Consider the following 57520-nt stretch of genomic DNA (forward strand, 5'->3'; position numbering starts at 1 on the left):
GTTGCAGATCGCCAGGCTGCCCACGTAGCCCCGCTCCCGGGCAAAGCGCAGCGCCGCCAGGGTGTCGGCGGTCTCGCCGGACTGCGACAGGGTCACGAACAGAGTGCCCTCGGGCACCACCACCTGGCGGTAACGGTACTCGGAGGCCACCTCGACCTGGGTGGGCAGCCCGGCATACTTCTCCAGCCAGTAGCGCGCCACCAGGCCGGCATGGTAGCTGGTGCCACAGGCGACGATATGGATCTGGCGCGCCTGGGCGAACAGCGCCTCGGCCTCGCGGCCGAAGCTGCGCACCAGCGCGTGGCGCTCGGTCAGGCGGCCCTCCAGCGTGGCGGCGATGACCTGCGGCTGCTCGTGGATTTCCTTGAGCATGAAGTGGCGGTAGCCGTCCTTGGTGGCCGCGCCGTCGCCGTGCTCGAAGGTCTGCACCGGACGAGACTGGACATTGCCCGCCGTGTCGTGGACAGCGATGTCACCGCCCCGGGCGAGACGCACCACATCGCCTTCCTGCAGGTAGATGAAGCGGTCGGTGACCTGCAGCAGGGCCAGCGGGTCCGAGGCCAGGAAAGCCTCCTCGATGCCCACCCCGACGACCAGCGGGCTGCCCTTGCGGGCTCCGACGACCACGTCGGGCTGGTTCTTGTGCACGACCGCCAGCGCGTAGGCGCCATCGAGCATGGCCACGGCGCTCTGCACCGCCGTCAGCAGGTCCTGGCTGCGATTGAACTCGCGTGCCAGCAGGTGGGCGACGACCTCGGTGTCGGTCTCGGAGGTAAAGGCGTAACCTTGGCCTTCCAGCTCCACCTTGAGGGGCTCGTAATTCTCGATGATGCCGTTGTGCACCACCGCCAGGCTCTCGCCGGACTGGTGCGGATGGGCATTCTGCTCGTTGGGCCGGCCATGGGTCGCCCAGCGTGTGTGAGCAATGCCCACGGTACCAATCAGCGGCGCCTCGTGCAGGCGTTCCTCGAGTGCGGCGACCTTGCCTACCGCACGCTGCCGATTGAGACGCGCATCCCGCGACAACACGGCCATGCCGGCCGAGTCATAGCCGCGGTACTCGAGGCGCCTGAGGCCCTCGAGCAGAATGTCCTGGACATTACGCTCGGCCACTGCCCCCACGATTCCACACATCGTCTCTACTCCTTGGATTCCGATTTGGGCTGTTTCCGCGGGCGCGGCCAGTCCGCCTTGGTGATCTGCCGGCCCCGGGCCACGGCCAGCGCCCCGTCATCGACGTTGCGGCTGATCGTGGAACCGGCGCCGATGGTGGCGCCATCGCCGACCCGGACCGGAGCGACCAGCGCCGTATTGGAGCCGATGAACGCCCCGTCGCCGATCTCGGTATGATGCTTGTGGGCACCGTCGTAGTTGCAGGTGATGGTCCCGGCGCCGACGTTGACGTCACGACCCAGCCGGGCATCGCCGACGTAACTGAGGTGATTGATCTTGCTGCCCTCGCCGATCCGGGCATTCTTGGTCTCGACGAAGTTGCCGACCCTGGCGTGGCGCGAAAGCTGCGTGCCGGGGCGCAGGCGCGCGAAGGGGCCGACCCGGCAGTCGCCGTCGAGCGTGGCGCCGTCGAGCAGGCTGTGCGCCTCGATGACGCAGCCCGACCCGACGCGGCTGTCACGAATCACGCTGTAGGGGCCGACACGCACCCCGTCGCCCAGCTCGACCTCGCCCTCGAAGACGCAACCGACATCGATCTCGACATCCCGGCCGCAGCGCAGGCGGCCGCGCACGTCGAGGCGCGCCGGATCGGCCAGCGTCACGCCGTCGGTCATCAGCCGCTCGGCCTCGGCCCACTGATGGGCCCGCTCCAGGCGCGCCAGTTGCACGCGGTTGTTGACGCCCTCGACCTCGGTGGGCGAGGCGGGCTGGGCGGTGGCGATCGCCGTGCCTTCCGCGGCGGCCATGGCGATGACGTCGGTCAGGTAGTATTCGCCCTGGGCGTTGTCGGCCGACAGCCGGGGCAGCCAGCGGCGCAGCTGGTCGGCGGTCATGGCCATGATTCCGGTGTTGCACTCGGTGATGGCGCGCTCGGCGTCGGAGGCATCCTTGTGCTCGATGATGGCCACCGCCTCGCCCCGGGCGTTGCGCTTGATGCGTCCGTAGCCCGTCGGCTCGGCCAGGGTCACGGTGAGCAGCGCCATGCGCCGTTCATCGACCTCGTCGAGCAGCGCGGCGAGGGTGTCGCGCCGGATCAGCGGCACGTCGCCGTACAGCACCAGCACCTTGCCGTCGCCGAGGCCGTCCAGCGCCTGGGCCACGGCATGGCCGGTGCCGTTCTGCTCGGCCTGCACCACGAAGTGCAACGGGCAATCGGCGAGGCGTTCGCGCACCCGGTCGGCGCCGTGGCCGATCACCACATGCAGCCGGTCGGCGTCCAGCGCCTGCGCCGTGTCGATCACGTGGCGCACCATCGGCTTGCCGGCCACGGGGTGCAGGACCTTCGGCGTGGCCGAGCGCATGCGGGTACCCTGCCCCGCGGCGAGAATCACTACGTCGAGCGTCATGCCCTTCCCTTTTCCAGTTCGACGATCACGGGCCATTCTAAAGCCCGCCGCTGCGCCATACCAATGTCGCAGCGTGGCTACAAAATAAATGCCCCGTGGATCGGAAATCCACGGGGCATCCGTTCTTGCCGCGGGAAGCCGGAACTAGCGCTTAGCGCCGTCCGCCTTTCTGCCGTAGCTGGTCCAGCGTGCGTAGCTGGGCCACCGCCTCGGCGAGCTCCGCCGTCGCCCGGGAGTAATCCAGGTCCGACTTCTGCTCATTGAGTTGCTGCAGGGCCTCCTTGCGTGCCTCCTCGGCGGCGACCTCGTCGAGATCGTGCGCACGGATGGCCGTGTCGGCCAGCACCGAGACCACATGAGGCTGGACCTCGAGAAATCCTCCAGTCACGTAGAAGATTTCCTCTTCGGCACCCTCACGCATGACTCGCAGCGGACCCGGTTGCAGCTCGGTCAACAGCGGCGCGTGTCCGGGCAGGATCCCCAGATCGCCGACCACACCGGCGGCGACGAGCTGGTTGACCTCACCGGAAAAGATCGACTGCTCGGCGCTGACGATCTCGCATTGGAAGCTGTTCGCCATACCTTAGTCCTCTAACGTGAGCGGCCTCACTTCATGTTGTTGGCTTTCTCGACGGCTTCGTCGATGGTGCCAACCATGTAGAAGGCCTGTTCCGGCAACTCGTCGTATTCGCCGTTCAGGATGCCCTGGAAGCCACGAATGGTGTCCTTGAGCGACACGTACTTGCCGGGCGACCCGGTGAAGACCTCGGCGACGAAGAACGGCTGCGACAGGAAGCGCTGGATCTTACGCGCCCGGTTGACGGCCTGCTTGTCCTCGTCGGAGAGCTCGTCCATCCCCAGAATGGCGATGATATCCTTGAGATCCTTGTAGCGCTGGAGCACGTTCTGGACACCGCGAGCGGTGTTGTAGTGTTCCTCGCCAACGACCAGCGGGTCGAGCTGGCGTGAGGTGGAATCCAGCGGATCGATGGCCGGATAGATACCCAGCTCGGCGATCGAGCGTGCCAGTACCACGGTGGCGTCCAGGTGGGCGAAGGTGGTCGCCGGCGACGGGTCGGTCAGGTCGTCCGCGGGCACGTAGACGGCCTGGACGGAAGTGATCGAGCCGGTCTTGGTCGACGTGATGCGCTCCTGCAGGACACCCATCTCCTCGGCCAGTGTCGGCTGGTAGCCTACCGCCGACGGCATACGACCCAGCAGTGCCGAGACCTCGGTCCCCGCCAGGGTATAACGGTAGATGTTGTCGACGAACAGCAGAACGTCACGACCTTCGTCACGGAACTTCTCGGCAATGGTCAGGCCGGTCAGTGCCACACGCAGGCGGTTGCCGGGCGGCTCGTTCATCTGGCCATAGACCAGCGACACCTTGTCGAGAACGTTGGACTCCTGCATCTCGTAGTAGAAGTCGTTACCCTCACGGGTACGCTCGCCGACACCAGCGAAGACGGAGTAGCCGCTGTGCTCGGTGGCGATGTTACGGATCAGCTCCATCATGTTGACGGTCTTGCCGACCCCGGCACCACCGAACAGGCCGACCTTGCCGCCCTTGGCGAACGGGCAGACCAGATCGATGACCTTGATGCCGGTTTCCAGCAGCTCGTTGGAGGCTGCCTGCTCCGCATAGGTAGGTGCCTTGCGGTGGATCGGCATGCGTTCCTGTTCGCCAATCTCGCCGGCCTCGTCGATCGGCTCACCGAGGACGTTCATGATGCGACCCAGGGTTTCCTTGCCGACCGGCACGGAAATCGGAGCACCGCTGTTTTCGACCTCGAAGCCACGCTTGAGGCCTTCGGTGGAGCCCATGGCGATGGCTCGCACCACGCCGTCGCCCAGCTGCTGCTGGACTTCGAGAATGGTCCCGGAATCCGTGACCTTCAGCGCTTCGTAGACCTTGGGCACGTCGTCCCGCGGAAACTCTACGTCAATCACCGCGCCGATGATTTGTACGATACGTCCGCTCATCTTGGTTCCTCTTAACCTGCAAATGAAACCTGCTTAGCCTCACCGGCGCTTATACCGCGGCGGCACCACTGACGATCTCGGAGATTTCCTGGGTGATACTGGCCTGACGGGCCTTGTTGTACACCAGTTGCAATTCGTCGATCAGGTTGCCGGCGTTATCGGTCGCGTTCTTCATCGCGATCATGCGCGCCGCCTGCTCGCAGGCTGCATTCTCCACCACCGCCTGGTAGACCTGCGACTCGACATAGCGCTTGAGAAGCTTGTCGAGCAGGGCCTTGGCGTCCGGCTCATACAGGTAGTCCCAGCTTGTGGGACGGGCTTGTTCATCATGGTCGTCGGCCTGCTGGGGGACCAGCGGCACCAGCTGGCGAATGGTCGGCCGCTGGGTCATGGTGTTGACGAATTCGTTGTACACCACGAAGAGCCGATCCAGTTCCCCGGCATCGAAGGCATCCAGCATCACCTTGACGCTACCGATCAGGTCCTTGGCTTCCGGGGCTTCGCCCAGACCGCTCTTGGCGGCCATCAGGTTGCCGCCGTACTTGCGGAAGAAGCCGCCAGCCTTGCTGCCGATAGCAACGAAGTTGACCTCGACGCCCTTGTCCCGCCACTGCTTGACGTCCTTGACCACGGCCTTGAACAGGTTGACGTTCAGGCCGCCGGCCAGGCCGCGGTCGCTCGAGACGACGATATAACCGACGCGCTTGACCTCGCGATCGATCATGTAGTCGTGACGGTATTCCGGGTTCGCCTTGGCGATATGGCCCACAACATTGCGGATCTGCTTGGCATAGGGCTGGCTGGCCGCCATACGGTCCTGTGCCTTACGCATTTTCGATGCAGCGACCATTTCCATGGCGCTGGTGATCTTCTGCGTATTCTTGATGCTCCCGATCTGGGTGCGAATCTCTTTTGCAGCTGCCATAGCGATCTACCTTATTCGTGGCCCTCAGGGAAATCGTTGGCCCGGCATCGCCGGGCCAGCGGGATTACCAGGTCTGAGTGGCCTTGAATTGCTCGACGCCCGACTTGAGACCGTTCTTGATCTCATCGTTGTAGTCACCGGACTGGTTGATCTTGTCGAGCAACTCGCCATGTTCGGCTTTCATGTAGTCGTGCAGTGCGGCCTCGAAATCCAGTACCTTGCTGACGTCGACGTCATCCAGGAAGCCTTCGTTGGCGGCAAACAGCGACAGCGCCATTTCGGCCACGGACATCGGCGAGTACTGCTTCTGCTTCATCAATTCGGTGACACGCTGACCGTGCTCGAGCTGCTTGCGGGTCGCTTCGTCCAGATCGGAGGCGAACTGCGAGAACGCCGCCAGCTCGCGATACTGGGCCAGGGCCAGACGCACGCCGCCACCGAGCTTCTTGATGATCTTGGTCTGCGCCGAGCCACCTACACGGGAGACCGACAGACCGGCGTTGATGGCCGGACGGATACCCGAGTTGAACAGGCCGGTCTCGAGGAAGATCTGGCCGTCGGTGATCGAGATTACGTTGGTGGGAACGAACGCGGACACGTCGCCGCCCTGGGTCTCGATCATCGGCAGCGCGGTCAACGAGCCGGTCTTGCCGGTAACTTCGCCGTTGGTGAACTTCTCGACGTAGTCGGCATTGACGCGCGAGGCACGCTCGAGCAGGCGCGAGTGCAGATAGAAGACGTCACCCGGGTAGGCTTCACGGCCCGGCGGACGACGCAGCAGCAGGGAGATCTGGCGGTAGGCCCAGGCCTGCTTGGTCAGGTCGTCATAGACGATCAGGGAATCTTCGCCACGATCGCGGAAGTATTCACCCATGGTACAACCGGCGTAAGGCGCCAGGAACTGCATGGCGGCCGGATCGGCAGCGCCGGCAGCGACGACGATGGTATGTTCCATCGCGCCATGTTCCTCGAGCTTGCGCACCACACTGGCAATGGTCGACTGCTTTTGACCGACCGCCACGTAGATACAGGTGACGCCCTTGCCCTTCTGGTTGATGATGGTGTCGATGGCAATCGCCGACTTACCGATCTGACGGTCGCCGATGATCAGCTCGCGCTGACCACGGCCGATCGGCACCATAGCATCGATGGACTTGAGACCGGTCTGGATCGGCTGGTCGACGGACTGACGGGTGATGACGCCCGGTGCGACCTTCTCGACGGCATCAGTCAGCTTGGCGTTGATCTCGCCCTTGCCGTCAATGGGGTTGCCCAGCGCATCGACCACGCGGCCGACCAGCTCGGGACCCACCGGCACCTCGAGGATACGCCCGGTGCACTGGGCGGTCATGCCTTCCTCGAGCGCCTGATAGTCGCCGAGCACCACGGCACCGACGCTGTCACGCTCGAGGTTGAGCACCATCCCGAAGATGTTGCCCGGGAACTCGATCATTTCACCGAACATCGCATCCGCCAGGCCGTGAATCTGCACGATGCCGTCGGATACGCTGACGATGGTGCCCTGGTTACGGGCTTCGGTCGCGACATCCAGCTTTTCGATACGCTGCTTGATGATGTCGCTGATCTCGGAAGGATTCAGTTGCTGCATGCCATGTCCCTCAGACTCAGACGGAAAGCGCGTCGCGCAGACGGGCCAGTCGACCGCGTACCGAACCGTCGATCACGGTGTCGCCGGCACGCAGGATGACGCCGCCCAGCAGGGCGCTGTCCACCTGAGTGGTAATGGAGATTTCGCGGTTCAGGCGCTTGGCCAGGGCACTCGCGAGCTTGTCTTCCTGCTTGGCGTCCAGCGGAAACGCGGAGACGATAGTCACGTCCATGCGCTTCTCCTGCTGTGCCTTGAGCAGGTCGAACTGCTCGGCAATCGCCGGCAGCGCCGCCAGGCGGTTCTGTTGGCCGAGGGTCCGGAGGAGGTTCTGCCCCTCCTTGCCCATCGCATCGCCGCAGACCTCGATGATCACATCGGCCTTCTCGACGCCGGACAACCGGGGGTTGTCCATCACGCGGGCTCGCATATCGGCATCGGCGGCGACGTTCGCCGCCAGTGCCAGCATGTCGGACCAGGCCTCTAGCGCCCCCTGGGCGTGCGCGAACTCGAACGCCGCCTTGGCGTAAGGTCGGGCAACGGTAGACGTTTCAGCCATGGGTCACCTCCTCAGAGCTCGGTAGCGAGCTTGTCGACGAGCTCGCGGTGTTTGGCCTCGTCGATGGAGGATTCCAGGATCCGCTCCGCACCCTCGATGGCGAGTCGTGCGACCTGCGCACGCAGCTCTTCCTTCGCGCGGTTGATCTCCTGATCGATCTCGGCTCGGGCGTTGGCAATCATGCGCTCGCCTTCCAGGCGGGCGTTATCGCGCGCCTCCTCGATCATCTGGTTCGACCGCTTGTGGGCCTGCTCAAGGATTTGCGCTGCCTGCTCCTTGCTTTCACGCAGTGTCTCGTTGGCCTGCTCCTGGGCCAGTTCGAGATCGCGGTTAGCACGGCTGGCAGCGTCCAGACCATCGGCAATCTTCTTCTGGCGCTCCTGCAGGGATTGCATGACCGGTGGCCATACATACCTCATGCAGAACCAGACGAAGACCGCGAAGGCAATGGCCTGGCCGATCAGGGTAAGGTTCAGATTCACGCCAGCACCTCTCGCTTCACAGGTTTGGGGTCAAAATCACGGTAGGTCGAGTCGACCGACCGCGAGTTAACCGACAAACGGGTTGGCGAAGGTGAAGAACAGCGCGATACCCACACCGATCATGGTCACGGCGTCGAGCAGACCAGCGACGATGAACATCTTGACCTGCAACTGCGGGATCATCTCGGGCTGACGTGCAGCGCCTTCCAGGAACTTGCCGCCGAGGATACCGAAGCCGATGGCGGTGCCCAGTGCACCCAGACCGATCAGCAGGGATACGGCGATGGCGGTCATGCCCAGAACTTGTGCTTCCATGGTTTACTCCAGTTTCTGTTTAAGTGGTTTAGCGGGTTAGGGTTAACGGGGATTGCTCTCAATGCTGCTCTTCGGTCGCCATGCTCAGGTAGACGATCGTCAGCATCATGAAGATGAACGCCTGCAGCACGATGATCAGGATGTGGAACACTGCCCACGGGAAGTGCAGGGGCAGCTGCCACAGGCCGAGCAGGGCGATCAGGATGAAGATCAGTTCGCCGGCGTACAGGTTGCCGAAGAGACGAAGTGCCAGCGAGATGGGGCGTGCCAGCAGCGTCACGGTCTCGAGCAGGAAGTTGACCGGGATCAGCAGCGCCTGGGCGAACTTGTTGGGCGTACTGAACGGATGCAGCGTCAGTTCGGCGATGAAGCCCGAGAAGCCCTTGGAGCGAATCGCATAGAAGATGATCAGGGCGAAGACCGACAACGACATGCCGAGTGTGGCGTTGACGTCGGTGGTCGGCACGACCTTGAAGTAGACATGCGCCGGGTCGGCGCCGAACATGGCAGCGATCTTCTGCGCCAGCATGGGCAGCACGTCGACCGGGACCAGGTCCATGAGGTTCATCAGGAAGATCCAGCAGAAGATCGTCAGCGACAGCGGTGCAATCAGCTTGCTCCTGCCGTGGAAGGTTTCCTTGACCGAGTTATCGACGAACTCGACCATCATCTCGACGAAGTTCTGCAAACCGGTGGGCACACCGGTAGTCGCCGCCTTGGCTGCCTTGCGGAAGACCCACAGGAACAGCACACCCAGGCCGATGGACCAACCCATGGTATCCAGGTGAATGGCCCAGAAGCCCATTTCGGCCGCTTCGTCCGCCGAGTGGGCGATCGACCAGCCGTGCTCCGGATGCAGACCGAAGGTCAGGTTCTGCAGGTGGTGCTGGATGTACTCCGTCGTCGTCGGATTGTTGCCTGCCATTGCACTGCCTCGATATCAGGTGTGCGACGGTCTACGCAGCAGCCAGGGTCCCAGCCACTGGGTAAACAGTGTCGCCACATAAGCGCCAAAGAAGAAAGCGGGGTTTGAAGGAGGCACTGTAATGAACACCAGCGTGAACAATGCCGCCGTCAAACCGAACTTGCCGGCCTCGGCACGGTAAAAGCTCTTGACGATGTCCCTGGCAAAACGCGCTCCCTGATAGCGAAAGGCACGCCAGGCAAAATAGGCATTGGGAAGCAGGCAGACCAGACCGCCTGTCAGCGCCGAGATCGCTGCCGACCCTCCCGAGAGGGCCGCCCCCAGGATCACCATGAGCGTGACAGTGATGCCTTGGGCAACCAGTAGACGCTTGAATTGTGGACGCTTGAGCTGGGCCGGTACCGGGTTGTGCATGATGTTCTATCTCTTGCGGTGCCGACCGCCGATTGTTGTTTCGTCCAAAAAGCTCCCAGAGCCAAGCCTCGGCGGATTATAGGGAAGCCCTTTGTCGCCTTCAACCGAACTGCGCCGAAATTGCGCGAACTCTTGCGACCTTACAACCAATGGGTAACGATCTACGCAGAAAAATGCTTAACCTGCTAATAAAAAAGAGACCCTGATTCGCTCAGCGAATATGCGCCAAGATCCCGTCGAGCTCGTCCAGGCTGCCATAGCGAATGGTGACCCGGCCATTGCCGTTGCGTCCGTGCTGGATACGCACCGGTGCGCCCAGCAGCTCGCCTAGTTGGGTTTCCAGCCGGGCTACGTCGGCTGAAGGCTTGGCTGCCGGTTTCTCGTCGGGCTTGCCTTGCTGAAGCTGCTTCACCAGGGCCTCGGTCTGGCGCACGGTGAGATCCTTGGCCACGACTTCATGCGCGGCCTTGCGCTGTTTTGCCGCAGGCAGGACGAGCAGGGCACGGGCGTGCCCCATGTCGAGATCGCCACGCTCGAGCAGGGTCTGCACCTCGGGATCGAGCGCCAGCAGGCGCAGCAGGTTGGCAACCTGGGCGCGCGATTTGCCCACCGCATCGGCGACCTGCTGCTGGGTCAACTCGAACTCGTCGAGCAGGCGCTTCAGGGCCAGGGCTTCCTCGACCGGGTTGAGGTTCTCGCGCTGGATGTTCTCGATCAGCGCCAATGCCAGTGCAGTCTGGTCGCTGACGTCGCGGACCACGGCCGGAATGTCGTCGAGTTCGGCGAGCTGAGCGGCACGCCAGCGGCGTTCGCCGGCAATGATCTCGTAGCGGTCCTCGCCGATCGGGCGCACCACGATGGGCTGCATGACGCCCTGGGCGCGAATCGAGTCGGTCAGCTCCTCGAGCGCCTCGGGCTGAATCTCGCGGCGCGGCTGATACTTGCCTCGGGACAGTTGTCCCAGCGGCAGCCGTACCAGACGCTCCCGGGGCTCCTCTGCGACGCTTTCGCCGACATCGAGCGGAACACTGTCGAGCTGGCCATCGGTATCCAGCAGTTCTCGGCGACGGGCACCGGCGCCGATCAGGGCGTCCAGACCACGTCCCAGGGCACGTTTACGAGTCATGAGCGTTCCTACGAGGCGTTTCCCGAATCATAACGACAAGCGACGGATCAATTCCTTGGCCAGCACCCGGTGAGCCTGGCTGCCCCGCGAGAAGCGGGCGTACTTGGTGACCGGCAGGCCATGGCTGGGCGCCTCGGCCACACGCACGTTGCGCGGAATGGTGGTCTTGAGCAGGGTATCACCGAAATAGTCGAGCAGTTGCTTGCTGACGTCGCGCGTCAGGCTGTTGCGGTTGTCGTACATGGTTCTGACAATGCCGAAGACCTGCAGGGTCGGGTTCACGCTGGCCTGGATCTGCTCGACGGTGTCGAGCAGTGCCGACAGGCCTTCGAGGGCATAGAACTCGCACTGCAGCGGGATCAGCACGCCATGCGCCGCAGTCAGGCCATTGAGGGTCAGCATGTTGAGCGACGGCGGACAGTCGATCAACACCACGTCGTACTCATGCGCGACCTCGGCCAAGGCGTCGTTGAGGCAACGTTCGCGACCGTCACGGTCAAGCAGGTCGACTTCCGCCGCGGTGAGGTCGGCATTGCCCGGCAGCAACGCATAGCCGGCCTCGGGACAGTCGAGGATCACTTCGGCGGCGCGCTTGTCGCCGAGCAGGACATCGAGCGCGCTGCCGTCGAGTTCATGCTTGTCGGCCCCGCTGCCCATGGTGGCATGCCCCTGGGGATCCAGGTCGACCAGCAGCACGCGGCGATCGAGTGCGGCCAGCGACGCGGCCAGATTGACCGCCGTGGTGGTCTTGCCAACGCCGCCCTTCTGGTTGGTCAAGGCAATGATCTTGGTCACGAACGACTCCCTTCCCGACTCCCCGTCAATATGTTCTCGGCACGCCGCAGGCGCAGCAACTGGCGGCTGGCCTCGTCGCCGGGCACGTGCAGCTCGCGCCGTTCGATCAGCGCGATGCTGGCCGGCAGCGCCTGGCTTTCCTGCTCGGCGGCGCGGCCCTTCATGGCCAGCCATTCGCCATCGACTGCCAGTAGCGGCTCGGTCAGCTCGACGAAGTCGGACAGGCTGGCAAAGGCTCGTGAAATGATCTGCTCGAACGGCGTCTCCACACGATACGCCTCGACCCGTGCCTGCACCGGAGTGACGTTATCCAGGCCCAGTTCGAGCACCGCCTGGCGCTGGAAGCGGACCTTCTTGCCGTTGCTGTCGAGCAGCGTCACGGTCAGTTGCGGATCGAGGATTGCCAGGACCAGGCCAGGCAGACCGGGTCCCGAGCCCACGTCCAGCAGCCGCGGGCCGCGAACCAGCGGCATCACCGACGCACTGTCGAGGAGGTGACGGGTCACCATCTCCTCGGCCGAGCGTACCGCGGTGAGGTTATAGGCGCGGTTCCACTTGTGCAACAGCGCCAGTAGCGCCAGCAGGCGTTCGCGTACCTGAGTGTCGATGGCGATCCCCAGCCGGTCCAGCCCCTGGTCGAGACGCTGTTCGCACGCCGGCGTCATGCATTCACCGCCCGCTGGTCGTCGATCAGACGGCGCTTCTTGAGGTGGATAAGCAGGATCGACACGGCCGCCGGTGTTACCCCGGAGATACGTCCTGCCTGGGCCAGCGTCTCCGGACGCGCCGCAGTGAGCTTCTGACGGATCTCGTTGGACAGCCCCTCGACCCGGTCGTAGTCGATATCCGCCGGCAGTGGCGTTGCCTCGTGGCGCTTGAGCTTGTCGATCTCGTCCTGCTGGCGGTCGATGTAACCCTGGTACTTGGCCTGGATCTGGACCTGTTCGGCCACGGCCTCGTCGCTTACCGCATCGTCCTTGAACGAGGCGATATCGCTGTAGGTAAGTTCGGGGCGCTTGAGCAGTTCGAACAGGTTGTACTCCCGGTTAAGCGGCTTGGGCAGCTTGGCGTTCAGCCGATCGGCCTCGGCGGAACGGGGCTGGACCCATGACGACTGAAGACGGGCCGTCTCACGCTCGATGGCCTCGCGCTTGGTCTCGAAGGTGGCCCAGCGCGCATCGTCGACCAGGCCAAGCCGGCGTCCGGTCTCGGTCAGGCGAAGATCGGCATTGTCCTCGCGAAGCAACAGCCGATACTCGGCCCGCGAGGTGAACATGCGATACGGCTCCTGGGTTCCCATGGTGATCAGGTCATCGACCAGCACGCCCAGATAGGCCTCGTCACGCCGCGGCGACCAGCTTTCCTGGCCGAGGGCACGGCGTGCAGCATTGAGCCCGGCCAGCAGGCCCTGGGCACCTGCCTCCTCGTAGCCGGTGGTGCCATTGATCTGGCCGGCAAAAAACAGGTTGTGGATAAACTTGGTTTCCAGCGAATGCCGCAGGTCACGCGGATCGAAGAAGTCATACTCGATGGCATAACCCGGCCGCGTGATATGCGCGTTTTCCAGTCCCTTGATCGAGCGTACCACCTGAAGTTGCACATCGAACGGCAGCGAGGTCGAAATCCCGTTGGGGTAGAGCTCGTGAGTGTCCAGGCCTTCGGGTTCGATGAATACCTGATGGCTGGTCTTGTCGGCAAAGCGATGGACCTTGTCCTCGATCGACGGGCAATAGCGCGGCCCGATGCCTTCGATCACCCCCGAATACATCGGCGAGCGATCCAGATTGGCGAAGATGATCTCGTGGGTGCGCTCGTTGGTATGCGCTATATGACAACTGGCCTGGGGCGGATGCATCTCGCGCGAGCCGAGATACGACATCACCGGCGTCGGTGTGTCGCCAGGCTGCTCCTCGAGCACCGAGAAGTCGACGCTCTTGGCATCAATGCGTGGTGGGGTGCCGGTCTTTAGGCGTGAGACATGAAACGGCAACGCACGCAGCCGCTGGGCCAGGGCATTGGCCGGCGGATCACCGGCACGCCCACCGGCATGGTTGTCCATCCCGATGTGGATGACGCCACCCAGGAACGTGCCTGTGCATAACACCACTGTTTCGGCATGAAAGCGAATTCCGGTCTGGGTAACGGCCCCGCGCACGGTGTCATTCTCGACGATCAAGTCATCCACACCCTGTTGGAACAGGGTCAGGTTGGGCTGGTTTTCCAGCATGCCGCGGATGGCCGCCTTGTAGCGCACGCGATCGGCCTGGGCGCGCGTGGCCCGTACTGCCGGCCCCTTGCGGGCGTTGAGTACGCGGAACTGGATGCCGCCGAGATCGGTAGCCAGGGCCATGGCCCCACCGAGGGCATCGATCTCCTTGACCAGATGGCTCTTGCCGATCCCGCCGATGGCCGGGTTGCAGGACATCTGGCCCAGCGTCTCGATGTTGTGTGTCAGCAATAGGGTCTGACAGCCCATGCGGGCAGCGGCCAGTGCGGCTTCTGTTCCCGCATGGCCACCGCCGATGACGATAACGTCAAAGCGGTTGGGATAATCCAAGGTGCACCTCGACTTGCGCCTGTCGGCGCGCCGGTTTGGCAGGTGAGGGTAAATAGCCGCCCAGTATAACGTCCCTGTGGGTAACCGTCAGGGGTTTTCCACACGCGCTTTTCCACCTATCACCTTTCCATCTTCATTTAAAAAATAGAGTTAAAGAAAAGAAGTTCTGTTGTGGTTATGACTATTGGTGTGGACATTTTTTGTGGATAACCTAAAAAACAACTTTTCTTTCATTAAATTGCATTGTTAATCGATAGGGGGAAAAGCAGTAGGGGGGCTGCGGAAATCCCGCGGTCAGGCTGTGGATGATATTGGAGATTATCCACAGCACGATTCATGCCCTGCTTATCCACCTGCCCATACCTCAACTATCAGCAGGCTGGTCAACAATGTTGGAAAAACTCAGGCATGCCAGCCATGACGGGGGCTGCCGGGCATAATCGAAGCCTTGAGAATGAAAAATATCCACAGGCAAAAAAGACCTTGTGTGCAGAATATCAGGGGAAATGAAGCGCAACATCACCATGAGAAACGCCCACTCGATGAGCGGGCGCTGGAAGGAGGATGGGGGAGAGGCGCGGTGCGCTCAGTGCTTGAGCACACGCGACAGGAATGACTGGGTCCGCTCGTGACGGGGATGGTCGAACACTTCTTCGGGTGGCCCCTGCTCGACGATGCGTCCGCCGTGCACGAAGATCACCCGGTCGGCAACTTCGCGGGCGAACCCCATTTCATGGGTGACGATCATCATGGTCATGCCCTCGTTGGCGAGTTCACGCATGGCATCCAGCACCTCTCCGATCATCTCCGGGTCGAGTGCCGAGGTCGGCTCGTCGAACAGCATCAGGCGCGGCCCCATGGCCAGGGCGCGCGCCAGAGCCACGCGTTGCTGCTGCCCGCCGGAGAGCTGGCCGGGATACTTGTCGGCCTGATCCTCGATGCCGACCCGGGCCAGCAGCTTGCGCGCCGTTTCCAGCGCCTTGTCGCGCGGCCAGTTACGCACTTTCATGGGGGCGAGAGTAACGTTGTCGAGTACCGACAGGTGCGGGAACAGATTGAACTGCTGGAAGACCATGCCGACTTCGGTGCGGATGGTCTGCAGCGACTTGCCACTCTTGCCGTTGGGCAGCAGTTCGTTGCCATCGACCACGATGCGTCCGCCCTGGAATTCCTCGAGACCGTTGACGCAGCGGATCAGGGTCGACTTGCCGGAGCCACTGGCGCCGATGATCACCACCACTTCACCGGGAGCGACCTCGAGGTCGATGTCCTGCATGACGTGCAGCTTGCCGAAATGCTTGTTGACCTTGTCCATGCGGACGATAGGCTCGCGTTCGCCGGTCTGGCGTGATGCGGTGTTGGTTGTTTCGTTCATGCGCTTCTCCTCACTGTCCGGCCAGGCCGCGGCGCTCTATCTGACGCAGGGCGAAGGACAGGCTCAGCGTGATGACCAGGTACATCATGGCGACCATGAAATAGACCTCGAGGGCGGTAAACGTCGTGGCGATGTAGATCTGTCCCTGACGTACCAGCTCGCCGACCCCGATCACCGAGAACAGCGATGTGTCCTTGATGCTGACGATGCCCTGGTTGCCGAGGGCGGGAATCATGCGACGAAAGGCCTGTGGCCAGATGATGTAGCGAAACGCCTGGGTGCGTGACAGGCCCAGTGACAGGCCGGCCTCGCGCTGGCCCTTCTCGATGGATTGCACGCCGCCGCGCACGATTTCCGAGATATACGCACCCGAGTTGAGGGCAATGGCGGCGATGCCGGCGGTCAGGGCGTTGATCGGTCCGCCGAGGATCTGCGGCAAGCCATAGAAGATGAACAGGACCTGCACCAGGACCGGCGTACCCCGGAAGACTTCGATGTAGGCGATTGCCGGCCAGCGCAGGAAAGTGATCGGACTGATGCGCAGCAGGCCGAAGACGATGCCGATGACAAAACCGATGGCCAGGCCACCGAAAGAGATCAACAGGGTCCAGGGTATCCCTTCCAGCAGGTAGGGAATGGAGTCGATGGCCGCCTGCCAATCGAACTGGAAAGTGACGTCCACGTCGGTTCTCCGTACGGGCCCGACGAGCGGGGCCCTTTTTCTTGAGGGTGGAAACGCAACGGGGCCGGGCGCTTGGCCACCCGGCCCCGTTCATCACGGCAATGTGCGGTTACTGGGACGCGCCGTCCTTGCTGGGCGCCTCGCCGAACCACTTCTTGTAGATTTCGTCGTAGGTGCCGTCTTCCTTCATGGCCGCCAGCGCCTCGTTGGCGGGCTTGAGCCACTTGCTGCCGGACGTGAAGGCGATGCCGTATTGCTGACCCTCATAGAGCGGGCCGACCACCTTGGCGCGACCCTGGCCCTGAGTCTGGGCGAAGTAGCCGACGTTGGGCGCATCGTAGAAGACCGCATCGACACTGCCGCCCATCAGCGCCATGTACATGTCGGCACTGCCCGGATAGGGCTTGATGTCTGCTGAATCGCCGAGGTTTTCCTGAAGGAAGTCGTAGCTGGTGGAGCCGATCTTGGTGCCGATGCTCATGCCTTTCAGGTCGCTGATCTCGTCGACACTGTCGTTGTTGGCAGGCACCAGGATGCGCAGGCCGGAATCGTAGTAGGGGTCGCTGAAGTCGACGATCTTTTCACGTTCGTCGGTGATGGTGATGCCGGCAATGGCCAGATCGGCATTGCCGGTCTGTACGGCGGGGATAATGCCATTGAAATCCATGGTGCGCAGGTCGAGTTCGAAGCCGGCGCGATCGGCAATTTCGCGCAGGATGTCCATGTCGAAGCCGACCATTTCGCCGGTTTCCTTGTCCATCATCTCGAAGGGGACAAAGCTGGGATCGGTAACGGCGCTGACGGTTTCCTGAGCGGAAGCGGAAGAGGCGACACCGAGGCCAACGGCCATGGCAGCGGTCAATGACAGGCGTTTCAGAACAGTCTTTTTCATGGAGTTCCCCAGTTAGAAATTATATTCATGGAACACGCCTTTTACATTGGCGAGTTCGGGGAAAACCGTCAAGTCACCTAAAGAATGACGCCGGCCCGGTCACCGGTGACATTCTCACTCAGACCATGAACGAAGAGCCACAGCCGCAGGTCGAGGTGGCATTGGGATTCTTGATCACGAAGCGGGCACCGGCAAGGCCCTCCTCGAAATCGACGGTAGAGCCGACCAGATACTGGTAGGACAACGGGTCGACGACCATGCCGACGTCATCGATGTCGATCACGGTATCGTCGGCAGCAGCCTCTTCGGCAAAATCGAACCCATACTGGAATCCCGAACAGCCGCCGCCGGTCACGAACACGCGCAGCTTGAGTTCGGGATTGCCTTCTTCGACGGCCAAGGCGCGCAGACGGCGAACGGCCGCATCGGTGAGCAGCAAGGGAGTGGGGGCGAAGGATTCGGCACCGCTCATGGGATGGGGGCCTCCGAGAGTCGACGAGAACAGAACGCGATATTATCCGCAAAACCTAGCAAAAGGGTCAACTTTTACCAAGCGAATCGCCGGGAACACCGCAAGACGGATTGAGACGCTGATCTACAAATATGATACACAAGGAAAAGGTTAGCGCGCCGGGAACGATGACGCGGCGCTGCCACCTTTTGCAATGACCGTAAGGAACGTGTCTTGTCTCGTCTCACCTTGCCCGATCTCAGTCTCGAGCGTTTCCGGCGCCAACTGGCCAGCGTCGATGCCCTGCCGCAGCTTTGCGTACTTGGGGTGGCGTCGGGATTGTTGACCGGTGGGGTCATGGTGGTGTTCCGCTTCATGCTCGATCTGGGCGGCTGGGCATGGATGCCCAACGGCGATTCCGAATCCTTCGAGGCGTTGCCGCCGCTGGTGAGGTCGGCCTTGCCGCTGGTGGCCGTCGCGCTGATCGGGCTGTGGCTCGGGCGCCAGCCGCCCAAGGCCCGAAAGCTGGGCATCGCCCATGTCATCGAGCGGCTCAGCTACCATCAGGGGCGCTTTCCGGTGCGCAACTGGATCAACCAGTGGTGGGTGGGGGTGATCTCGGTCGTCGGCGGGCTGTCCGCCGGGCGTGAGGGGCCGGCCATCCATCTGGGGGCCGCCGCGTCCAGCGGACTGGGCGAGAAACTCCGCCTGCCGCACAACAGTTTGCGCGTGCTGGTTGGCTGCGGTACTGCCGCAGGCATCTCGGCCTCGTTCAACACGCCCATTGCCGGCGTCATCTTCGCCATGGAAGTGGTGCTGATGGAGTACACCATTGCCGGCTTCATGCCGGTGATCCTGGCCTCGAGCATGGGGGCGGTGGTCGCCCAACTCGTCTACGGCAGCGAACCGGCCTTCCAGGTGCCCAGCGTCAGCCTGGGGTCGTTGTTCAATCTGCCCTGGATCGTAATGACGGCACTACTGATCGGTCTGCTTGCCGGGGTATTCATCCGGATTGCCCAGAGCGATGCCTGGATGGCGCGCTGGCCGTTTGCCGTGCGCCTGGGGGCAGTGGGCCTGTCCGTGGCCGTGGTGGCATGGTGGTATCCCGAGGTCCAGGGTATCGGTTACGACAGCCTGGCGGCCTCGCTGACCGGCGAGCTGTCGTTGGACGTGCTCGTTGCCCTGATCGTAGCCAAGCTGTTGTTGACTGCTTTCACCTTTGCCTGTGGCGTGCCGGTGGGCATCGTCGGTCCGGTCCTGGTGATCGGCGCCGCTGCCGGTGCATTGTGCGGCATGGCAGGAGGCTGGTTATGGCCCCAGGTCGCTTCCGATGCCGGTCTCTATGCCATGCTTGGCATGGCTGCAATGATGGGGGCCGTGCTGCAGGCGCCACTGGCTGCGCTGATGGCGCTGCTCGAACTTACCCACAACCCCAACATCATTCTTCCGGGTATGCTGGCCGTGGTGGTGGCCGGCCTGACCTCGCGTCAGGTCTGCCATTGTCAGGGCTTCTTCGTGACGGCAACCCAGCATGGCCTGCACCTGTTGCAGCAGCCGTTGAGGCAGGCTTTGTCGCGTGTCGCGGTTCCGGCGGTGATGGAGCGCAGCCTGGCGCGTACCCAGCGCAGGATCAGTCGGGAACAGGCGCGTACACTGCTCGACGACAAGCCGACCTGGCTGGTGATCACCCGCTCCAGCGAAGAGAAGACGCCAATTGCGCTGAAGGCCGCCGACCTGGCACGTGCCCTGCTCGATGAGCAGTGGGCCGATGAGGAAGCCTTCGATCTGCTGGAGATTCCCGGTCAGCGTCTGGAGCTGGCGCCGATCCACTTGCAGGCTACCCTCAACGAGGCGTTCGAGCGTCTCAACGAATACGGTGTGGATGCCCTGTACGTACAGCACACGACGGCACCGATGATCCAGAAGATTTCCGGTATCATCACCCGCGATGCCATCGAGAGTTATTACCGATACAAGCGCTGATCCGCGAGAACCGAGACAGCCAACGCATAAGGAGCCGCAATGTACCTGTGGGTAAAAGCGTTTCACCTGATGGCCATGGTGACCTGGTTCGCCGCCCTGTTCTATCTGCCGCGACTGTTCGTCTATCACGCTCTGGCCCGTGACAAGGGCGATACCCAGGCGATGGACTACTTCACCGTCATGGAGCGCAAGCTGTTTCGCGGCATCATGACGCCGTCGATGATTGCCGTCATTGCACTTGGCGCCTGGCTGCTGTTCATGGCACCGGGGTTCCTGAGCCAGGGCTGGCTGCACACCAAGCTGCTGCTGGTCCTGCTGCTGGTGGGCTACCATCACATGTGCCTGGCCTACATGAAACGCCTGGCCGCGGGTACCTGCGCCAAGTCGCACACCTTCTTCCGCTGGTTCAACGAGGCCCCCGTCATCGCGCTGATTCTGATCGTCATCCTGGCCATGGTTAAGCCCTATTGATGCGCGATGCCAATCTGCCCGTGGTGCTGGTCCTGGCGGGACATGACCCGACCGGTGGCGCGGGCCTGGTCGCCGATGCCGAGACCGTGCAGGCTTGCGGTGGCTGGCCGATCACGGTACCGACCAGCCTGACAGTACAGTGCACCCATGACGTGCTCAGCGTAACGCCCTGCGCCCCCGATGGCATTCGCGGCATGGCCTGGGCACTGCTCGACGAGTTCGACGTCGCGGCAATCAAGGTCGGCCTGATCGCGGACGAGGCGAGCCTGGATGCCATCGAGGACGTGGTGCGGGCCTGCCCCGGCATTCCGCTAGTGGTCGACCCGGTGCTGCGCGCCGGCGGTGGCAAGAACTTGTCCACAAGTGAATTGATCGACGGCTTTCGCCATCGGTTGCTACCGCTTGTGGATATCCTGACGCCCAATCGGCATGAACTGGCGAGGTTGGCTGGCCCGGGCAGCGACAATGATGTCGACCGGGTCATCGCGCTGCTGTCGCAGGGCTGCCAGGCGGTGCTGGTTACCGGTACCGACGATCCGCCGCCGGAAGCGCCGGAAGATGCTGTCATCCATACCCTGCATACTCCCGAGACCAGCCGGCAATGGCACTGGCCGCGCCTGCCGGGTCAGTACCACGGGTCGGGCTGTACCCTGGCCTCGGCCGTGGCGACCCGCCTGGCCGTGGGGGAACGCCTGGTCACGGCTTGCGAGCAGGCACAGCAGTTCACTTGGGAAAGCCTGCGGCATGGCTGGCAGCCGGGATCGGGACAGGCCTTGCCCAGGCGGTGGAGATCATGAACGACAAGCGACACGACTGGACTCGAGGGGTCTACGCCATTACCGATGCCCAACTGCTGCCCAGTGACAGGCAACTGATCGAGGCATGCCGGGCGGCCCTGAACGGGGGACTGGCCCTGTTGCAGTACCGTGACAAGTCCGGCGATCTGAGCCATCGTTTGCGTCAGGCGCTGGCGCTGGCCATGCTATGCCGTAACTACTCGGTGCCGTTGATCATCAACGATGACCTGGCCTTGGCGCGCCGGCTGCGTGATGACGGCTACGCCGGTGTCGGCCTGCACCTGGGCCAGGAGGATGGCTCGCTGCGCCAGGCCCGCGAGGTACTGGGGCCCGAGGCGATCATCGGGGCCACTTGCCATGCACGCCTCGACCTGGCCGAGCGAGCCGCCGACGAGGGGGCCAGTTATCTGGCCTTTGGTCGGTTCTTCGCCTCGAAGACCAAGCCCGAGGCACCGCCGGCCACGCTCGATCTGCTGGCCGAGGCCGCCCGTTTCGGTTTGCCACGGGTGGCGATCGGCGGCATCGATATCGATAACGTCAGTCAGGCGCGCAATGCCGGGGCCGAACTGCTGGCTACGGTACACGGCGTATTCGGTGGTGAAGACCCCGAAACCCCGGTACGTGAACTCAATGCACGACTGAATTCAACGTATTCATAGGTTATCCACAGGTCGTCAACGCAAAGTTATTCGACCTGTCCAGAGATTTATCCACAATTGGTGATTTAGAGGCGTCCAATGACCACTTCCGCACAGCTCTTCGAGCAGGCCTGCCACCGCATTCCCGGCGGGGTGAATTCACCGGTGCGTGCCTTCAAGGGACTGGAGCGGCCGCCGGTCTTCATCGAACGTGCCCAAGGGGCGTATCTGTTCGACGTCGAGGGCAAGCGCTATATCGACTATGTGGGGTCGTGGGGGCCCATGATCACCGGGCATGCCGATCCTGAGGTACTGGCGGCAGTGCGCGAGCGCCTCGATGCCGGTCTGTCCTTCGGCACGCCGACGGCCATCGAGACCACCATGGCCGACCTGATCTGCGACATTATGCCGTCGATGGACATGGTGCGCATGGTCAATTCCGGCACCGAGGCGACCATGTCGGCGATCCGCCTGGCACGTGGTTACACGGGGCGCGACAAGATCGTCAAGTTCGAGGGCAATTACCATGGCCATTCCGATTCACTGCTGGTCAAGGCCGGCTCCGGTGCGCTGACTCACGGCGAGCCCAGTTCGCCCGGGGTTCCCGCATCGCTGGCCGAACACACCATCACGCTGCCCTACAACGACAGCGATGCCGTACGCGAAAGCTTCGCCGAGATCGGTGACGAGGTGGCCTGCATCATCGTCGAGCCGGTGGCCGGCAACATGAACTGCATTCCGCCCGTGGCGGACTTTCTGGAAACGCTGCGCACGGTCTGTGACCAGTACGGCAGCGTGCTGATCTTCGACGAGGTGATGACTGGCTTTCGCGTGGCGCTGGGCGGCGCACAGGCCCATTATGCGATCACCCCGGACCTGACCTGCCTGGGCAAGATCGTGGGAGGCGGCATGCCGGTCGGCGCGTTCGGCGGCAAGCGTGAGATCATGGAAAAGATCTCGCCGCTGGGACCGGTCTACCAGGCCGGCACGCTGTCGGGCAATCCGCTGGCCATGGCCGCCGGTATCACGCTGCTCAACAAGATCCGCGAGTCCGGCTTCCATGCTGCCCTCGCCGAGCGTGTCGAGACGCTGTGCAATGGCCTGACGGAGCGTGCCAGGGCGGCCGGCGTGGAAATGATCACGCAACAGGCCGGCGGTATGTTCGGGGTGTTCTTCACTGGCCAGTCGCGGGTGGAAAACTTCGCCCAGGCCACGGCCTGCGATGCAGCCATGTTCCGGCGCTTCTTCAGCGGCATGCTTGACCACGGCATCTACCTGGCGCCGTCCGCCTACGAGGCCGGCTTCATGTCCAGTGCGCACACCGACGCGGACATCGCCGCGACGCTGGATGCGGCTGAACAGGTGTTCGCCGACTTGGCCAAGGCCTGACGGAGTCAGGCCGTCACTGCAGGGAGAGAGAGCATTGACTCAGGCATTGATCCAGGCGCTGAGCGACGCGGGTTGTTACGACCATCCCGTCGAGACTATCGAGATCATCGAAACGCACATCTCGTGGGTCGTGCTGACCGGCGAGTATGCCTACAAGCTCAAGAAGCCGCTGGACTTCGGCAGCTTCCTGGACTTTTCCACGCTCGACAAGCGCCGCCGTCTGTGCGACCAGGAAGTCCAACTCAACCGGCGGCTGGCACCGTCACTGTATCTGGAAGTCGTGCCCATCTCGGGCACTCACGAGGCGCCGCGAATCAACGATGCCTCGGCGCCCTTCGAATACGCGGTGAAGATGCGCCAGTTCAGTAATCGCCTGCTGTTCAGCAACCTGCAGGCCAGCGGCGACCTGTCACTGGAGTTGCTCGACGACCTGGTCGATCAATTGGTGGTCTTCCACGAGGATGCGCAATGCCTGCCTGACGGCGGAGACGACTGGGGCTCGCGCGAGGCCATGCAGCGCATCATGGAGCGTGAGTTCGCCCTGATCGCGCCGCGTCTCGAGGGCGATGCCGATCGCCGCCGGCTGGAGTCGCTGCAGACGTGGGTGACCGAGGCGCTCGAGCGCTTCGACAGCGAGTTCGCGCGTCGCCGCCACGAGGGTCATGTCCGCGAGACCCATGGCGACGTCCATCTGGGCAATGCCGTGCGCCATGAAGGGCGGGCAATGATGTTCGACGGCATCGAGTTCAACGATGAGCTGCGCTGGAACGATGTCGGCGCCGACCTGGCCTTTTTGCTGATGGACCTTGATGCGCGGGGTGAGGAAGCCTTCGCTCACCATGTCCTGAACCGCTATCTGGAACTCTCTGGCGATTACACGCTGGTGCGGCTTTTGCCGTTCTACAAGCTGTATCGCGCACTGATACGGGCCAAGGTCGCCATCCTGCGCTATCACCAGCCGGAACTGCATCCTGCTGACCGGCCCGCTGTGATGGCCAGTTATCGCCGCTATATCGAACTGGCCGAGCGCTACACGGAGTTCACCTTTCCTTATCTGGTGATCGGTGTCGGTGTGTCCGGCAGCGGCAAGAGCCGATTCACCGGCGAGATGGTGCGGCGCCTGGGCGGGGTGCGCCTACGTTCCGACGTGGAGCGCAAGCGCCTGTTCGGTTTCGATCCACAGGCCCGTACGGCCGAACAGGGTGTGGATATCTATACGCCCGAGGCCACCCGGCAGACCTATACGTGCCTGGCAAAACTCACTGGCGTGCTGCTCGAGTCGGGCCTGCCGGTATGCATCGATGCGACCTGCCTGAAGCGGGAGCAGCGCGACCTGCTTCGCCAGCAGGCGGTCGGGCGCGGCTTACCGGTATTGATGGTGAGTTTCGAGGCCGACGAGGCGACCCTCAAGGCAAGGATAGAGAAGCGTGCCCGACGTGGCGGCGACCCTTCCGAGGCTGGGCTGGCCGTGCTCGAGAAGCAATTGGCACGTTTCGAAGCATTCACCGAAGAGGAACGGCTGCACCTCGTCCATCTGGACACTACGGCAGAGAACGCCAACTTGACGCTGGTAGGCATGATCCAGGAGCACCTGCGCCTGAATCGGCCGTGAGGGTCGCGGCCGGCTTCAGGCTGGTGATTCGCTGACGATCAGTTGTCGCTCTTCCTATGCCGCGAGTGGGAGTGGATGGGTGGCAACGGCCCCAGGTTCTGGCGTGCCCAGTTCATGGCCTGGATGCGGTTGTGAACCTTGATCTTTCGGAACGTGTTGTAAAGGTGTGACTTGACCGTATGCTCGCTGACGAACAGCTTGTCGGCGATTTCCGTGTTCGAGGCACCCGAGCCGAGCAAGCTGATGATCTCCTGTTCGCGGTGGGTCAGGCTGCAGACCGGGCGATAGGCATTGAGCTGCTGGCGACGGTAGAACTGGATCAAGCGGGTCATCAGCGACCGCGACATCCAGAGATCGCCTTTCAGCAGGGCATCGATGCCCTTGCAGATCAGCTTGAGGCTGTCGCGGCGGTAGAACACGCCATGCAGATGCAAGGCGGCGAGGATTTCGGCTGCATGGTCTTCATCGCGCAGGTTGAAGGCAGCCAGGATCACCTCCTGGCACTCCACCGTATGGTGATGCCATTGCTGCATGCTGTTTTCGTCGACATGGTCGGCATCAAGCAATACCAGCTTGTTTTCGCACTCGATGTCATCACTGACATCATGAGGCCCGACCGCCGAGATCTGTAGCCCCAGTTGCTCTGAAATGTAATCCATGAAAAGTTGCGACTGGGGGTTACAGTCTGTAACCAGAAGGATCTTCGCGTTCCCTTGGCTCATGGTCCTGCTCCTGAAGTGTGGCCTATTCCGTGAAGTTATCGCATCCCTACTGCCATGAGGCTGCACTATAAAGGTTGTCGCTTTCTTACGTTTTGTAAAGCAATGTTACACAAAATAGTTATGATAAAAATAACTAAGCAACATCGCTACCATGCTCTTTCTTACCATGGCCGGGCTCCGTGGGGGGACCAAGCCACTAACACAACGGTATGACTGTTAAGCCCATGATTTCTATCAGTACTTATCATGGTAAAAAATTGATTCTTTCCTGTTTTAGGGAATGAGTTTTCTCATTTTCAGGACATGGTCATTTGGTCAATGAGTGCGTGCTCACTGCGCCGTCAGCCCTTAGAATATGCCGATTTGCAAGGAGTGTTCCCATGAACGAGACGCAGCCGCTCGTACTGGCCAGTGGCAACGCCGGCAAGCTGAGAGAGTTTGCCGAGTTGCTGGCGCCGTTGGGTTATACGGTGCATCCACAGGCGGACTTCGATGTTCCCGAGGTCGAGGAAACCGGACTGACTTTCGTCGAGAACGCCCTGCTCAAGGCGCGTGAGGCGGCGCGCATCAGCGGATTGCCGGCCTTGGCCGACGATTCGGGGCTGGCCGTCGAGGCCCTTCAGGGAGCACCAGGCATCTATTCGGCTCGTTATGCCGGTGAACCCAAGAGCGACGAGGCCAACAACCGCAAGCTTCTCGAGGCGCTGGCGGATGTGCCGGAAGGCCAGCGCAGTGCACGCTACTGGTGCGTCCTGGTGCTGCTGCGTCATGCCGAGGACCCGGTACCCGAAATCGTGCAGATGAGCTGGGAGGGGGAAATCCTGGCGCATCCACGCGGTGCCGGTGGTTTCGGCTATGACCCACTGTTCTGGGTACCGGAAAGTGGCTTGAGTGCCGCTGAGCTCAGCGCCGAGGAAAAGAATCGCCTGAGTCATCGGGGCAGGGCGCTGCGCCAGTTGGTCGAAAGGTTGCGCTGATGCCAGCGTTGCCACCTCTCGCCCTGTACGTACATGTGCCTTGGTGCGTGCGCAAGTGTCCCTACTGCGATTTCAATTCGCATGGTATCGGTCGCAACGAAGCACTGCCGGAGGAGGCCTATCTCGAGGCATTGTTGGCTGACCTCGATGCCGATGCCGGACTGGTTGGTGAACGTTCGCTCTCCAGCGTGTTCATCGGTGGTGGGACGCCCAGTCTGATGTCCCCGGATTTCTACTCACGTTTCCTTGCGGCGCTGTCGCAGCGCCTGGGATTGGAAACCAATTGCGAAATCACCCTGGAAGCCAATCCTGGCACCGTCGAACAGCAACGCTTCACCGGGTACCGGGAGGCGGGCATCAACCGCCTGTCTATCGGAGTCCAGAGCTTCCAGGCCGAACAGCTCGAGGTGCTGGGACGTATTCACAGCGGCGACGAGGCGAGACGGGCGGTCGAGAGTGCGCGGCGCTCGGGGTTTGACAACATCAACCTTGACCTGATGCACGGCTTGCCGGGGCAAACACTCGAGTTGGCACTGGACGACCTCGAGCAGGCCCTTGCGCTATCGCCCGAGCACCTTTCCTGGTACCAGCTGACCCTGGAGCCCAACACGGAATTCCATTCGCATCCGCCGCACCTGCCAGAGGATGACATGCTCTGGGACATCCAGGATGCCGGCCATGCCCGGCTCGAGCAGGCCGGCCTGGGTCGTTACGAAATATCCGCTTATGCCCGACCGGGATGTCGGTCGCGCCACAATCTCAACTATTGGCGATTCGGCGACTATCTGGGTATCGGCGCTGGTGCGCATGGCAAGTTGAGCCGCTGGGCCGATGATGAGCTGACGATCGAGCGTCGCTGGAAGAGCCGCCAGCCCGACGCCTACCTGCGACGCATGAACGATCCACGCGGCTTCGTGGCTGGCCGACAGACAATCGCGGAAGACGAGTTGCCCCTGGAATTCGCCATGAACGCTTTGCGTCTGGTCGATGGCGTGGAAATGACGGCGTGGGAGACGACCTCCGGCCGACCGGCAGCATCCTTGGAGCGCCGCCTGAACCTTCTGCGCGATCAAGGATTAATGGTGCAAGACACCTCCCGAATACAGGCCACTCCCCAAGGCCTGTTATTCTTGAATGAACTTCTCACCCGAATTGCTGAGCAGAGTAAGGGATGAGGAGAGGACCCATGCTGGAAAGGAGTTTGCAAAGGATGACCAAACAGTTCTGGATGGCACTACCCCTGGCTACTGCCGTGGCGATGGCAGGTTGCACGACGACGGATCCGTACTCGGGTGAAACCCAGCGTGCCAATGCGACCACCGGTGCTGGCATCGGTGCGGCCGTGGGGGCTGTCGCGGGTGCGCTCAGCGGGGACGGCAGCTCGAGCCGGCGCGATCGGGCCCTGATCGGTGCCGCCGTCGGCGCCGCGGCTGGTAGCGGTATCGGCTATTACATGGACCGCCAGGAAGCCCAGCTGCGCGAGCGTCTGCAGGGCACGGGAATCGGGGTGGAGCGCCAGGGCGACAACATCGTGCTCAACATGCCCAGCAGCGTGACGTTTGGCTTCGATTCCAGCGAGATCACGCCTGAAGCGCGCCAGGCCCTGAACGATGCGGCGGCCGTCATGCAACAGTATCCCGAGACGCGCATCACCATCGCCGGCCACACCGACAGCAGCGGCTCCGATACCTACAACCAGCAGCTATCCGAGCGTCGCGCTCAGGCGGTAGGCAGTTACCTCATGCAAAATGGCGTTTCCTCGCAGCGTCTGACCATGGTGGGTTACGGCGAAAGCCAGCCGGTGGCCAGCAATGCCAACGAGCAGGGCCGGGCCCAGAATCGCCGCGTCGAGATCACGCTCACGCCCATGCAGCAGCAGATCCAGCAACAGCAGCAATAAGCGCACCTGCGCTATCATCGTAGGTTGCCAGGGCCCGCCGATCTCGGCGGGCCCTTCTGATTGGACCATCGCCATGCTTGCTTATCAGCACGCCTATCATGCCGGCAACTTTGCCGATGTGCACAAGCACTTGACGCTGTATGCCATGCAGCGAAGCTTGTTACGTAAAGAATCTCCTGTTACGTATGTTGATACCCATGCCGGTCGGGGGCGTTATCCCTTGGCCGGAAAGGAAACCCAGAAGCTCAAGGAATACCAGCAGGGTGTCATGCCGCTTTGGGAAGCGCGCCGGTCAATGAGTGGCAGGCATGACCTGCTCGCGGACTGGCTCTGCGCCCTGCAACGGGCTCAGGAAGGCCAGGCGGGACATGCATTGTCCCATTACCCGGGCTCACCATGGTGGCTCACCGACAGCCTGCGCCGTCAGGATCGGCTCAGTCTGTTCGAACTGCACCCTGGCGAACATGGCCATCTCGAAGGCCAGACATGGCCGGCCAATGTGCGTCACATCCATGCTGATGGCCTGGCGGGGCTGCGTCGGCTGGTGCCGGCGACGACCCCCCGGCTTTGTGTACTGATCGATCCCAGCTACGAGCGCAAGGAAGATTACGGCGAAGTGGCCGACACGCTGGCCTACGTGGCCCGCAAAGCGCGTCATGCACAAGTAGCGATCTGGTATCCCCTGTTGCCGGCGGGACGCCATCAGACGCTGCTGGATCGCGTGCGTGATGCTGGCCTGCGCAAGCTGTGGCGCAGCGAGATCCGCCTGCACGCGTCCGGGGAGAGTCACGGCATGTACGGTAGTGGCATGCTGTTGTTCAACCCGCCCTGGGGACTGGATGATGCGCTGACCCGGCTGTTTGCCGACGTAGTCGGCGTGTGGGGGCGCGAAGCCACCCACCGCGGCGACTGGTGGGTGGAGGAGTGAGGCCAGATTGGGCTACTTACCGATACAGAATGTTTATTATTCTTTAAAAACAATAGTTTGTAAATTTTCTGGAGCACCCTAGGAGTGCAGGAATTTGCGAAAAAAGTGGAAAAATTGGCAAATTTCCGTCGATCCGAATGCAGGTGCCCCATCAATGAACCGGGAAAAGTGGGAAACTGGGAACATGCTAAATGACTATTCCTAACCCGACTTGCTTGCGGTCACGAAGCGATTTCCCTCTCTTCAAGCAATACAACTTGTTGCACATGGGGCGCCTCTTCCGTCGATTCTCCTGGTCGCGAAAGATCAGAAATAAAACCAAGACGCTTTTTCAAGTATGCGGACAGTGCCTTTCTGACCTGAATTTTGGCGATTCCTTCACTCATTCCATAATCTAGCTCAATGACGCGTTTATGAGCTGGAGGCAGGCTAGGGTTTGGAGCAATCGTTAATTCCAAGTATGTACGCCAATCAGCATCAAGCGAGATATCGATGTCACTTCTGCGGGTTTCTCCAATCTCCAAAATTCGGCCAAACACAAAATCAATGAACTTCTGACGGTCATGGCAGTAGCTTCGTAAATGCCATCTGTACCCGTCTGACGCCATAGCATGCGGCGTTATCCAACGGTAGCTAGGCTCATCACGAGAAAGTGACTGATAAAGAATATTTACTGCCATTCCCTCCTCAATAGCTCTCAGCAATCTTCTCAGAAATGAAGGATCAATCGTTCGTTCTGGCACTGGCACGACATCAAAATCAGGAGGTGAGCTGATAAAGGACTCATGTGAAAGGCTACTCGAATGCTCAGCTTGACGAACCTCAAGCTGAGCCATGTAGTCCCCAGAGCTGGGGGTTATCAGCTTTGGAGAGAACTCTTCTGTCGCGAGATAGGCTTTTCGCTTGCGATCGTAAAAGGCGTTATCAGGAGCCAGTTCGAGATACCGCTTCAAGTCAAGCGTGCACTGCGGTACAGAAATCCGGAACTGTTCGATGAGATCCTGCCTGTTGATCTTGCCTTCCCAATATAGCCTAAATTCAATGAATTGCAGCCGTGTGTCGGCGCTCCAGTTTCCAACTTTTTGAGTCATTTTTGCTCCATCCGGGGTACGAATAATTTTTATGTTGACATACTTTTTATTTCTATTGTAGCATCACTCTCAGAGCAACATCAGCATAATTTCTATTCGTACCGCCGATTGGAGGAAAATCATGAGCAACGGCAAGTCAGAGCAGGCACCAGGTCAGAACAAAAGTTACTCGATCATCGTAAATGGACGGCCCAAGGAGGTTACCCAGAAAAAATTGAGTTACTTGGAGGTGGTGCAAATTGCATTTCCTGGTGAGCAACCCACACCACAACGTGTTTATACCGTCACGTTTTCCAATCCCCATGGCAAAGACGGAACCATGGTGGAAGGCCAAGAAGAGGTAATTAAAGATGGCATCATCTTCAATGTCACAAAAACTGATCAGTCGTAATCCCGATCTCAGCAAACTTCAGAATGACGGGTACGAAGTAGAGTGCAGGGACGGTTACCTAATTGTTCATTCGGTACCCTACGTCAATTCTTCAGGTGTTATCGATCGGGCCGACTTGGTTAGCGCTCTTGAGCTCAGAGGTGAACAAACGTGCTCTCCAGTAAGAGACCATCAAGTTTGGTTTACTGGTTCTTTGCCATACACAAATCAGGGGCAACCTGTGAGTGGACTCGGCGGTCAGGGAGAAATACGCCAAACCCTTACTGAAGGGGTCGAAGCTCGCTACAGGTTTTCGAATAAACCTACCAGCGGATATCAAGATTTTTTCCAGAAAATGTCTCGATACGTATTGCTTCTCTCTCGGTATGCAATGGCTATCGATCCGGGTATTACAGCAAAGACTTTTAAGCCTATTCCGGAAACCGAAGAGTCATCTCCGTTTCGGTATATTGATTCAGCCTCCAGTAGGGCTGGTATCACCGCGGTCTCCCAGAAACTTGCCATGGATAAAGTTGCGATCATAGGTTTGGGCGGAACTGGCTCATACATTCTGGACCTGTTGGCTAAGACCCCTGTTAGAGAAATACATCTTTTCGATGGCGATGACTTTCAGCAGCACAATGCATTTAGAGCGCCAGGGGCTGCATCAATTGAGAAGCTTCAGTCACAGCCCTCAAAAGTGAGCTATTTTTCGGACATTTACGGTCACATGCGAAGCGGCTTGGTACCCCACCATCAATTTATTGATGAAACAACCGTTACTGAGCTATCTGAATTTAACTTCGTTTTTATATGTGTTGATAAACCTTCCGTGAGAAAGGTTGTTGTGGACTTCCTTGTAGATAAGGAGATCCCTTATATTGATGTGGGAATGGAAGTCACCCTGGTTGATGAATCATCAACTCTCGTTGGTACTTGTAGAACAACTCTCGGTACTGCGTCGAAAAGTGACCATATCAGCAAATATGCATCCCTCGCGGGAACTGGAGCGGATGATCTGTATCGCAGTAATATACAAGTAGCTGATTTAAATGCTCTAAACGCTACACTGGCAGTGATTAAATGGAAGAAACACTGTGGTTTTTATCAGGATTGTTATCGTGAACACCAATCATGCTACTCTTTGAACACCCACCAGCTCACGAGAGATGAACTATTTAAGGAGGTCTCGTGAGGAAAGTAACAAGTATCATTCCTCAAAAGGTAGAGTTTATTCCTGAACGTCTTGAGCAGGGGATCCTCTACGTTTCTCCAAAATATAAAACAGCTATCCACTTATGCTGTTGTGGCTGTGGTAAAGAGGTTGTAACTCCCTTGGGCGCAACTGACTGGTCCCTTAAAGTAACAGGAAATGACGTTACGCTGTATCCATCAATTGGAAATTGGAGTTTTGAATGTCGATCTCATTACTGGATTCGGAATAACAGGGTTGTTTGGGCGGAAGATATGTCCCAAGCTAAGATTGAAAGAGGACGGGCCGCTAATCTGAGACGAAAAGCCGCCTATTTCGAAGAAACGAACTCTAAACAGCATTCGCCGAAGAGAAAAACCCCAAGTGGCGAGAGTATCATTTCCCACATCTGGGCCACGATCAAACGCTGGATCGGCTTATAAATGCAAAAATCACCTATTTCGTATCAGCAGCACTACCAGTTTCAGTAATAATAGCCCGGTGACCTTGGTTCCGGGCCATCCAGAATAGCATCTGAGACTGCTATTAACGGGTCCATGCAGTCTGCTTTGATCCGAGCCCAGCTTATCCAGTCCTTGAGCTCCTCGCTGAGCTCCCCATTCCTGACCGCAGCCTGCTCTACCGCATCGATATATTGTCGTAAACGTTCGGCTTCGAGCCACTGAGTGGCGCTAACCTTCAATTTTTCGAGTTGCTCCAGTTCGTGCTTTCGGAGCTCAACCTGGCGGTCGTGTCGGTCTTTTGCTGTCTGCCATGCTAGGCGTCTGCGTTCCTGCTCTTCAGCTCGGATACGGTGTTCTGCAATCAGGTCTAATGCACCGGCAACAACTTGATGCAGCCGTTGCTCCAGCGGAGTTTTCGGCGTATCCCCCCAACTTCTGGATGGGTAACCGCCGATTGAAATCGTCAATTTTCCGGTTGGGTGGTAGTCGTAATCAGGTGGCCTTGGGTAGTGGTATCCGGTTCCCCAGCGATTCGGAGAACGTTGCCAGCGTTCAATTGCTTTTTTCTCTGCTGCGGTTACTTCATGCTTGCTCCTGGCGACATGCTCGCTGATTGCTATGGTCAACGAAGTTTCGTCCAGTCCGATCAGGGTACGACTCTTTTCACGGTCTACCCAAACCTTCATACCCTGACGTTCAAGCGTTTTTATCAGTGTGTCGCCTATCAATAATGCTCTATCGATCGCATCTCTAGTCACTTCGAAAGCAAAAATTTCTCCCGGCGCTGAACGCAGTCCTTTGTAGTTGTCCCATCCGGATTTTTGCCTCAGTCGCTTGGATGCCTTCTTTATTAAGGCATGCGGAGATTCGAGTAATTCTGGCACATCGACAAAGCCTATACGTTCTTGGGCTGTCGTGGCTTTTTTCCGCGAAGCATCAGGATTATTGAGGTCGTAAGTGCGTGACCGACGGAGAGGTAGGGAGTAATTCTCAAACTCCTTGGCGGTAGGAAGCGGAATTTTCCTCGGAGAATGTCCGGCGTTGATTTTTGCCCAGTACCCACGTGGCGGCAGAGGTATCTTGTGCTTGCGACAAACTTTTCCCAATGCAACACCGGATATCCCATAGCGCGGCGCAACTCTGGAGACAGGCTCTGCCCATACCTCGTTGTAAAGTGATTCTCGCGTAATTGCGGCGACGCTTTCCATAGGTAACCTCTGCTGATCAAAAGTGCCATTTTCTTTTATAGCCAAAGATATGCCTGCCCCGCCAATTTTTCGCTACGTCCGAATTTAAACTTTGTTCTGTTAGTACAAATCATTGATTTATAAAGATTATTTTTGGTTTTCCTCTTGCATATTCTCAACCTCGTGAGAATATTTAATAAAAGCAGGAGGACATAATGAAAAGATTAGCACCCTTAACTACAGCAATATTGGCCGCTGCCCTGGTTGGCTGCGCGGCCACCCCACGAGCTTACAATCCGGAAGAGTCTCGGGCTTTAAACCTGGCGAGAGCCGGTGGCATCTACGATATGGACTTGCGGGATTCTGGGGATGGCACTCGCTCCTACAGTAAAGGCATGTTGGTGCCATTACTGGATCTCGCCAGCCTGGCGACTTCATTCGATGCACCGCTTCGACATCTCTCAGGTAGCCAGACGTCTTTGTTCAACGCTACTGAAATCATGATGACTCCAGACAGTCCGTCGGCGAGACCAAGCCTGATGGGATGGATGCCAGCGTCTATGGCCAGTTCGGAGGCTCAGGCCTATGAGCAGTATGTGGATCTGGTGGACCAGGCCATCCGATTAGCTGCCAATGATATGGCGTTGAGCGCCACCAAACTCAGTAACGTGGAGACGCCCGAGATAGACGGCCATCCACTGGTGCTTTGGTCGATTGAAAGCACTGAGTATGGATGTGGTGTGGGTCAATGTGTGGTTGCCTACAACATCAAGACGCCGAATCGTTGGAAGTCTCCCGCCTACGTGGAAGGTACTGGGCCCGAAAGCTACAACATCGCGGCTAATCATCCAGAGAATTATTCTCGCCTCGTTTTCCGGCAATCAGGTGAGCAACTCAGCTTCCCTGTGGACGAGTTCTACCGCACGGTCAGTGGTGCCTTACCATCCTGGATGGTGGTGTATTTTCCTCCCGGCACCGTCATCCGGGATGGCGAACCGCTGCCGTATCCTGTGTTGTACGAGCAGGGACAGCGACTGATGTTCAAGGAGCCAGATCATGAGTGACTGGCATGATGAACTTGAGTTCGTGCTGTTGCCGCTTGAAGACGCCAAAATCGATAGCGACTGCATGACTTTTGTGATCAGCAATGCCCTGAGCGAACAAGGCATCTTCCATCAATGCCGTATCGGATACGCAGAGGACCGGCTGAGCCGAATGGCCACCGCCCCCCATTGCTGGATCGAACTCGAACAGGGTTGGTGTATTGATCTTCGGCTCAGGCATGGGCTCGGCGATGAGGACGACCTCCCTCACGGTGTATTCCAGCAATCCAACTACCCCAGAGCTCGATACCAAGGCAGTGCATGGCCGGTTCCACTCCTGGACGCGGGAGATTTGAAGGCGATGACGAACGATGTCTACGACAAATTGAAACTGCCATGGCTGGCCGGGCGAGCCAGAGCGGCCTGACGCCGGGCAAAACTTGCATTTTCTCAGGTTCTGGTAGCCTCGAAGTAAAGAGCTATCGGGGACTGAGACCATGGTGAGGGTGACAAAAATAGTAGCAGTGGGGCTCGCCGGGATCGGCGTTGTGGAGCTCGCCTTGAGGGGTACCGATGCAGCACTTTACGCATGGTATCTATTGTTCGTGCTCTGGGTGGTCGTACTGCTTATTCGCTTCGCACTGGCCGCAGTCGATGCTTACAAGACAGTTTTCTCGAAGGGACCCGATGGTGAAATGACGTTTCCTGAATTCGAGAAAAAGATGGCGTCGTTTGGTCGAGGCAGTGGTAGGGGAGAAAACGGTCCAAACAGCACGACAACCTCCGGCACCGGGAGTCAAGACGGCACTGGCGATCCGTTCGATGACTTCAGAGTCAATCCGATCCTCCGAGAAGATGATCCGTTCGGGGAGTTTTTCGACTCTTGAGGTGGTTCCTGATGGGTACACATCAGGGGAACCAACTATTCAGGCCGCTCAACATGAAAAGGAACCATTTAAAACAGACCGGCCAAACGGAACCACTTATAACAGACCGAGGAGGCATTAATGTTTATACGCGCCTATCTGAGAGCATCTACCCAGGAACAAAATGCCGAGCGGGCCAAAGCATCGCTAATCCAGTTTGCCGAGCAACACGGTCATCGCATTGCTGCCTTTTATACCGAGAACGTCTCCGGTGCCACATTGCATCGCCCCGAACTGATGCGACTGATTGCCGAATCTGGTGAAGGTGACATTGTGCTGGTAGAACAGATAGACCGGCTTGCACGCCTTAAACAGCAGGACTGGGATACGCTCAAACAGAAGCTGGCAGCCAAGCGGTTGGCGATTGTCTCGCCCGAGCTACCAACGAGTTGGTTGGCACTGGACAAGAAAGACGATACCGGCTTTACCGACTCTATCTTGCAGGCTGTCAACAGCATGATGCTCGACATGTTGGCAGCGGTGGCCCGCAAAGATTATGAGGATAGGCGTCGGCGCCAGAACCAGGGGATCAACAAGGCCCGCAGCGAGGGTAAGTATCAGGGGCGCCAACCTGATCTGAAGAGGCGGCAACACATCGCCAGTTTACTGCGCACCGGCCATAGCTATAGCGAAATCCAGGACATCCTGGGTTGTTCGCGCCATCTGATTGCTTCTGTCGCAAAGGAACAAAGGCAGTCAGATGCAGCATAGGCTGCAATTTGCACTCAAAGAACGAAAACAGGAGAACTCACATGATCGATATGTCCCTCACACTCATTGCTTTCCTCGGCTTTGTCGCCGTTATCCTGGCGATCTGCGGCATCACATACCTGAATGCTGACAAGCTGGAAGCATTTCTCAACCGGAAGTTTAAAGCACGCCGCCAGGTCGATAAAAATTCCAGATAATCTGGGGGTAAACGGCTACTTTTGCTCAAATTGGCAAATTACAGACCCGTGGGTTTGTCTCTGCGGCCAGTAGCATTTCTCTTGAACATCAACCAACAGGAGAATGCTAATGAGCAAACCCAAAACCATTCAGGAAATCACCGATAAGTGGCATGAGGTGGCGCGCGCCGGGGAGTTTGACCATCACCAGGGGCGCCGAATGGCGCTTGATCAATGCAGACAGTATCTACAATCGCTATCCAAAAGCCTGGATATGGAGCGAGCACGCCTACGCTATCTCGCTCAGCGACTGTCGGACCATTTCTGGGCGCATAATGAGGCTCATCGAACCAAGGAAACGAGAGGCTACCCTGGCCATCACGGCTGCCGGGTGAGAATGCTGCACGGTAGCTTGGAAATGCACTGGTATTACAACACCTTCGTAAGAGTAAAAAACGGTAAGGGGCATGCGGTTTTCAGTGAACACATCCGCCGAGCCTTGAAACACCGGTACTCAAAACCCGCATTTAACCGCGCTCACGACTGGGAGAGGCCCATCATTGACGAGACGGAAGCCGGGTTTGAGATAGTGCGTATCATGAATGCAAACCTCACTCACATGCGCCGTCTCGTCAGGGCAAACCTGAAGCAGTTGGACAGTTTGGAGGCGCACTTCGATGGCCTTCAGCCCCCGGAATCCTAAACAAAAAACCATTCAGGCCCTTCCCCTTCCGGCGGGCTTTATGCACCCATTCTTCCATCTGGAAAGGAGCCAAAACTTTCACATGTGAAAGCTCTATAGGACAAATCAAAATGATTGCATGATATCGGTTTGTGTAATAAGGTGGCTAACCATATTCAGTCAAAAAAGGTGCGAACGTGCCGGGAAACGCCGCCTTAAAGCTCGAAAATCACTCACACGCCCAGCGCGAGCGCTTGGCGTTCATTGATTTTTGCCTGCAATACCACGGCTCAGTGGGCCGAAGTGAGCTAATGGCGCACTTCGGCACCGCAGTCGCCTCCAGCACCCGGGACTTCACCCTCTACCGTGAGCTAGCCCACGAGAACCTAATCCTCCGTCACGAAAACAAGCGCTACTACCGTACCGACAACTATCAGCCTCTGTTCCACCATGAGCCCCATGCCGCCTTGAAAACCCTGGCTCACGGCTTTGGCGACGGGCTATCGGTGACTCCTGGCCAATCTGGTTTCTGTGAGGATGCGCCAGATTTGATCTCGCCACCACAGGATGTGCTGGCGACAGTGAGCCGGGCCATAAGCCAAGAACAGGCTGTGCGGATGACTTACCAGTCCCTCAATTCAGGCGCTAGCGAGCGTGTGGTTGTGCCACACAGCATCATCAACAACGGCCAGCGTTGGCACATGCGCGGCTACTGCCGGAAACGCGGTGCATTCCGAGATTTTGTCTGCAATCGCATCACCAGCGTGATTATCGACAAAGCGGATATCGCAGAGCATGAGCATCAAACGTCGGATTCCGAATGGAACGAGCAACTGACCTTAGAGCTCATCCCGCACCCGTGCCACAGTCATCCGGAGGCTATTGCGCTGGATTTTAATATGTCCCGGCAGAACAACCAGCCGGTCCGACAGCTCAGCATCCGTGCCGCTCGCGCTGGCTACCTGCTACGCCATTGGAACGTGGACTGTAGCCCCGATCATCGGTTGCCAGAGCAGGAATATCACCTGTGGCTGCGTAACCACAACATTCTTGAACACTGCGCTAACGCTGTCCTGGCACCTGGCTATGTCGACACGCATGGCAAGGCAGCGGTAATTATTAAATAGCGAGAACAGCATGCAACAAAACCATCATCAAAACCTTGTCGGCTTCATCTGGAACATCGCTAACAAGCTGCGAGGCCCGTATCGGCCACCCCAGTACCGGCGGGTAATGCTACCAATGATCGTCTTGCGTCGGTTTGACCTGGTATTGGCGGAAAACCAGAAAAAGGTACTGGCTGAGAAGGAACGCCTGGAAGCCCGCGGCATAACCGGCCCTGCACTGGAAAAGGCGCTTTCGCGCATTGCCACCAGTGGCCGCAAACAGGAACTGTTCAATACCAGCGGCTTCACCTTCGATAAGCTACTGGCTGATCCGCCGAACATTGCGGGCAACATGATTGCCTACATCCAGGGTTTCTCACCCCGCGCTCGGGACATCTTTGATAAGTTCGATTTCGAGGCGGAAATCGCCAAGCTGGATGAAGCCAACCGCCTTTTCCTGATTCTCAAAGAGTTCTGTAGCAACGAAATTGATCTCTCACCCAAGACCCTCAGCAACCTACAGATGGGCTATCTGTTCGAAGAGCTGGTCAGAAAATTCAATGAACAGGCAAACGAAGAGGCCGGGGACCACTTTACTCCCCGTGAAGTCATCCGGCTGATGGTGCAGTTGTTATTTACCGATGAGGAAGGCATCTTCGCGCCGGGCATTTACCGGAGTATCTACGACCCCACAGCCGGTACCGGTGGCATGCTCTCGGAAGCTGAAAAGTACATTTGCGGTGACGGTACCCATGAAGGATTGAACCCCGATGCCCACATCGAGCTGTTCGGCCAGGAGTACAATCCGGAATCCTACGCCATTTGTTGCTCAGACCTCCTGATCAAAGACGAACCCATCGATAATCTCATCTATGGGGACACGCTGGGCGTGAAAGACGCCAAGAACAAAAACAACGGCTTCGTACCGCACGATGGCCACCAGGAGAAGAAATTCCACTACATGCTTTCCAACCCGCCTTTTGGGGTTGAATGGAAGCCGGAAGAAGATTTCGTTCGTGAGGAGTACGACGACCAGGGCTTTTCCGGGCGCTTCGGTGCCGGTCTGCCACGTATCAATGATGGCTCGCTGCTTTTCCTGCAACACATGATTTCAAAGATGCACAACCCGCCGAAACTGGTGGATGGCCTTCCTCTTGATAATAACAGCGAAGGTGGTGACGGCTCGAAAATTGCCGTGGTCTTCAACGGCTCCCCGTTATTCACCGGCGATGCCGGTAGTGGTGAGAGCAATATTCGACGTTGGATTATCGAAAACGACCTGCTCGATGCCATCGTGGCCCTGCCAGATCAGATGTTCTACAACACGGGCATTTACACCTACGTCTGGATTGTCAGTAATCGCAAGCCAGAACACCGCCGAGGCAAAGTGCAGCTAATCGACGGCACCCGCCACTACAAAAAGATGGACAAAAGCCTGGGTAACAAGCGAAACGAGCTAGCAGAGGACCATATACGCGAACTGGTGCGCCTCTACGCAGAACATCAGCATGAGGCGACGTCCATAGCGCCGGTACATACCAAAGGATCATCAAAACCGACAGGAACCGAAAACCGTACCGTCAGCAAGATCTTTGATAACCACGAGTTTGGCTATCTGAAAATCACAGTGGAACGCCCTCTAAGGCTGAATTTCCAGGCCAACCCCCAGAGAGTTGCTCGACTCGACGAACAGCGCGCCTTTGCCAACCTGGCCACCAGTAAAAAGCGTAAGGACCAAGCGGCCTATCAGGCGGAAATTGAGGCTGGCAAACAGACTCAGATTGCCATCAAAGAGCTGCTGGAAGAGCTGGATGGCAACATTCTTTATCAGAACCGGGGTGAATTTGAAGCCGTATTGAATAAGGCTTTGAAGAAGGCCGACCTCAAGGTAGGTGCTCCGGTGAAGAAGGCGATACTGGCGGCGCTGTCAGAGCGAGACCCAGAGGCCGACATTTGTCGTGACAAGAAGGGCAATCCAGAGCCAGATCCGGAGTTGCGCGATACCGAAAACGTGGTGTTGCCCGCTGATATCAGCCTCCCCTTGCCGCTGAAATACGACAACGAAACCGGTCATGACAAGCTGCTTGCGTTGGTAAAGGACTATTGCGAGGCCTATCTGGCTGCTGAGGTATTGCCCCATGTGCCGGATGCCTGGATTGACCATAGCAAAACCAAGGTTGGTTACGAGATCCCGCTGAATCGCCATTTCTATGTCTATGAGCCACCACGCCCATTGGAGGAGATTACTGGCGAAATTAGTCAGTTGGAAAAGGAAATCGTCGCCATGCTAGCTGAGGTGGTTTGACTATGAGACAAGTACGATATCCGAGCTATAAAACGACCAAATCTACTTGGCTCGCGTCTATACCTGAACATTGGGAAGAGAAGCGTCTAAAAGATGTCGCCACATACAATGACGAGAGTTTGGATGAGAAAACCGATCCAGACTTTGAAATTGAGTATGTCGATATCTCCAGTGTGTCATTGACACATGGTATCGAAAAAACCGAATTATTAGCTTTTGAGAAAGCGCCATCCCGTGCGCGTCGCAAAGTCAGACATGGCGATGTCATAGTTTCGACTGTGCGCACATATCTCAAAGCAATTGCTCCTATAAAGAACCCTCCTCTTAATATGGTTGTCTCGACGGGATTTGCAGTAATTCGCCCTCGTTCGAGTTTAGATGCCCGATTTGCTGGTTACATGTTGCAGTCCAATGGATTCGTCGGCGACGTTGTCGCTAACTCGGTTGGAGTGAGTTATCCAGCGATCAATGCGAGTGACCTAGCTCGTTTACCATTTGCAGAACCACCATTGCCTGAACAAATAAGAATATCAGACTTTCTTGACCACAAAACTGCTCAGATTGATGCACTGATCGCCAAAAAGCAGTCTCTCTTGGACAAGCTGGCCGAGCAACGCACAGCTCTAATCAGCCAGGCGGTAACCAAAGGGCTCGATCCATCGGTACCCATGAGAAATTCAGGTGTTGACTGGGTTGGGGAAATACCGGCGCATTGGACTGTGCCTATTTTAGGCTATGTCGCAGAGGTGAGAGGTGGAGTAACGAAAGGTCGAAAACTGCCAAACGAAGCAACGGTAGAAGTTCCGTATTTGAGGGTTGCCAATGTTCAGGATGGCTTCATTGATCTCAGCCATGTCACCAACATTGAAATACTAGTGACAGAACTGGAACGCTACTCCCTGCAGAAGGGGGATGTACTGATGAATGAAGGGGGTGACAACGACAAACTTGGTCGTGGAGCCGTTTGGGAGGGGGAAATCAGCCCATGTCTTCATCAGAATCATGTTTTCGCTGTGCGTCCAAGGATTCCAGAGTTTTCTGATTGGCTGGCTCTGCTTACGCAGTCCGGTTACGCCAAGTTTTACTTTTATACCACGGCAAAACAGAGCACAAATCTGGCTTCAATTTCCTCTAGTAATATCAAGAAATTACCGGTATTGCTGCCTCCCGAAGCCGAGCGAAGAGAAATCATTGATCACGTAAAGACTTCGTTGGATAAACTAACAAAACAACGCGAAAGAGTTATCCAAGTCATCGAGCGACTCAAAGAATACCGCTCTGCCCTGATCACCAATGCTGTCACCGGCAAAATCGACGTGCGGGATTTCTGCATACTTACTACCAGTGAGCAAAGGGAGGTTGCCCATGGCTGATACACCGTCCACCAATACTCACCACGAGAGCTTTGAAGGCATCCGCAGAGAGGATGAGCATGGCAACGAGTTCTGGTCAGCCAGAGAGCTGGCACCTCTGCTGGAATACCCGCAGTGGCGGAATTTTGTCCCGGTTATTGGTAAGGCCAAACATGCCTGTGAAAGATCCGGGAACGTCGTTGCAGACCATTTTGCGGACGTGCGCAAAATGGTTGGTATCGGCTCCGGCGCGCAACGCCCGGTACCGGATGTCCACCTGTCACGCTATGCCTGCTACCTGATCGTCCAGAACGGCGATCCCACGAAGCCAGTCATCGCCAACGGCCAGACCTACTTCGCTATCCAAACGCGCCGACAGGAGCTGGAGGACAGCGAGCAGTTCACATCCCTCTCCGAGGATGAGAAGCGCCTGGCAATCCGTAAGGAGCTTATTGCCCACAACAAGTACCTGGCGGCGGCTGCCCAGGATGCTGGCGTGGAGACCCCATTGGATTACGCCATTTTTCAGGATCATGGCTACAAAGGGCTATACGGAGGGCTGGGCGCCAAGGACTTACATGCCAGAAAAGGGCTCAAGAAGAGCCACAAGATTCTGGACTACATGGGGAGCACAGAGCTCGCTGCCAATCTGTTCCGTGCTACACAGGCAGAAGAGAAGCTTCGCCGGGACAACATTCAGGGTAAGCAGAACGCCAACAAAACCCATTTCGAGGTAGGCCAGAAGGTTCGGCAAACCATCGGCGAACTGGGCGGCACCATGCCAGAAAACCTGCCCACCCCGGATAAAAGCGTCAAACAAGTAGAAAACGCGCAGAAGAAGCTGGGAAAGCAGCAGAACGACGACTCTGACCAAGATTAGTCGCTGGAACCCAGCCAAGTTTTAAAAAGGAACATAGGTTATGCACAAAGAAATCGACTTTGAGAACGCCATAGAGCAGGCGCTGATCATCCAAGGTGGCTATCAGAAGGGAGATCCCACCAGTTTCGATGCTGAAACCGCCTTGTTCCCGGCGGATGTCGTGAGCTTTGTGCAGAAGACACAACCCAAAATCTGGGAGCGGTTGAACAACCTGGATGCGAGCAAGGCCGAGAGCATGCTCCTTGATGCCCTAACCAAAGAACTGGCCGCAAAAGGCGCCTTGACCGTGCTGCGCGAGGGTTTCAAGTGCGTCGGCAAGTCGGTGAAGCTGGCTTACTTTGCCCCCAATACCAGTATTGATACCGGCGCGGCTGAACGCTACGCCGCGAACAGGCTTACCGTGGTTCGTCAGGTACATACCAAGACGGGCGCAATTCCGGACATGGTACTGGCTGTGAACGGCCTCCCAGTTGCCACACTGGAGCTGAAAAATGCCATGTCGGCGACCGGGTGGACCGTTGAAAATGCCAAGTCCCAGTACCGCTTCGAACGGAACCCCAAAGACCCGCTGTTCGCCTTCAAGAATCGCTGCCTGGTGCATTTCGCGGTAGATACCGAGCAAGCTTTTATGACGACCCACCTGGAGGGTAAGGATACCTTTTTCCTGCCTTTCAACCGGGGTTTTAATCACGGCGCTGGCAACCCGCCGATGGAAGGTGATGTTCGTACCGCCTACCTCTGGGAAGAGGTGCTGGAGCGGGACAGCCTGATGGATATCCTCGCCCGTTTTCTGCACCTTCAGGTAGAGGAGAAAACGGTCGTGACCGAAAAGGGAATCAAGCGGCACCGCAAGGAAACATTGATCTTCCCACGGTACCACCAACTGGATGCCGTAAGGTCTCTGACCCAGCACGCAAAAGCCAAGGGCTCCGGCCATAACTATCTCGTACAGCACTCTGCGGGTTCCGGTAAATCCAACTCCATTGCCTGGTTGGCCCATCGTTTGTCCAGTCTGCACGATGCTAACAACGAGAAGGTATTCCATTCCGTGGTGGTGATTACCGACCGCCGGGTACTCGACCAGCAATTGCAGAACACCATCTTCCAGTTCGAGCACAAGTTGGGCGTTGTTCAGAAGATCGACGAGAATACTCAGCAACTGGCCAAGGCGCTGGCTGACGGGGTGCCGATCATCATCTCGACTATCCAGAAGTTCCCCTTCATCAGTCAGGCCATCCGCACGCTGGAGCAGAAAGGCAAAGGCATCTCAATTTCGACGGAAGGCAAACGCTTCGCGGTGATTGTGGATGAGGCCCACAGCTCGCAGAGTGGCGAAACGGCTATGGAGCTGCGGAAGATCCTGAACAAAGATGGCATCGAGTCAGCCATTGCTGAGCAATTACTGGACATGGAGGACGAGAGCCTTAGCGAAGAAGCTAAAAAGGAGCTCATCAGAGAGCAACTCAAACGTGCCAAACAGCTCAACCTGAGCTTTTTCGCGTTCACCGCAACGCCCAAGTTCAAGACCATGGCCGTGTTTAACGAGCCGGGGCGAAACGGAGAAGCTCCGTTCCATCACTACAGTATGCGGCAGGCCATCGAAGAGGGTTTTATCCATGACGTGCTGGCCCACTACACCTGCTACAAGCGTTATTACAAGCTGATCCAGAAGGTTGAGGATGACCCTGAAGTACCGCGCCGCAAAGCAGCAAGGGCGTTGGCTCGTTTTGTTTCCTTCCACGACTATGAGATAGCGCAGAAGGTTGAGGTGATCGTTGAGCACTTCCGCACCCATACCCGCCACAAGATCGGTGGCCGGGCAAAGGCCATGGTAGTGACCAGCTCTCGTGAACATGCGGTGCGCTACAAGCTGGGCTTCGACAAGTACATCAAATCTAAAGGCTATACGGATGTGAAGTCCCTTGTAGCCTTCTCGGGAGAAATCGCTCTCAAGGAATATGCTGACAAGACATTTACCGAAGTCGGTATGAACCAGGGCATCAAGGAGTCTGAGCTACCGGATAAATTCAACACCGAGGAATATCAGGTGTTACTGGTCGCTGAAAAATACCAAACCGGCTTTGACCAGCCACTGCTTCATAGCATGTATGTGGATAAGAAGCTGTCAGGCATTCAGGCGGTGCAAACGCTGTCACGGCTTAACCGAACGGCCAGGGGCAAGACAGATACCTTTGTCCTGGACTTCGTGAATGAGCCGGATGAAATCTACAAGGCGTTCAAACCCTATTACGAGGTGACCACCAAGGAAGAGGATACCGACCCTCAGCAGCTCAATAACCTGGCCCACACCCTGTCCACCTGGCAGATTTTCACGGAGGGTGAGGTGAGCGCGTGGTGCGAGATCTGGTTCCGCAACCGACTGAACCCGACGGGCGGCGAGCATAAGAAGCTGAATAGTTTGATTGACCTGGCTGTCGAGCGTTTCAAGAAATTGAGCGAGGAAGACCAAGCCCTGTTCAAGGGGCAATTGGTCAGCTTCCGTAACCTGTACGGCTTCGTTGCCCAGATCATTCCTTATCAGGACTCGGACCACGAGAAGCTGTACACCTATTCCCGCTTCCTGCTCACCAAGCTGCCTTACACCACCGATACGCGCACTGTGCAGGTCGATGATGAGGTAGAGCTGAAGTACTACCGGCTTCAGAAAATCAGTGAAGGAGCCATCGACCTGAAAGTAGGCGAACCGGAAGCCTTGTATGGCCCGACCGAGGTCGGCACCGGCCAGGCAGAGGAAGAGGTGCAGTTATCGACGCTGGTCGACAAGCTCAATGAGCGATTTGGTACTGAGTTTACCCCGGCAGATCAGCTGTTCTTCGACCAAGTGAAGGAAACCGCCGTTGCCAACGAGCAGCTTCGCCAGGCCGTCATGGCCAACAGCCTGGAGAACTTCGAACCGGTATTTAACAAGCAGCTTGAGAACTTGTTTGTAGAGCGCATGGACGGCAACGAAGACATTTTCATACGCCTGATGAACGATACGTCTTTCCGCAACATCGCTTCTCAGTACCTGATGCGGGCTGTGTATAACCAGGTCAAAACCAGCGTTGAATCGCAGTAACAGAACAAAAAGGGATAACGTCCGTTATGAAAGCTACAGAAGCCAAGTTGCTAGACTTCCTGAAGAAGTCGCCACAATTTGTCATTCCGATCTACCAGAGAACGTACTCCTGGTCGGAACAGCAATGTCGCCAACTGTGGGACGACATTATGCGAGCTGGTACCAACGATGGCATATCAGCACATTTTATTGGCTCGGTGGTCTACATCGAGAAGGGGCTTTATCAGGTGTCCAGCCAATCACCATTGCTGGTCATTGATGGGCAACAGCGACTGACTACCACCATGCTGATTCTTGAGGCGCTATCTCGGCACCTTGGGGATACAGAACCTCTGGAGGGGTTTTCGGCTAAGAAGCTGCGCAATTACTACCTGCTTAACCCGTTGGAAGACGGTGAGCGAGCGTACAAACTGCTATTGACCCAGACGGACAAAGAGAGCCTTCTGGCGTTGGTCACGCAGAAGCCGTTACCTGATGACGGTTCTCTTCGAATCCAGGAAAACTTCGAGTTCTTCAACAGCCAAATTGAGCGGCTTAATGGGGAACTGGAAACTCTCTGCCGGGGCCTTTCAAAGCTCATTATCGTTGATATTGCGCTGAGCCGAGATCAGGATAACCCGCAACTCATTTTTGAGAGCATGAATTCCACAGGAAAAGCTTTGAGCCAGGCTGACCTGATCCGAAACTATGTGCTGATGGGACTGGAGCCGGAGCATCAAACTCGGCTCTATCGCGATCACTGGCGTCCGATGGAGGTGGAATTCGGGCAAGAAGGCTATGGCGTATACTTTGACAGCTTCATGCGCCACTACCTCACGGTTAAAACCGGGGAAATTCCACGGTTAGATGAGGTATACGAAGCTTTCAAACAGCATTCACGTCGTGCCGAAGTGGCGAGTGCTGGAGTCGATTCATTGGTTGCTGAAATACATGCTTTCGCTCGGTATTTTTGTGCGATGGCATTGGGGAAAGAAACAGATAAACAGCTCGGAATGGCATTTAAGGACCTGCGGGAGCTAAAAGTCGACGTGGCATATCCGTTCCTGCTGGAGCTTTACCATGATTACCAACAGGACAATCTGTCCCGAGATGACTTCCATAGCGCTATTCGGCTGATCGAGGCTTATGTGTTCCGTCGTGCCGTTTGTGCTATCCCCACAAACTCGCTGAACAAGACCTTTGCGACCTTTCACAAATCATTGCAGAAGAACCGTTACCTGGAGAGCATCAAGGCTCACCTGCTCGGTTTGAAGTCATACCGGCGTTTCCCGAATGACGAAGAGTTCAAACGGGAACTGGCAGTACGCGATCTATACAATTTCCGCAGCCGGAGCTACTGGTTACGCCGTTTGGAGAATTTCGAGCGCAAGGAACGAGTTCCGGTCGACGAATACACGATCGAACACATCATGCCGCAGAATGAGAATATGTCTGCTAGATGGAAGGATGAGCTAGGTCCGGAATGGAAGCGTGTGCATGAAACCTGGCTGCATACGCTGGGTAACCTGACTCTTACGGGCTACAACTCAGAGTACAGCGACCGAGCTTTCATCGAGAAGCGCGATATGCAGGGCGGATTCAAACAAAGCCCTCTACGGCTCAACGAGGGCCTGGGAGCTGTAGAAGCATGGAATGAGGACTCAATTAAGAATCGGGCCGCCAAGCTGGCCCAGGAAGCGGTGCGGGTTTGGGCGGCTCCGGTATTGCCGGACGAGATCCTCGATACCTACCGCAACGTGGCCGTTAAACCAGAAGCCTACAACCTTGAGGATCACCCTCAACTAGCAAACGGGACCCCAATGCGCGCTCTATTTGAGCAGCTCCGAAAGGAAGTCCTGGCGCTCGACCCGAGCGTCACTGAAGAAGTCCTCAAGCTCTATATAGCGTTCAAAGCCGAGACGAACTTTGTCGATGTGGTCCCGCAAAAGACCCGTTTGCGACTGTCTCTGAATATGCCGTTTCACGAGTTGAGCGATCCGAAAGGGATGGCTCGAGACGTGACCAACCTCGGACGTTGGGGAAATGGCGATGTGGAAGTAGGGTTAAGTGAGGAATCTGAGCTGGCCTATGTAATGGGGCTCATTCGACAGGCGTTCGAAAAGCAGATGGGGAACGATGCTGATTGAGCAGTGGGAACAGCGCCCCGGCAACTGGGGCGGAAAGTAGTGGCTGGATGATGACAATGAGTGAGAGTTCTCCAACAGCGGTCGGGGACTCTCCTGGAGGACTTTCCAATCGCTACACATACCTATCTGATTTGGATAACTTTGAGCTCATTCCATGCGCTCTAATAGGCCGCCTCTTGGAGATATGACCTGCACATACGCTATTAATCTGGATAAGTTGTCGTCGGAATCCCAGTGCGTGAGTTTTCCAAATCAGATGGAACCGATGGGCTTTCAGTCCAGTAAACTCCCTGCCAGCGCTTCTACGACTGGTGCACCCTAAAGCGCCTCCAAAAAGGCTCGCTGGGCACTTGTTGATGTTTCCCAGACTCGACGTTTACTGATATGGCGTGAATGGGCCTCTGAAAGGGCCTTCATGAGGCTATTTGGGTTAGCGAGCCCCTGGTGCTATTCAGCCCAGCTCAAAACGGCCTCACAAAGGCCTTTTTTAAAGAAGAGTGTGTGGTTCGAACTCGTACAGCCATCAGTGAATCAAAATATGATTCTGAGACCGGAGAATGGCTTTCACATGTGAAAGTCATGCAGCTAATTTGATCATTAAATGCACAAAATCCACTCGTGTAAGCCCTAATTCTGCGATTATGACTTTCTTTTTCTGATTTCTTTTGATTTTTATTTTTTTTACTATCAATGACTTAATAGCCATCCTCGCCTTTGCGCCCTCTATGGGCAATTCCACGGTTCTCCCTCCAGACCAATATTTCCGATGATTGCTCCGAAAGATTCACAACCCAACTGGAGTAGTCATGAAAAAACAAACAAATACCACGACAGAGCGCCTGCTGACCTATGAAGAAGTCTGCACCGTTCTAAAAACATCGCAGGCAACGCTGCGCCGCTATGTAAAACAGGGGCGGTTCCCGGCACCTGTGAAGCCGAATCCCCATGGCCGGGCCGTTCGCTTTCGTTACCAGGACGTAAAAGCGTGGCTGGACAAGCTGTGAGAGGAGCTGCGTGATATGCAATACAGACTGCAAGAAGATGGGCTCTATGCCTTATCAGGGGATCACTGGCAGCGTATCGGTGGCTGGATTCAGGTGATGGCTCGAACCAGGTTAACCGACAAGCGGCACGGACACGGAGCGTTACTGGAATGGCAGAATTTCGATGGTGTGAAACTACGCGAGGTCGTCTATGCCCGAGATCTCAACAGCGATAATGCCCGGCAGGTGCGGGATATGCTGGTTGATACCGGTTATCCACTTACGCCCGGCCAAGCAAGCTGGAACCGGCTTCAGCACTATCTGTTGGAACAGATGGCTCTGGTCGAACCGGCGACAGTGGTTAATCGAACGGGTTGGCACGGCGGAGTATTTGCTACCAGTAACTGGACGATCGGCTCCGCTGACGAGCCGCACCATTTCGTAGGCCAATTATCAGGCTCTGCGACGTTAGAGGAGTCTGGAAGTCTCAGCGACTGGCAGACTTATGTCGGTCAGCTATGCCGAGGCAACCCGTTAGCAATATTCAGTATTGGCACGGCTCTGGCTGCGCCATTGATTGCGTCTGCTGGGATGGAAAATGGCGCCATCCATCTGGTTGGAGCATCGTCGACTGGGAAGACGACCTTGTTGCAATTGGCGGCCAGCGTCTACGGGAGCAACCGCTATGTCCGCAGTTGGATCTCAACGAGCAACGGATTAGCGGCAGTCTCTTCAGAGCACAACGACATGCTGTTGCCACTGGATGAAATCGGAATGGCTCGTCCGGAAGACATCGATACCGCTATCTATCAGATCATGAACGGCTCGGGGAAGTTACGGGCTAACGTCTCCGGCGACCTCGCCGCGACCTCGCATTGGCGGACGCTGGTGTTGAGTAGCGGCGAAGTCTGGATTGCTGAGCTACTTCAGCAGATCGGTAAACCGTTACGCGCAGGCCAGCAGATACGACTGGTGGAAATTCCTGTATTTGGAGCCCAAGGGGCGTTCGATGAACTACACGGTCATAAGCACCCTCAGCAGTTTGTGGACGAGCTGAAATCGTCTTGTCAGCGCTACCACGGCACTGTCATTCGGGAGTGGGTGTCATTGCTGACCGAACGTCACTCTGAGCTAAGTCAGTATCTAAATCATGAGGTTGGTCGTCTGAGCGGTGCTTGGGCCAACGATCAGATGGCATCCCAAGTGCAACGGGTCATCCGGCGATTTGCCTTGATTGGGGCAGCACTTTGCCTCGGAAGCAGAAATTTCATCCTCCCATGGTCCGAAGAGGAATCTCTATCGGCAGTCCACAGAACTTTGAAGGCCTGGCTGGATAACAGGGGTCATTCCAGAAATTCTGAGGAATTCCGGCTTCTCAAAGCGCTGGAGCGGGCCATGAAAGTCTGGGAGCGCAGTCTCAGTGATATCGAACAAGCGAGTGGCCAGGGGGGAGCTGGTTTTCGACGCTCACACGAGGGACGCGAGTTGTGGTTGATCTATAAATCGCACTTCCTAAAGCGGCTCGGGCTGCCGACCCATTACATGAGGGAAGTGGAGGTGCTGTTACAGCGCGACTGCCTGGTGAGTAATGAGCGCTCCCGGGGGACCTACAAAACCAGGGTCAATGGAGATTTGCAGCGGTTTTTCGCGCTCAGGCCTGACCAAGTTAGGCGGCAACTTGAAGAACTGGAGAGGATTGAGCATGAGGACTGACACGGTGTTCCCAATTTCCCAGTTTTCCCACTTTGGTTATGGCGGTGTAGGGGTAGAGCGATGACAGAAAAAGAGATGTTACAGCGAGTATTGCAGGACATGATGGTCCTCAAAAAAATCATTTTGGACCATATTAATGGTAGCAAGGCCCCGGAGACCGACAAGGAGATCATGAGCCTTGAGGAGTGTGCGGAATACACTGGGCTGAAGAAAAGCACCCTGTACCAGCTAACCTCCCAAAAGAAGATCCCTCACTTCAAGCCAAATGGTCACCGGCTTTTCTTTCGCCGCGAAGACATTCTGAAGTGGCTCCAGTCCAATCGGATCGCGACATCGGACGAAATCGAAAAGGCGGCTGCTCAGCACCTGGTGAGCCATCGAAGACCAGGACGGCGGAGTGTTTGATGTGGGGCAGGTGTAAAGAGGGGCTGTGAAAGCCCCTCTCGTCACTTAGGCTGCACATTCCTCAACCTCGTCCAGTGTCTCCTCAAATATGTCAGGAAAACTCCTCATGGCCTCTGTACGGCGAGTTTCGAGTATGTCCGCATAGATCTCCGTGGTTCTGAGCTCGCTGTGGCCCAGAAGCCGGGACAACGAGTAGATATCCACACCCCTGGCCAGTTGATTGACCGCAAAGGTGTGCCGTCCGGCATGGAAGGTGACGTTCTTGGTGATTCCTGCCCGCATGACCCACTGCGCTAATGCAACGTTGGTGTAGGAGTCATACTTCAGACCCTTGAATACCCTATCGCTTGGCTTACCGCGATTCTCCAAGTTCAACAATCTCACCGCTGAGTCTGGAAGATCCAAGTATTGCAGTGAGTTCCCGGCGTTCACCAGCTTCTTCTGCCGAAAAATGATGCGGTAGTGGCCATCGGCGAATTCCTCTATCTCACCCCAGACCAGCTTGTGGATGTCTGACCAGCGAAGGCCTGTGGTGCAGGAGAACAGGAAAGCCCGCCGCAGCACGTCATAACGGCATTCGGCTTTGGTTAGAGCCCTTACCTCTTCCAGGGTCAAGTAAGTGCGTTTCGTGTTTTCCGGCTTGATGGACTTGACCTGTTGAACCGGGTTGTCGCGGACAATGCCATCCCGATAGGCTTGGTTGAGCGCTGCCCGAACCTTGTTGAAATAACTGCTGGTGGTGTTCTTGGCTAGTTTGGTACCGGATTTGGTGGTGGCCTCATGCAGAAGGTAGTGCCGGAACCCCTCCAGGAATCGCTTATCGACTTGTTCAAAGGTCAGTTCAGACAAGCCATGGTAGCGGTGCAGGTGGTGACGGGTGGAGATCCAGATCGAATGGTTGGATTTGCTTCCGGAAGCTTTCTCGTCAGTCAGCTGGTCGAAGTAATCGAAGAAGCTGGCAGAAAGCTTGGTCCGATCATCCAATCCATGTCGTGACGACTCGATTTCCAACAGCCGTTTTGCCCGGATGGCCTCAGCCTTCTGATTCACGGTCTTGTTGTGCTCGCGCTCCGCCGGAAGTCGAGGTTTGTCGTAGAGGAACAGGTTCAGGGGCTCATACGAGCGCTTCTGCGCCCGAGAACCGTTCTGGCCTGTCTTGGAACCGTGATAGTAGACCAGTCGCAAGGCACGGTGGCCGTTCTTGTCTGGTTCGCGTTTCTGGATAGTGATTTTCATGTTTTGCTCCTTTTGTGCTCCGAGTGCTCCGAAAACTTATACTCGGAGCACACACGGAGCAAGAGGGGGCAAAACGGATCAAATTGCCTGCAAAGAAATAGAATAAATTTCTTTATAAAACAATGGCTTATTTGTATTTGGTTGGATGCTTTTCGATCTTTTTGGCCATTTTACTTCCCAATGCAGAACTCGCCGAATATCTTGCCAAGCAGATCATCGGCACTGAATTCGCCTGTTATCTCGCCGAGGGCCTGCTGGGCGTCACGCAGGTCCTCGGCCAGCAGTTCCCCTGCCCCGTAACCCTGCAGCTGGGCTTCGCCATTGGCCAGGGCGTCTTCTGCACGGTCCAGAGCATCCAGATGCCGGCGGCGCGCGGAAAAGCGTCCTTCCGTGGTCGTACGGTAGCCCATCACGTCCTTCAGATGTTCCTTCAGGTTATCCACACCCGCTCCGGTCCTTGCCGACAGACGCAGGGTCGGTGGGGTTGTGGATAGATCGATACCCGATGCTTCATGGCTGGCATCGATCTTGTTGCGAACCAATGTGAGCCGTGAAGGGTCTGGCAGCCGCGCCACGAACTCCGGCCAGATCGCCATGGGATCGGTCGCCTGGGTAGCCGCCGCATCCACCAGCAGCAGCACGCGGTCGGCTTTTTCGATTTCGGCCCAGGCGCGGGCTACGCCGATCTGCTCCACGGCATCGGGAGTGTCGCGCAGGCCTGCGGTATCGATGATGTGTAGTGGCATGCCGTCGATATGGATATGCTCGCGCAACACATCGCGTGTGGTGCCCTCGATGTCGGTGACGATGGCAGTGTCCTGCTCGGTCAGGGCGTTGAGCAGGCTGGACTTGCCGGCATTGGGACGCCCGGCAATCACCACGCTCATGCCTTCGCGCATCAGCGAGCCCTGGCCTGCCGCCGCACGCACCCTGGCGAGCTCCTGGCGGACCTCGTCGAGCATTGCTGCGACCTTTCCATCCGCCAGGAAGTCGATCTCCTCCTCGGGAAAGTCGATGGCCGCCTCGACGTACATGCGCAGTTCGACAAGCCGCTCGACCAGGGCCGTGACACGCTGCGAGAACTCGCCCTGCAGCGAACGCAGCGCGTTCTCGGCGGCGGCCCGCGAGCTGGCATCGATCAGGTCGGCGATAGCCTCGGCCTGTGCCAGATCGAGCTTGTCGTTGAGAAAGGCGCGCTCGGAGAATTCGCCGGGCCTGGCCAGGCGTGCACCAAGCTGGATACAACGTTCGAGCAGCAGGTCCATGATCACTGGGCCCCCATGCCCCTGGAGTTCGAGCACGTCTTCGCCGGTAAAGGAATTGGGACCCGAAAAGTACAGGGCGATGCCTTCATCGATGATGCGGTCGTCGTGGCCCGCAAATGGGCCGTAGTGGGCATGACGTGGCGCCGGGCAGTGTCCCAGCACCTGACTGGCAATCTCGCGGCTGGCAGGCCCTGAGACGCGAACGATGCCGACGCCGCCACGTCCGGAAGGCGTGGCCAGGGCGGCAATGGTGTCCTGGGTATAGAGCGGGCTATCGGGCATGGGCATTCTCGTGTTTGCCGACATTGTCGCGGGGGAAGGCCATAAACGCCAGACCCCCGCACGGGGCGGGGGTCTGGGCTTGGCATCGCGACTTTACTTGGTCTTGCTGGCCGGTGCCGGGTCGGCCATCAGCTTGCGTGTGATGAACCACTGCTGAAGGATCGAGATGGTGTTGTTGACGATCCAGTAGATGACCAGACCGGCCGGGAACCACAGGAAGAAGAACGTGAAGACGATGGGCAGCATCTTCATGATCTTGGCCTGGGTCGGGTCCGGCGGTGTCGGGTTCAACTGCTGCTGCACGAACATGGAAATGCCCATCAGGATCGGCAGCACGAAGTACGGATCCTTCACCGACAGGTCGTCTATCCACAGGATGAACGGCGCGTGGCGCAGTTCCACGGATTCAAGCAGCATCCAGTAGAGCGCGATGAAGACCGGCATCTGGATCAGAATCGGAAGACAGCCGCCCAGCGGATTGATCTTCTCCTTCTGATAGAACTTCATCATCTCCTGGGACATCTTCTGGCGATCGTTGCCGTACTGCTCCTTGATGCGCTGCATCTCGGGGCCGAGCTTGCGCATCTTGGCCATCGACTTGTAGGCGGTGGCGGAGAGCGGGAACAGCACGAGCTTGACAAGGACCGTCAGACCCACGATCGCCCAGCCCCAGTTGCCGATGACGCTGTGGATCTTCTCGAGCAGCCAGAACAGCGGATTGGCAATGAACCACAGCCAGCCGAAGTCGACGGTCAGCTCCAGGTAGGGGGCGACCTCTTCCAGGCGTTCCTGCACCTTGGGCCCCAGGTACAACGTGGCGTCCAGCGTTGCTTCGCTGCCTGGCGCAAGGGTACGGGTCGGGCCGGCGAAGGCAGCAACGTTGCGGTCACGCGAATCGGTCGTCGCATAATAGAGATTCTGCTGCTCCTGGCCCGGTACCCAAGCGGAAACGAAGTAGTGCTGGATGATCGCGACCCAGCCGCCCTGGACATCGCGATTGTTGAAGCCGCCTGCTTGGACGTCCTCGAAGTCGACTTTCTCGTAGTGACTGTCGGGTGAGGAATAGGCGGCACCGAGGAAGGAACTCATGCCCATGGACACGCCACTGGTCGGGTCGGGGCTGTTGTCGCGGGCCAACTGGCCGATGAAGCGGGCCGTGACCGGCGTCTCGCTCTCGTTGGCCAGGTGGTAGCTGACGTTCACTGCGTAGCTGTCGCGTTCGAAAGTGAAGCGCTTGATGATATCGACGCCGTTGACTTCGGCTGCCAGGTCGACGGTCAGCGCCTCGCTATCCGGCTCGAGCCGGTAGGTGGTCCGTTCGGGGGTGAAGGCGATACGTCCCTGATGTCCCTCCAATTGCAGGCCGGACTTGGCGACGTAACTGCGCACCTGATTGTCTGACAACAGAACGAAGGGGTGCTCGGAATCCTGGCTGCGCAGATGCTGCGGGAGCGCAGCGTAGACGATGTCGCCGCCCTGCGGATCGATGCGCACGTCGAGGACGTCGGTGACGACCTGGACAAGGCTGCGGCGGTTGTCGGCAGCGCCTTCGCCCGGCATGTTGCTGCTGGCCGGCGTCGCCGAGGCATCCGATGGTGCCGCCAGGCCCTGATCATCCGCAGGGGATGTGTCGTTGCCGCCCTGGGGCGCTTCGCTGACAGTGGGGGCACTGGGGACGTTGACGTCAGGCTGGCCGTAATCCTGATTCCACTGGATTACCAGCAGGTAGGCGAGCACCGCTAGCGGTATCACGAGAAGAAGTCGTTTTACATCCATGGGGGATCTGCCCGGTGGGGTGATGGATCATTCTGGCGGCTTCGTTCAGCACCGATGGCCGGAGGGGGCATGGCGAGGCCGCGCTGTTGCTATCCGGTCAAGAGAGTGAGGAGGCTGCCGTTTGCTTGCGGACATCCTTCTCCAGGCGACGCCACATGCCGTAAAGCTGGCGATGCAGTGTCTCGTTGTCCAGATCGTTGACGCCGCGGCGTGCCAAAACGACGATGTCCACAGCGGGCAAACGATGCTGCTGCAGACGAATGGATTCGCGCACGAGGCGTTTCAGGCGGTTGCGATCGACGGCACGACGTACGTTCTTCTTGCTGAATACCAGCCCCACCCGCGGATATCCCAGCGCGTTGTCACTGGCCAGTGCCAGCAACCCCTTGCCATGGATCTTGTAGGTGGCCTGGTCGAAGACGCGCCGATATTCCCCGGCGGTCAGCAGACGCAGCTGCCGGGGAAATCCCTGACAGGACATTCGCAACCGGGATCAAGCGCTCAGACGCTTGCGACCCTTGGCGCGACGACGCGCAATGACCTGGCGGCCGTTCTTGGTGGCCATACGAGCACGGAAACCGTGCACGCGCTTGCGCTTCAGTACGCTGGGCTGAAAAGTGCGTTTCATAGTTGCTGCTTCCCACGTGATTGAGTGAACGAGAGGTAAAACGGAGTGCCCCGATTCCAACCTGGAATCGGGGCGGATTCGGTTCAAGGTCGGGAATTCTAGTGAATTCGCAAGCTGCGTGCAATTTTTAAGCGCATTTATCCACACAGGGTTTGTCGCCTTGCTTGATGGCAGTGCCTAGGATCGAAAAAAGGCAAAAGCCGAAGTACCCCTAGGGGCGTTCGTCGTCTATCGACTCACTACAATAATGTTTGGTTTACCTGATGATGTTGTTATTAATACTGTGGGCAATATTTGTGGATAAGTAACAAAAAAATACTTATATGAATGACTTATAACAATGATATCGATGTGGAGAAATTGCGGACATGCGGTGCGGGGCACGGGGACGGTCGTGTGGATAACTAGCGATTCCTCCACAGGCAGGCGTTATCCTCACAATCATACCGATTCTGTCCACCTGGCTTTGGGCAAGTTTTCCACAAGGCCAGCAAAGCGGATGGCGTGTGGATAACTCGTCCGTAGGACGATACAATGCCCGGTCATTCGCTAACTGGATGGTGAGGTCGCGTGTCGGTCGCTCTCTGGCAACAATGTCTTGGCTTTTTGCAGGACGAGCTGAATTCGCAGCAGTTCAACACCTGGATTCGTCCCTTGCAGGCGGAAGAAGGTGACGCCAACGAGCTGAGTCTGTTGGCGCCCAATCGCTTTGTACGAGACTGGGTCAGCGACAAGTATCTCAAGCGCATCAATGAATTGCTGCGTGAGCTATCGCCAGCCAAGCCGCCCAAGGTGACCCTGGCGGTGGGTAGTCGTCGTGCGGCGCCCAGCCCTCAACCCCGTGATCTGGGCAGCCCCGTCTCGGCCAGTCGTTTCCAGCAGCAGCCCGCAGCGCCTGCCGTACAGACTTCTGCGCGCGGCGACTATGCCGACGAGCAGGAAATTGAGCAGTTGCGCGAGGAGACGCCCCGGCGCGGGACGACGGGCGAGCGCCAGGTCCAGGTGGAAGGCAGCCTCAAGCACCAGAGCGGCCTCAACCCCAACTTCACCTTCGATACCTTCGTGGAAGGTAAGTCGAACCAGCTGGCTCGGGCTGCGTCACGACAGGTCTCGGAAAATCCCGGTGGCGCCTATAACCCCTTGTTCCTCTACGGGGGAGTTGGCCTGGGCAAGACGCACCTGATGCATGCCGTCGGCAACCAGCTTGCCGGGCAGCGCGAAAACGCCAAAGTGATCTATCTGCACTCGGAGCGCTTCGTGGCGGATATGGTCAAGGCGCTGCAGCTCAATGCCATCAATGACTTCAAGCGTTTCTACCGCAGTGTCGATGCATTGTTGATCGACGATATCCAGTTCTTTGCCGGCAAGGAGCGTTCTCAGGAAGAGTTCTTCCATACGTTCAATGCGCTGCTCGAGGGGGGGCAGCAGATGATCCTCACCTCGGATCGCTACCCCAAGGAGATCAGCGGGGTGGAAGAACGTCTCAAGTCGCGCTTTGGCTGGGGACTCACGGTGGCGA

The 57520-nt window shown here is 57.9% G+C and carries 56 protein-coding genes (1 of these 56 cut by a window edge); 29 read left to right on the plus strand and 27 right to left on the minus strand.

The annotated features are described in order from the left end of the window. The 19 genes from glmS to erpA all read right to left on the minus strand — a co-directional run. On the minus strand, positions 1-1134 hold a 1134-nt coding region (gene glmS / locus BM194_RS07995), incomplete at its 3' end, for a glutamine--fructose-6-phosphate transaminase (isomerizing) (protein ID WP_092845522.1). A gap of 5 nt (positions 1135-1139) precedes the next feature. Next, on the minus strand, positions 1140-2519 hold the full coding sequence (gene glmU / locus BM194_RS08000) for a bifunctional UDP-N-acetylglucosamine diphosphorylase/glucosamine-1-phosphate N-acetyltransferase GlmU (protein ID WP_092845524.1): 1380 nt from the start codon (positions 2517-2519) through the stop codon (positions 1140-1142). Between the two features lie 151 nt (positions 2520-2670). Further along, positions 2671-3099: a F0F1 ATP synthase subunit epsilon gene (locus BM194_RS08005; protein ID WP_092845526.1), complete on the minus strand. Its 429-nt coding sequence runs from the start codon at positions 3097-3099 to the stop codon at positions 2671-2673. A gap of 26 nt (positions 3100-3125) precedes the next feature. Further along, positions 3126-4502, minus strand: a complete 1377-nt coding sequence (gene atpD / locus BM194_RS08010; RefSeq protein WP_092845528.1) for a F0F1 ATP synthase subunit beta — start codon at positions 4500-4502, stop codon at positions 3126-3128. Positions 4503-4551: 49 nt separating this feature from the next. Further along, complete coding sequence (gene atpG / locus BM194_RS08015; RefSeq protein ID WP_092845530.1) at positions 4552-5427, minus strand: F0F1 ATP synthase subunit gamma; 876 nt, start codon at positions 5425-5427, stop codon at positions 4552-4554. A 64-nt stretch (positions 5428-5491) separates the two neighbouring features. Further along, positions 5492-7036 carry a F0F1 ATP synthase subunit alpha gene (gene atpA, locus BM194_RS08020; protein ID WP_092845532.1) on the minus strand — a complete coding sequence of 515 codons (1545 nt, stop codon included), beginning with the start codon at positions 7034-7036 and terminating at the stop codon, positions 5492-5494. Positions 7037-7052: 16 nt separating this feature from the next. Further along, on the minus strand, positions 7053-7592 hold the full coding sequence (locus BM194_RS08025) for a F0F1 ATP synthase subunit delta (RefSeq protein ID WP_092845534.1): 540 nt from the start codon (positions 7590-7592) through the stop codon (positions 7053-7055). Positions 7593-7603: 11 nt separating this feature from the next. Beyond that, the gene (locus BM194_RS08030; protein WP_092845536.1) at positions 7604-8074 is read right to left on the minus strand and encodes a F0F1 ATP synthase subunit B; all 471 of its coding nucleotides are present in this window, start codon (positions 8072-8074) and stop codon (positions 7604-7606) included. Between the two features lie 66 nt (positions 8075-8140). After that, positions 8141-8389, minus strand: coding sequence for a F0F1 ATP synthase subunit C (gene atpE / locus BM194_RS08035; protein ID WP_011508579.1), 249 nt, complete (start codon positions 8387-8389; stop codon positions 8141-8143). A 58-nt stretch (positions 8390-8447) separates the two neighbouring features. Next, positions 8448-9314, minus strand: coding sequence for a F0F1 ATP synthase subunit A (gene atpB, locus BM194_RS08040; protein ID WP_092845538.1), 867 nt, complete (start codon positions 9312-9314; stop codon positions 8448-8450). Positions 9315-9329: 15 nt separating this feature from the next. Continuing rightward, complete coding sequence (locus BM194_RS08045) at positions 9330-9728, minus strand: F0F1 ATP synthase subunit I (RefSeq protein WP_092845540.1); 399 nt, start codon at positions 9726-9728, stop codon at positions 9330-9332. A 211-nt stretch (positions 9729-9939) separates the two neighbouring features. Further along, positions 9940-10854 carry a ParB/RepB/Spo0J family partition protein gene (locus BM194_RS08050; RefSeq protein WP_092845542.1) on the minus strand — a complete coding sequence of 305 codons (915 nt, stop codon included), beginning with the start codon at positions 10852-10854 and terminating at the stop codon, positions 9940-9942. Positions 10855-10881: 27 nt separating this feature from the next. Then, on the minus strand, positions 10882-11649 hold the full coding sequence (locus BM194_RS08055) for a ParA family protein (protein ID WP_092845544.1): 768 nt from the start codon (positions 11647-11649) through the stop codon (positions 10882-10884). Further along, on the minus strand, positions 11646-12314 hold the full coding sequence (gene rsmG / locus BM194_RS08060) for a 16S rRNA (guanine(527)-N(7))-methyltransferase RsmG (protein ID WP_092845546.1): 669 nt from the start codon (positions 12312-12314) through the stop codon (positions 11646-11648). Before rsmG ends, BM194_RS08055 begins: the two co-directional genes overlap by 4 nt. After that, positions 12311-14206 carry a tRNA uridine-5-carboxymethylaminomethyl(34) synthesis enzyme MnmG gene (gene mnmG / locus BM194_RS08065; RefSeq protein WP_092845548.1) on the minus strand — a complete coding sequence of 632 codons (1896 nt, stop codon included), beginning with the start codon at positions 14204-14206 and terminating at the stop codon, positions 12311-12313. The genes rsmG and mnmG overlap by 4 nt, the downstream gene beginning before the upstream one ends. Positions 14207-14792: 586 nt before the next feature. Continuing rightward, positions 14793-15581 carry an amino acid ABC transporter ATP-binding protein gene (locus tag BM194_RS08070; RefSeq protein ID WP_092845550.1) on the minus strand — a complete coding sequence of 263 codons (789 nt, stop codon included), beginning with the start codon at positions 15579-15581 and terminating at the stop codon, positions 14793-14795. Positions 15582-15591: 10 nt separating this feature from the next. Beyond that, positions 15592-16263, minus strand: a complete 672-nt coding sequence (locus tag BM194_RS08075) for an amino acid ABC transporter permease (RefSeq protein ID WP_092845552.1) — start codon at positions 16261-16263, stop codon at positions 15592-15594. Positions 16264-16372: 109 nt separating this feature from the next. Beyond that, a complete protein-coding gene (locus tag BM194_RS08080; protein WP_092845554.1) occupies positions 16373-17155 on the minus strand; it encodes a transporter substrate-binding domain-containing protein in 783 nt (260 codons plus the stop codon). A 118-nt stretch (positions 17156-17273) separates the two neighbouring features. Further along, a complete protein-coding gene (gene erpA / locus BM194_RS08085) occupies positions 17274-17627 on the minus strand; it encodes an iron-sulfur cluster insertion protein ErpA (RefSeq protein WP_092845556.1) in 354 nt (117 codons plus the stop codon). Between the two features lie 213 nt (positions 17628-17840). Here erpA and BM194_RS08090 point away from each other — a divergent pair, with 213 nt between their 5' ends. The 6 genes from BM194_RS08090 (at position 17841) to BM194_RS08115 (ending at position 24496) form a co-directional block, all read left to right on the plus strand. Continuing rightward, positions 17841-19589: a chloride channel protein gene (locus tag BM194_RS08090; protein ID WP_092845558.1), complete on the plus strand. Its 1749-nt coding sequence runs from the start codon at positions 17841-17843 to the stop codon at positions 19587-19589. A 39-nt stretch (positions 19590-19628) separates the two neighbouring features. After that, complete coding sequence (gene hemJ, locus BM194_RS08095; RefSeq protein WP_092845560.1) at positions 19629-20060, plus strand: protoporphyrinogen oxidase HemJ; 432 nt, start codon at positions 19629-19631, stop codon at positions 20058-20060. Next, positions 20060-20857 carry a bifunctional hydroxymethylpyrimidine kinase/phosphomethylpyrimidine kinase gene (thiD, locus tag BM194_RS08100; protein ID WP_092845562.1) on the plus strand — a complete coding sequence of 266 codons (798 nt, stop codon included), beginning with the start codon at positions 20060-20062 and terminating at the stop codon, positions 20855-20857. Before hemJ ends, thiD begins: the two co-directional genes overlap by 1 nt. Continuing rightward, entirely contained in the window at positions 20854-21516 is a 663-nt protein-coding gene (gene thiE / locus BM194_RS08105; RefSeq protein ID WP_092845564.1) for a thiamine phosphate synthase, read from the plus strand. Before thiD ends, thiE begins: the two co-directional genes overlap by 4 nt. 78 nt (positions 21517-21594) lie before the next feature. Then, entirely contained in the window at positions 21595-22884 is a 1290-nt protein-coding gene (gene hemL, locus BM194_RS08110; protein WP_092845567.1) for a glutamate-1-semialdehyde 2,1-aminomutase, read from the plus strand. 34 nt (positions 22885-22918) lie between these two features. Further along, complete coding sequence (locus BM194_RS08115; protein ID WP_092845569.1) at positions 22919-24496, plus strand: bifunctional aminoglycoside phosphotransferase/ATP-binding protein; 1578 nt, start codon at positions 22919-22921, stop codon at positions 24494-24496. A 38-nt stretch (positions 24497-24534) separates the two neighbouring features. Here BM194_RS08115 and BM194_RS08120 read toward each other — a convergent pair whose 3' ends face one another. Further along, the gene (locus BM194_RS08120; RefSeq protein ID WP_092845571.1) at positions 24535-25218 is read right to left on the minus strand and encodes a LuxR C-terminal-related transcriptional regulator; all 684 of its coding nucleotides are present in this window, start codon (positions 25216-25218) and stop codon (positions 24535-24537) included. 380 nt (positions 25219-25598) lie between these two features. On the opposite strand from BM194_RS08120, the gene BM194_RS08125 reads away from it, so the two are divergent. The 4 genes from BM194_RS08125 (at position 25599) to BM194_RS08140 (ending at position 29023) form a co-directional block, all read left to right on the plus strand. Then, entirely contained in the window at positions 25599-26195 is a 597-nt protein-coding gene (locus tag BM194_RS08125; protein WP_092845573.1) for an XTP/dITP diphosphatase, read from the plus strand. Continuing rightward, positions 26195-27370, plus strand: a complete 1176-nt coding sequence (gene hemW, locus BM194_RS08130; RefSeq protein ID WP_092845575.1) for a radical SAM family heme chaperone HemW — start codon at positions 26195-26197, stop codon at positions 27368-27370. The genes BM194_RS08125 and hemW overlap by 1 nt, the downstream gene beginning before the upstream one ends. 35 nt (positions 27371-27405) lie before the next feature. Then, positions 27406-28095 carry a YiaD family glycine zipper/OmpA-like lipoprotein gene (locus BM194_RS08135; RefSeq protein ID WP_092845577.1) on the plus strand — a complete coding sequence of 230 codons (690 nt, stop codon included), beginning with the start codon at positions 27406-27408 and terminating at the stop codon, positions 28093-28095. Between the two features lie 73 nt (positions 28096-28168). Then, positions 28169-29023: a 23S rRNA (adenine(2030)-N(6))-methyltransferase RlmJ gene (locus BM194_RS08140; protein WP_092845579.1), complete on the plus strand. Its 855-nt coding sequence runs from the start codon at positions 28169-28171 to the stop codon at positions 29021-29023. Positions 29024-29244: 221 nt separating this feature from the next. Here the strand turns inward: BM194_RS08140 and BM194_RS08145 are convergent, their stop codons facing one another. Continuing rightward, positions 29245-30114 (minus strand): WYL domain-containing protein, encoded by an 870-nt coding sequence (locus tag BM194_RS08145; protein WP_092845581.1) that lies wholly within the window; start codon positions 30112-30114, stop codon positions 29245-29247. 121 nt (positions 30115-30235) lie between these two features. Between BM194_RS08145 and BM194_RS08150 the strand changes: the two genes are divergently transcribed. Genes BM194_RS08150 through BM194_RS08160 form a run of 3 tightly spaced genes read left to right on the plus strand, consistent with a single transcriptional unit; the run spans position 30236 to position 32119 of the window. After that, positions 30236-30505, plus strand: a complete 270-nt coding sequence (locus tag BM194_RS08150) for a multiubiquitin domain-containing protein (protein ID WP_092845583.1) — start codon at positions 30236-30238, stop codon at positions 30503-30505. Further along, positions 30465-31679: a ThiF family adenylyltransferase gene (locus BM194_RS08155; RefSeq protein ID WP_218155382.1), complete on the plus strand. Its 1215-nt coding sequence runs from the start codon at positions 30465-30467 to the stop codon at positions 31677-31679. Before BM194_RS08150 ends, BM194_RS08155 begins: the two co-directional genes overlap by 41 nt. Then, positions 31676-32119 (plus strand): ubiquitination-like system serine protease family protein, encoded by a 444-nt coding sequence (locus BM194_RS08160; protein ID WP_092845587.1) that lies wholly within the window; start codon positions 31676-31678, stop codon positions 32117-32119. The genes BM194_RS08155 and BM194_RS08160 overlap by 4 nt, the downstream gene beginning before the upstream one ends. A 41-nt stretch (positions 32120-32160) precedes the next feature. Here the strand turns inward: BM194_RS08160 and BM194_RS20435 are convergent, their stop codons facing one another. Then, positions 32161-33348 (minus strand): hypothetical protein, encoded by a 1188-nt coding sequence (locus BM194_RS20435; protein ID WP_143097579.1) that lies wholly within the window; start codon positions 33346-33348, stop codon positions 32161-32163. A 194-nt stretch (positions 33349-33542) separates the two neighbouring features. Here BM194_RS20435 and BM194_RS08170 point away from each other — a divergent pair, with 194 nt between their 5' ends. From BM194_RS08170 to BM194_RS08235, 15 genes are all read left to right on the plus strand, one after another. Continuing rightward, positions 33543-34391, plus strand: a complete 849-nt coding sequence (locus BM194_RS08170) for a hypothetical protein (RefSeq protein WP_092845591.1) — start codon at positions 33543-33545, stop codon at positions 34389-34391. Continuing rightward, a complete protein-coding gene (locus BM194_RS08175; protein WP_092845593.1) occupies positions 34384-34797 on the plus strand; it encodes a hypothetical protein in 414 nt (137 codons plus the stop codon). Before BM194_RS08170 ends, BM194_RS08175 begins: the two co-directional genes overlap by 8 nt. 70 nt (positions 34798-34867) lie before the next feature. Then, entirely contained in the window at positions 34868-35257 is a 390-nt protein-coding gene (locus BM194_RS08180) for a hypothetical protein (RefSeq protein ID WP_092845595.1), read from the plus strand. 120 nt (positions 35258-35377) lie between these two features. Then, positions 35378-36007 carry a recombinase family protein gene (locus BM194_RS08185; protein ID WP_092845597.1) on the plus strand — a complete coding sequence of 210 codons (630 nt, stop codon included), beginning with the start codon at positions 35378-35380 and terminating at the stop codon, positions 36005-36007. Between the two features lie 41 nt (positions 36008-36048). After that, positions 36049-36204 carry a hypothetical protein gene (locus BM194_RS20630; protein ID WP_177223369.1) on the plus strand — a complete coding sequence of 52 codons (156 nt, stop codon included), beginning with the start codon at positions 36049-36051 and terminating at the stop codon, positions 36202-36204. 109 nt (positions 36205-36313) lie between these two features. Continuing rightward, entirely contained in the window at positions 36314-36886 is a 573-nt protein-coding gene (mobI, locus tag BM194_RS08190) for a conjugative transfer protein MobI(A/C) (protein WP_023011897.1), read from the plus strand. A gap of 176 nt (positions 36887-37062) precedes the next feature. Next, positions 37063-37992, plus strand: coding sequence for a helix-turn-helix transcriptional regulator (locus BM194_RS08195; RefSeq protein WP_092845599.1), 930 nt, complete (start codon positions 37063-37065; stop codon positions 37990-37992). Positions 37993-38002: 10 nt separating this feature from the next. Next, positions 38003-40276 carry a type I restriction-modification system subunit M gene (locus BM194_RS08200; RefSeq protein WP_092845601.1) on the plus strand — a complete coding sequence of 758 codons (2274 nt, stop codon included), beginning with the start codon at positions 38003-38005 and terminating at the stop codon, positions 40274-40276. 2 nt (positions 40277-40278) lie between these two features. After that, entirely contained in the window at positions 40279-41649 is a 1371-nt protein-coding gene (locus BM194_RS08205) for a restriction endonuclease subunit S (RefSeq protein WP_092845603.1), read from the plus strand. Continuing rightward, positions 41642-42508: a DNA damage-inducible protein D gene (gene dinD / locus BM194_RS08210; RefSeq protein WP_092845605.1), complete on the plus strand. Its 867-nt coding sequence runs from the start codon at positions 41642-41644 to the stop codon at positions 42506-42508. Before BM194_RS08205 ends, dinD begins: the two co-directional genes overlap by 8 nt. A gap of 40 nt (positions 42509-42548) precedes the next feature. Then, entirely contained in the window at positions 42549-45587 is a 3039-nt protein-coding gene (locus tag BM194_RS08215) for a type I restriction endonuclease subunit R (protein WP_092845607.1), read from the plus strand. A gap of 26 nt (positions 45588-45613) precedes the next feature. After that, complete coding sequence (locus BM194_RS08220) at positions 45614-47713, plus strand: GmrSD restriction endonuclease domain-containing protein (protein WP_092845609.1); 2100 nt, start codon at positions 45614-45616, stop codon at positions 47711-47713. A gap of 806 nt (positions 47714-48519) precedes the next feature. Continuing rightward, positions 48520-48717 carry a helix-turn-helix transcriptional regulator gene (locus tag BM194_RS08225; RefSeq protein ID WP_092845611.1) on the plus strand — a complete coding sequence of 66 codons (198 nt, stop codon included), beginning with the start codon at positions 48520-48522 and terminating at the stop codon, positions 48715-48717. Positions 48718-48732: 15 nt separating this feature from the next. Further along, positions 48733-50409: a DUF927 domain-containing protein gene (locus tag BM194_RS08230; RefSeq protein ID WP_092845613.1), complete on the plus strand. Its 1677-nt coding sequence runs from the start codon at positions 48733-48735 to the stop codon at positions 50407-50409. A gap of 60 nt (positions 50410-50469) precedes the next feature. Continuing rightward, positions 50470-50814 carry a helix-turn-helix transcriptional regulator gene (locus BM194_RS08235; RefSeq protein WP_092845615.1) on the plus strand — a complete coding sequence of 115 codons (345 nt, stop codon included), beginning with the start codon at positions 50470-50472 and terminating at the stop codon, positions 50812-50814. A gap of 45 nt (positions 50815-50859) precedes the next feature. On the opposite strand, the gene BM194_RS08240 is transcribed toward BM194_RS08235, so the two are convergent. From BM194_RS08240 to rpmH, 5 genes are all read right to left on the minus strand, one after another. Further along, positions 50860-52050, minus strand: coding sequence for a site-specific integrase (locus BM194_RS08240; RefSeq protein WP_092845617.1), 1191 nt, complete (start codon positions 52048-52050; stop codon positions 50860-50862). Positions 52051-52220: 170 nt separating this feature from the next. Next, positions 52221-53597: a tRNA uridine-5-carboxymethylaminomethyl(34) synthesis GTPase MnmE gene (gene mnmE / locus BM194_RS08245; RefSeq protein ID WP_092845619.1), complete on the minus strand. Its 1377-nt coding sequence runs from the start codon at positions 53595-53597 to the stop codon at positions 52221-52223. A gap of 93 nt (positions 53598-53690) precedes the next feature. Next, complete coding sequence (gene yidC / locus BM194_RS08250) at positions 53691-55373, minus strand: membrane protein insertase YidC (RefSeq protein WP_092845621.1); 1683 nt, start codon at positions 55371-55373, stop codon at positions 53691-53693. 97 nt (positions 55374-55470) lie between these two features. Then, positions 55471-55854 carry a ribonuclease P protein component gene (gene rnpA, locus BM194_RS08255; protein WP_092845623.1) on the minus strand — a complete coding sequence of 128 codons (384 nt, stop codon included), beginning with the start codon at positions 55852-55854 and terminating at the stop codon, positions 55471-55473. Positions 55855-55866: 12 nt separating this feature from the next. After that, the gene (gene rpmH / locus BM194_RS08260) at positions 55867-56001 is read right to left on the minus strand and encodes a 50S ribosomal protein L34 (RefSeq protein ID WP_019019264.1); all 135 of its coding nucleotides are present in this window, start codon (positions 55999-56001) and stop codon (positions 55867-55869) included. A gap of 570 nt (positions 56002-56571) precedes the next feature. Between rpmH and dnaA the strand changes: the two genes are divergently transcribed. Continuing rightward, positions 56572-57520: the 5' portion of a chromosomal replication initiator protein DnaA gene (gene dnaA, locus BM194_RS08265; RefSeq protein WP_092845625.1), read on the plus strand. Its footprint extends 524 nt past the window's final position; the window shows 949 of its 1473 coding nt (coding positions 1-949); its start codon is at positions 56572-56574; the stop codon falls past the right edge of the window.

Source organism: Modicisalibacter xianhensis, from assembly GCF_900113605.1.
Classification (GTDB): domain Bacteria; phylum Pseudomonadota; class Gammaproteobacteria; order Pseudomonadales; family Halomonadaceae; genus Modicisalibacter; species Modicisalibacter xianhensis.

What these genes read in the sequence shown, in the direction of transcription:
- glmU (WP_092845524.1), bottom strand. Translation starts at nt 2,519, where the DNA reads ATGACGCTCGACGTAGTGATTCTCGCCGCGGGGCAGGGTACCCGCATG.
- BM194_RS08005 (WP_092845526.1), bottom strand. Translation starts at nt 3,099, where the DNA reads ATGGCGAACAGCTTCCAATGCGAGATCGTCAGCGCCGAGCAGTCGATC.
- atpD (WP_092845528.1), bottom strand. Translation starts at nt 4,502, where the DNA reads ATGAGCGGACGTATCGTACAAATCATCGGCGCGGTGATTGACGTAGAG.
- atpG (WP_092845530.1), bottom strand. Translation starts at nt 5,427, where the DNA reads ATGGCAGCTGCAAAAGAGATTCGCACCCAGATCGGGAGCATCAAGAAT.
- atpA (WP_092845532.1), bottom strand. Translation starts at nt 7,036, where the DNA reads ATGCAGCAACTGAATCCTTCCGAGATCAGCGACATCATCAAGCAGCGT.
- BM194_RS08025 (WP_092845534.1), bottom strand. Translation starts at nt 7,592, where the DNA reads ATGGCTGAAACGTCTACCGTTGCCCGACCTTACGCCAAGGCGGCGTTC.
- atpE (WP_011508579.1), bottom strand. Translation starts at nt 8,389, where the DNA reads ATGGAAGCACAAGTTCTGGGCATGACCGCCATCGCCGTATCCCTGCTG.
- atpB (WP_092845538.1), bottom strand. Translation starts at nt 9,314, where the DNA reads ATGGCAGGCAACAATCCGACGACGACGGAGTACATCCAGCACCACCTG.
- BM194_RS08045 (WP_092845540.1), bottom strand. Translation starts at nt 9,728, where the DNA reads ATGCACAACCCGGTACCGGCCCAGCTCAAGCGTCCACAATTCAAGCGT.
- BM194_RS08050 (WP_092845542.1), bottom strand. Translation starts at nt 10,854, where the DNA reads ATGACTCGTAAACGTGCCCTGGGACGTGGTCTGGACGCCCTGATCGGC.
- rsmG (WP_092845546.1), bottom strand. Translation starts at nt 12,314, where the DNA reads ATGACGCCGGCGTGCGAACAGCGTCTCGACCAGGGGCTGGACCGGCTG.
- BM194_RS08070 (WP_092845550.1), bottom strand. Translation starts at nt 15,581, where the DNA reads ATGAACGAAACAACCAACACCGCATCACGCCAGACCGGCGAACGCGAG.
- BM194_RS08080 (WP_092845554.1), bottom strand. Translation starts at nt 17,155, where the DNA reads ATGAAAAAGACTGTTCTGAAACGCCTGTCATTGACCGCTGCCATGGCC.
- erpA (WP_092845556.1), bottom strand. Translation starts at nt 17,627, where the DNA reads ATGAGCGGTGCCGAATCCTTCGCCCCCACTCCCTTGCTGCTCACCGAT.
- hemJ (WP_092845560.1), top strand. Translation starts at nt 19,629, where the DNA reads ATGTACCTGTGGGTAAAAGCGTTTCACCTGATGGCCATGGTGACCTGG.
- thiD (WP_092845562.1), top strand. Translation starts at nt 20,060, where the DNA reads ATGCGCGATGCCAATCTGCCCGTGGTGCTGGTCCTGGCGGGACATGAC.
- thiE (WP_092845564.1), top strand. Translation starts at nt 20,854, where the DNA reads ATGAACGACAAGCGACACGACTGGACTCGAGGGGTCTACGCCATTACC.
- hemL (WP_092845567.1), top strand. Translation starts at nt 21,595, where the DNA reads ATGACCACTTCCGCACAGCTCTTCGAGCAGGCCTGCCACCGCATTCCC.
- BM194_RS08120 (WP_092845571.1), bottom strand. Translation starts at nt 25,218, where the DNA reads ATGAGCCAAGGGAACGCGAAGATCCTTCTGGTTACAGACTGTAACCCC.
- BM194_RS08125 (WP_092845573.1), top strand. Translation starts at nt 25,599, where the DNA reads ATGAACGAGACGCAGCCGCTCGTACTGGCCAGTGGCAACGCCGGCAAG.
- hemW (WP_092845575.1), top strand. Translation starts at nt 26,195, where the DNA reads ATGCCAGCGTTGCCACCTCTCGCCCTGTACGTACATGTGCCTTGGTGC.
- BM194_RS08135 (WP_092845577.1), top strand. Translation starts at nt 27,406, where the DNA reads ATGACCAAACAGTTCTGGATGGCACTACCCCTGGCTACTGCCGTGGCG.
- BM194_RS08140 (WP_092845579.1), top strand. Translation starts at nt 28,169, where the DNA reads ATGCTTGCTTATCAGCACGCCTATCATGCCGGCAACTTTGCCGATGTG.
- BM194_RS08145 (WP_092845581.1), bottom strand. Translation starts at nt 30,114, where the DNA reads ATGACTCAAAAAGTTGGAAACTGGAGCGCCGACACACGGCTGCAATTC.
- BM194_RS08150 (WP_092845583.1), top strand. Translation starts at nt 30,236, where the DNA reads ATGAGCAACGGCAAGTCAGAGCAGGCACCAGGTCAGAACAAAAGTTAC.
- BM194_RS08155 (WP_218155382.1), top strand. Translation starts at nt 30,465, where the DNA reads ATGGCATCATCTTCAATGTCACAAAAACTGATCAGTCGTAATCCCGAT.
- BM194_RS20435 (WP_143097579.1), bottom strand. Translation starts at nt 33,348, where the DNA reads ATGGAAAGCGTCGCCGCAATTACGCGAGAATCACTTTACAACGAGGTA.
- BM194_RS08170 (WP_092845591.1), top strand. Translation starts at nt 33,543, where the DNA reads ATGAAAAGATTAGCACCCTTAACTACAGCAATATTGGCCGCTGCCCTG.
- BM194_RS08175 (WP_092845593.1), top strand. Translation starts at nt 34,384, where the DNA reads ATGAGTGACTGGCATGATGAACTTGAGTTCGTGCTGTTGCCGCTTGAA.
- BM194_RS08180 (WP_092845595.1), top strand. Translation starts at nt 34,868, where the DNA reads ATGGTGAGGGTGACAAAAATAGTAGCAGTGGGGCTCGCCGGGATCGGC.
- BM194_RS08185 (WP_092845597.1), top strand. Translation starts at nt 35,378, where the DNA reads ATGTTTATACGCGCCTATCTGAGAGCATCTACCCAGGAACAAAATGCC.
- BM194_RS20630 (WP_177223369.1), top strand. Translation starts at nt 36,049, where the DNA reads ATGATCGATATGTCCCTCACACTCATTGCTTTCCTCGGCTTTGTCGCC.
- mobI (WP_023011897.1), top strand. Translation starts at nt 36,314, where the DNA reads ATGAGCAAACCCAAAACCATTCAGGAAATCACCGATAAGTGGCATGAG.
- BM194_RS08200 (WP_092845601.1), top strand. Translation starts at nt 38,003, where the DNA reads ATGCAACAAAACCATCATCAAAACCTTGTCGGCTTCATCTGGAACATC.
- BM194_RS08205 (WP_092845603.1), top strand. Translation starts at nt 40,279, where the DNA reads ATGAGACAAGTACGATATCCGAGCTATAAAACGACCAAATCTACTTGG.
- dinD (WP_092845605.1), top strand. Translation starts at nt 41,642, where the DNA reads ATGGCTGATACACCGTCCACCAATACTCACCACGAGAGCTTTGAAGGC.
- BM194_RS08215 (WP_092845607.1), top strand. Translation starts at nt 42,549, where the DNA reads ATGCACAAAGAAATCGACTTTGAGAACGCCATAGAGCAGGCGCTGATC.
- BM194_RS08220 (WP_092845609.1), top strand. Translation starts at nt 45,614, where the DNA reads ATGAAAGCTACAGAAGCCAAGTTGCTAGACTTCCTGAAGAAGTCGCCA.
- BM194_RS08225 (WP_092845611.1), top strand. Translation starts at nt 48,520, where the DNA reads ATGAAAAAACAAACAAATACCACGACAGAGCGCCTGCTGACCTATGAA.
- BM194_RS08230 (WP_092845613.1), top strand. Translation starts at nt 48,733, where the DNA reads ATGCAATACAGACTGCAAGAAGATGGGCTCTATGCCTTATCAGGGGAT.
- BM194_RS08235 (WP_092845615.1), top strand. Translation starts at nt 50,470, where the DNA reads ATGACAGAAAAAGAGATGTTACAGCGAGTATTGCAGGACATGATGGTC.
- BM194_RS08240 (WP_092845617.1), bottom strand. Translation starts at nt 52,050, where the DNA reads ATGAAAATCACTATCCAGAAACGCGAACCAGACAAGAACGGCCACCGT.
- mnmE (WP_092845619.1), bottom strand. Translation starts at nt 53,597, where the DNA reads ATGCCCGATAGCCCGCTCTATACCCAGGACACCATTGCCGCCCTGGCC.
- yidC (WP_092845621.1), bottom strand. Translation starts at nt 55,373, where the DNA reads ATGGATGTAAAACGACTTCTTCTCGTGATACCGCTAGCGGTGCTCGCC.
- rnpA (WP_092845623.1), bottom strand. Translation starts at nt 55,854, where the DNA reads ATGTCCTGTCAGGGATTTCCCCGGCAGCTGCGTCTGCTGACCGCCGGG.
- rpmH (WP_019019264.1), bottom strand. Translation starts at nt 56,001, where the DNA reads ATGAAACGCACTTTTCAGCCCAGCGTACTGAAGCGCAAGCGCGTGCAC.